General features: G+C 45.1%; 41 protein-coding genes and 23 pseudogenes (2 of these 64 cut by a window edge). 20 read left to right on the top strand and 44 right to left on the bottom strand.

Translation table 11 applies throughout. The features are described from left to right. The 4 genes and pseudogenes from D5067_RS23970 to D5067_RS23955 form a co-directional block, all read left to right on the top strand. Positions 1-1281 carry the 3' portion of a lytic polysaccharide monooxygenase gene (locus D5067_RS23970; RefSeq protein ID WP_235843321.1) on the top strand. 114 nt of this gene lie to the left of the window's left edge, so 1281 of the gene's 1395 nt are visible here — the last part of the coding sequence; the start codon falls outside the window, past its left edge; its stop codon occupies positions 1279-1281. Positions 1282-1369: 88 nt separating this feature from the next. Further along, a complete protein-coding gene (locus D5067_RS23965; RefSeq protein WP_133302836.1) occupies positions 1370-1609 on the top strand; it encodes a hypothetical protein in 240 nt (79 codons plus the stop codon). Positions 1610-1654: 45 nt separating this feature from the next. Beyond that, positions 1655-1954, top strand: coding sequence for a putative holin (locus tag D5067_RS23960; RefSeq protein WP_119937989.1), 300 nt, complete (start codon positions 1655-1657; stop codon positions 1952-1954). Between the two features lie 821 nt (positions 1955-2775). Beyond that, positions 2776-3563 (top strand): annotated as a pseudogene (locus D5067_RS23955) (Tn3 family transposase); the annotation flags it as partial. Positions 3564-3874: 311 nt separating this feature from the next. On the opposite strand, the gene D5067_RS23950 reads toward D5067_RS23955, so the two are convergent. Continuing rightward, positions 3875-4717, bottom strand: a complete 843-nt coding sequence (locus tag D5067_RS23950) for a LysR family transcriptional regulator (protein ID WP_119937987.1) — start codon at positions 4715-4717, stop codon at positions 3875-3877. A gap of 580 nt (positions 4718-5297) precedes the next feature. Between D5067_RS23950 and D5067_RS23945 the strand changes: the two genes are divergently transcribed. After that, positions 5298-5741 (top strand): lysozyme, encoded by a 444-nt coding sequence (locus D5067_RS23945; RefSeq protein ID WP_119937986.1) that lies wholly within the window; start codon positions 5298-5300, stop codon positions 5739-5741. 174 nt (positions 5742-5915) lie between these two features. Beyond that, positions 5916-6032, top strand: a pseudogene (locus D5067_RS23940) (IS6 family transposase); the annotation flags it as partial. Positions 6033-6246: 214 nt separating this feature from the next. On the opposite strand, the pseudogene D5067_RS24265 reads toward D5067_RS23940, so the two are convergent. Then, a pseudogene (locus D5067_RS24265) lies at positions 6247-6816 on the bottom strand (YjaZ family protein). A gap of 40 nt (positions 6817-6856) precedes the next feature. Between D5067_RS24265 and D5067_RS24260 the strand changes: the two are divergent. Continuing rightward, positions 6857-6952: an Rpn/YhgA-type helix-turn-helix domain-containing protein gene (locus D5067_RS24260; protein WP_509161690.1), complete on the top strand. Its 96-nt coding sequence runs from the start codon at positions 6857-6859 to the stop codon at positions 6950-6952. Here D5067_RS24260 and D5067_RS23930 read toward each other — a convergent pair. From D5067_RS23930 to tnpA, 18 genes and pseudogenes are all read right to left on the bottom strand, one after another. Then, on the bottom strand, positions 6949-7557 hold the full coding sequence (locus D5067_RS23930) for a DUF2913 family protein (RefSeq protein ID WP_119937985.1): 609 nt from the start codon (positions 7555-7557) through the stop codon (positions 6949-6951). The genes D5067_RS24260 and D5067_RS23930 overlap by 4 nt on opposite strands. 249 nt (positions 7558-7806) lie before the next feature. Further along, entirely contained in the window at positions 7807-10683 is a 2877-nt protein-coding gene (locus tag D5067_RS23925) for an autotransporter outer membrane beta-barrel domain-containing protein (protein WP_119937984.1), read from the bottom strand. Positions 10684-11848: 1165 nt separating this feature from the next. Next, positions 11849-12592 carry an oligogalacturonate-specific porin KdgM family protein gene (locus D5067_RS23920; protein ID WP_119937982.1) on the bottom strand — a complete coding sequence of 248 codons (744 nt, stop codon included), beginning with the start codon at positions 12590-12592 and terminating at the stop codon, positions 11849-11851. Positions 12593-12680: 88 nt separating this feature from the next. Next, positions 12681-14396 carry a polysaccharide lyase family protein gene (locus D5067_RS23915; RefSeq protein WP_374208618.1) on the bottom strand — a complete coding sequence of 572 codons (1716 nt, stop codon included), beginning with the start codon at positions 14394-14396 and terminating at the stop codon, positions 12681-12683. A gap of 338 nt (positions 14397-14734) precedes the next feature. Further along, positions 14735-15068: pseudogene (locus D5067_RS23910) on the bottom strand (IS1 family transposase); the annotation flags it as partial. Positions 15069-15115: 47 nt separating this feature from the next. After that, positions 15116-16159 (bottom strand): annotated as a pseudogene (locus D5067_RS23905) (IS3 family transposase). Between the two features lie 124 nt (positions 16160-16283). Beyond that, a pseudogene (locus tag D5067_RS23900) lies at positions 16284-16621 on the bottom strand (SMR family transporter). A gap of 224 nt (positions 16622-16845) precedes the next feature. Next, positions 16846-17478, bottom strand: a complete 633-nt coding sequence (locus D5067_RS23895) for a LysE family translocator (RefSeq protein WP_119937981.1) — start codon at positions 17476-17478, stop codon at positions 16846-16848. A gap of 109 nt (positions 17479-17587) precedes the next feature. Further along, the gene (locus D5067_RS23890) at positions 17588-19111 is read right to left on the bottom strand and encodes an EAL domain-containing protein (protein ID WP_119937980.1); all 1524 of its coding nucleotides are present in this window, start codon (positions 19109-19111) and stop codon (positions 17588-17590) included. Between the two features lie 34 nt (positions 19112-19145). Beyond that, positions 19146-19760, bottom strand: coding sequence for a Tn3 family transposase (locus D5067_RS23885; protein ID WP_119937979.1), 615 nt, complete (start codon positions 19758-19760; stop codon positions 19146-19148). A gap of 274 nt (positions 19761-20034) precedes the next feature. Further along, a complete protein-coding gene (locus tag D5067_RS23880) occupies positions 20035-20865 on the bottom strand; it encodes a hypothetical protein (protein WP_133302835.1) in 831 nt (276 codons plus the stop codon). Then, positions 20847-21140 carry a DUF4158 domain-containing protein gene (locus D5067_RS23875; protein WP_119937977.1) on the bottom strand — a complete coding sequence of 98 codons (294 nt, stop codon included), beginning with the start codon at positions 21138-21140 and terminating at the stop codon, positions 20847-20849. Before D5067_RS23875 ends, D5067_RS23880 begins: the two co-directional genes overlap by 19 nt. 230 nt (positions 21141-21370) lie before the next feature. Further along, positions 21371-21949 (bottom strand): annotated as a pseudogene (locus D5067_RS23870) (recombinase family protein). A gap of 251 nt (positions 21950-22200) precedes the next feature. Next, positions 22201-22415 (bottom strand): annotated as a pseudogene (locus tag D5067_RS23865) (hypothetical protein); the annotation flags it as partial. Positions 22416-22451: 36 nt separating this feature from the next. Next, a pseudogene (locus D5067_RS23860) lies at positions 22452-22637 on the bottom strand (transposase); the annotation flags it as partial. Between the two features lie 128 nt (positions 22638-22765). Then, positions 22766-23998 (bottom strand): GGDEF domain-containing protein, encoded by a 1233-nt coding sequence (locus D5067_RS23855; RefSeq protein ID WP_160117943.1) that lies wholly within the window; start codon positions 23996-23998, stop codon positions 22766-22768. Between the two features lie 195 nt (positions 23999-24193). Continuing rightward, a pseudogene (locus D5067_RS23850) lies at positions 24194-24896 on the bottom strand (transposase); the annotation flags it as partial. Positions 24897-25487: 591 nt separating this feature from the next. Then, positions 25488-25967, bottom strand: a complete 480-nt coding sequence (tnpA, locus tag D5067_RS23845; protein WP_162844795.1) for an IS200/IS605 family transposase — start codon at positions 25965-25967, stop codon at positions 25488-25490. 81 nt (positions 25968-26048) lie between these two features. Between tnpA and D5067_RS23840 the strand changes: the two are divergent. After that, positions 26049-27165, top strand: a pseudogene (locus tag D5067_RS23840) (RNA-guided endonuclease InsQ/TnpB family protein). Between the two features lie 278 nt (positions 27166-27443). Here the strand turns inward: D5067_RS23840 and D5067_RS23835 are convergent. From D5067_RS23835 to D5067_RS23825, 3 genes are all read right to left on the bottom strand, one after another. Then, positions 27444-28052: a helix-turn-helix transcriptional regulator gene (locus D5067_RS23835; RefSeq protein ID WP_119937973.1), complete on the bottom strand. Its 609-nt coding sequence runs from the start codon at positions 28050-28052 to the stop codon at positions 27444-27446. A gap of 12 nt (positions 28053-28064) precedes the next feature. Continuing rightward, the gene (locus D5067_RS23830; RefSeq protein WP_133302832.1) at positions 28065-28655 is read right to left on the bottom strand and encodes a hypothetical protein; all 591 of its coding nucleotides are present in this window, start codon (positions 28653-28655) and stop codon (positions 28065-28067) included. Positions 28656-28738: 83 nt separating this feature from the next. Then, complete coding sequence (locus tag D5067_RS23825; RefSeq protein WP_133302831.1) at positions 28739-28948, bottom strand: hypothetical protein; 210 nt, start codon at positions 28946-28948, stop codon at positions 28739-28741. 239 nt (positions 28949-29187) lie between these two features. On the opposite strand from D5067_RS23825, the gene D5067_RS23820 reads away from it, so the two are divergent. From D5067_RS23820 to D5067_RS24195, 3 genes are all read left to right on the top strand, one after another. Beyond that, entirely contained in the window at positions 29188-29925 is a 738-nt protein-coding gene (locus D5067_RS23820) for a winged helix-turn-helix domain-containing protein (protein ID WP_160117942.1), read from the top strand. Continuing rightward, the gene (locus D5067_RS23815) at positions 29918-30337 is read left to right on the top strand and encodes a hypothetical protein (RefSeq protein ID WP_133302830.1); all 420 of its coding nucleotides are present in this window, start codon (positions 29918-29920) and stop codon (positions 30335-30337) included. Before D5067_RS23820 ends, D5067_RS23815 begins: the two co-directional genes overlap by 8 nt. 346 nt (positions 30338-30683) lie before the next feature. After that, positions 30684-30815 carry a transposase gene (locus D5067_RS24195; protein WP_374208622.1) on the top strand — a complete coding sequence of 44 codons (132 nt, stop codon included), beginning with the start codon at positions 30684-30686 and terminating at the stop codon, positions 30813-30815. A 563-nt stretch (positions 30816-31378) separates the two neighbouring features. Here D5067_RS24195 and D5067_RS23805 read toward each other — a convergent pair. From D5067_RS23805 to D5067_RS23790, 4 genes are all read right to left on the bottom strand, one after another. Beyond that, positions 31379-32119, bottom strand: a complete 741-nt coding sequence (locus D5067_RS23805; protein ID WP_119937971.1) for a carbonic anhydrase — start codon at positions 32117-32119, stop codon at positions 31379-31381. A gap of 119 nt (positions 32120-32238) precedes the next feature. Continuing rightward, positions 32239-33252 carry a fimbrial protein gene (locus D5067_RS23800; protein ID WP_119937970.1) on the bottom strand — a complete coding sequence of 338 codons (1014 nt, stop codon included), beginning with the start codon at positions 33250-33252 and terminating at the stop codon, positions 32239-32241. Positions 33253-33583: 331 nt separating this feature from the next. After that, complete coding sequence (locus D5067_RS23795) at positions 33584-33916, bottom strand: EmrE family multidrug efflux SMR transporter (RefSeq protein WP_119937969.1); 333 nt, start codon at positions 33914-33916, stop codon at positions 33584-33586. 37 nt (positions 33917-33953) lie between these two features. Then, the gene (locus tag D5067_RS23790; protein ID WP_119937968.1) at positions 33954-34946 is read right to left on the bottom strand and encodes a fimbrial protein; all 993 of its coding nucleotides are present in this window, start codon (positions 34944-34946) and stop codon (positions 33954-33956) included. A 351-nt stretch (positions 34947-35297) separates the two neighbouring features. Between D5067_RS23790 and D5067_RS23785 the strand changes: the two are divergent. Further along, positions 35298-35497 (top strand): annotated as a pseudogene (locus tag D5067_RS23785) (GNAT family N-acetyltransferase); the annotation flags it as partial. Positions 35498-35661: 164 nt separating this feature from the next. Here D5067_RS23785 and D5067_RS23780 read toward each other — a convergent pair. Then, positions 35662-37191: an IS3 family transposase gene (locus tag D5067_RS23780; protein ID WP_119937967.1), complete on the bottom strand. Its 1530-nt coding sequence runs from the start codon at positions 37189-37191 to the stop codon at positions 35662-35664. A gap of 122 nt (positions 37192-37313) precedes the next feature. Between D5067_RS23780 and D5067_RS23775 the strand changes: the two are divergent. The 5 pseudogenes from D5067_RS23775 to D5067_RS24190 form a co-directional block, all read left to right on the top strand. Beyond that, positions 37314-37700: pseudogene (locus D5067_RS23775) on the top strand (helix-turn-helix domain-containing protein); the annotation flags it as partial. A 159-nt stretch (positions 37701-37859) separates the two neighbouring features. Next, a pseudogene (locus D5067_RS23770) lies at positions 37860-39175 on the top strand (ISNCY family transposase). A gap of 168 nt (positions 39176-39343) precedes the next feature. Further along, a pseudogene (locus tag D5067_RS23765) lies at positions 39344-40627 on the top strand (ISNCY family transposase); the annotation flags it as partial. Continuing rightward, positions 40626-40969, top strand: a pseudogene (locus tag D5067_RS23760) (ISNCY family transposase); the annotation flags it as partial. The pseudogenes D5067_RS23765 and D5067_RS23760, both read left to right, overlap by 2 nt. A gap of 269 nt (positions 40970-41238) precedes the next feature. After that, positions 41239-41624: pseudogene (locus D5067_RS24190) on the top strand (ISNCY family transposase); the annotation flags it as partial. A gap of 88 nt (positions 41625-41712) precedes the next feature. On the opposite strand, the pseudogene D5067_RS23750 reads toward D5067_RS24190, so the two are convergent. The 7 genes and pseudogenes from D5067_RS23750 to D5067_RS23720 all read right to left on the bottom strand — a co-directional run. Then, a pseudogene (locus D5067_RS23750) lies at positions 41713-42172 on the bottom strand (transposase family protein); the annotation flags it as partial. A 347-nt stretch (positions 42173-42519) separates the two neighbouring features. Next, positions 42520-43134, bottom strand: a complete 615-nt coding sequence (locus D5067_RS23745) for a hypothetical protein (protein WP_133302829.1) — start codon at positions 43132-43134, stop codon at positions 42520-42522. A 54-nt stretch (positions 43135-43188) separates the two neighbouring features. Beyond that, positions 43189-43707 carry a fimbrial protein gene (locus D5067_RS23740; RefSeq protein WP_119937966.1) on the bottom strand — a complete coding sequence of 173 codons (519 nt, stop codon included), beginning with the start codon at positions 43705-43707 and terminating at the stop codon, positions 43189-43191. A gap of 50 nt (positions 43708-43757) precedes the next feature. Further along, positions 43758-44270 carry a fimbrial protein gene (locus D5067_RS23735; RefSeq protein WP_119937965.1) on the bottom strand — a complete coding sequence of 171 codons (513 nt, stop codon included), beginning with the start codon at positions 44268-44270 and terminating at the stop codon, positions 43758-43760. A 43-nt stretch (positions 44271-44313) separates the two neighbouring features. Beyond that, positions 44314-46848 (bottom strand): fimbria/pilus outer membrane usher protein, encoded by a 2535-nt coding sequence (locus tag D5067_RS23730; protein ID WP_119937964.1) that lies wholly within the window; start codon positions 46846-46848, stop codon positions 44314-44316. Positions 46849-46894: 46 nt separating this feature from the next. Further along, a complete protein-coding gene (locus tag D5067_RS23725) occupies positions 46895-47569 on the bottom strand; it encodes a fimbrial biogenesis chaperone (RefSeq protein WP_119937963.1) in 675 nt (224 codons plus the stop codon). A gap of 47 nt (positions 47570-47616) precedes the next feature. Further along, positions 47617-48141 carry a fimbrial protein gene (locus D5067_RS23720; protein ID WP_119937962.1) on the bottom strand — a complete coding sequence of 175 codons (525 nt, stop codon included), beginning with the start codon at positions 48139-48141 and terminating at the stop codon, positions 47617-47619. Positions 48142-48833: 692 nt separating this feature from the next. Between D5067_RS23720 and D5067_RS23715 the strand changes: the two are divergent. Continuing rightward, positions 48834-49980 (top strand): annotated as a pseudogene (locus D5067_RS23715) (IS3 family transposase). A 17-nt stretch (positions 49981-49997) separates the two neighbouring features. Here the strand turns inward: D5067_RS23715 and D5067_RS24230 are convergent. Both D5067_RS24230 and D5067_RS23700 read right to left on the bottom strand, forming a co-directional pair. Beyond that, positions 49998-50983: pseudogene (locus tag D5067_RS24230) on the bottom strand (IS91 family transposase); the annotation flags it as partial. Between the two features lie 16 nt (positions 50984-50999). Beyond that, complete coding sequence (locus D5067_RS23700) at positions 51000-51158, bottom strand: hypothetical protein (RefSeq protein WP_168192647.1); 159 nt, start codon at positions 51156-51158, stop codon at positions 51000-51002. Between the two features lie 16 nt (positions 51159-51174). Between D5067_RS23700 and D5067_RS23695 the strand changes: the two are divergent. Then, a pseudogene (locus D5067_RS23695) lies at positions 51175-51694 on the top strand (hypothetical protein); the annotation flags it as partial. A 60-nt stretch (positions 51695-51754) separates the two neighbouring features. Here D5067_RS23695 and D5067_RS23690 read toward each other — a convergent pair. From D5067_RS23690 to D5067_RS23680, 3 genes are all read right to left on the bottom strand, one after another. After that, positions 51755-52189: a DUF1090 domain-containing protein gene (locus D5067_RS23690; protein ID WP_119937960.1), complete on the bottom strand. Its 435-nt coding sequence runs from the start codon at positions 52187-52189 to the stop codon at positions 51755-51757. 126 nt (positions 52190-52315) lie between these two features. Then, positions 52316-55462 (bottom strand): ATP-binding protein, encoded by a 3147-nt coding sequence (locus D5067_RS23685; RefSeq protein WP_243544839.1) that lies wholly within the window; start codon positions 55460-55462, stop codon positions 52316-52318. Then, positions 55449-56084 carry a response regulator transcription factor gene (locus D5067_RS23680; protein WP_119938562.1) on the bottom strand — a complete coding sequence of 212 codons (636 nt, stop codon included), beginning with the start codon at positions 56082-56084 and terminating at the stop codon, positions 55449-55451. The genes D5067_RS23685 and D5067_RS23680 overlap by 14 nt, the downstream gene beginning before the upstream one ends. Positions 56085-56392: 308 nt before the next feature. Between D5067_RS23680 and D5067_RS24185 the strand changes: the two are divergent. Further along, positions 56393-56480, top strand: a pseudogene (locus D5067_RS24185) (IS5/IS1182 family transposase); the annotation flags it as partial. Here the strand turns inward: D5067_RS24185 and D5067_RS23675 are convergent. The 4 genes and pseudogenes from D5067_RS23675 to D5067_RS23660 form a co-directional block, all read right to left on the bottom strand. Continuing rightward, the gene (locus D5067_RS23675; RefSeq protein WP_235843326.1) at positions 56466-56774 is read right to left on the bottom strand and encodes a DUF2971 domain-containing protein; all 309 of its coding nucleotides are present in this window, start codon (positions 56772-56774) and stop codon (positions 56466-56468) included. The pseudogene D5067_RS24185 and the gene D5067_RS23675 overlap by 15 nt on opposite strands. A 15-nt stretch (positions 56775-56789) precedes the next feature. Further along, positions 56790-56979: pseudogene (locus D5067_RS23670) on the bottom strand (hypothetical protein); the annotation flags it as partial. After that, complete coding sequence (locus tag D5067_RS23665; RefSeq protein ID WP_162844794.1) at positions 56976-57596, bottom strand: hypothetical protein; 621 nt, start codon at positions 57594-57596, stop codon at positions 56976-56978. The gene D5067_RS23665 and the pseudogene D5067_RS23670, both read right to left, overlap by 4 nt. Next, on the bottom strand, positions 57593-57671 hold the 3' end of the coding sequence (locus tag D5067_RS23660) for a DNA-binding protein (protein ID WP_374208620.1). Its footprint extends 533 nt past the window's final position; only the last 79 of its 612 coding nucleotides appear in the window; the start codon falls outside the window, past its right edge; it ends in the stop codon at positions 57593-57595. Before D5067_RS23660 ends, D5067_RS23665 begins: the two co-directional genes overlap by 4 nt.

Genomic DNA, 57671 nt, shown 5'->3' with positions numbered 1-57671 from the left:
CAATTAAACCAATGTGAAGCAGGTAAATTCTTCCCAGCAGCAGTAAGTGGTTTGCGCGATTCGCTGGCACCTACTGATTCAGCCAATAGTCTGCCACCGCGCGATGGTGAAATCGTAACGGCTAACCAGGGCACCGGACGTTTTCTGGATGCACCGGGGACTCACTGGTACAAGCACGATGTAGAATCCGGCCAGATTCTGCCAGTTCGCTGGTACTACACTGCTCAGCACGTAACCCGGCGCTGGAACTACTTTATCACCCGTAACGACTGGAATCCGAACCTGCCGCTGAGCCGGGCACAGTTTGACGACACCCCGTTTTACCAAGTACAACTTCAGGAACAGCCTTTCTGGAGCCACGGCGCAGCACTCACACCGCCTAATCCGACTGTGCATGACCTGATGCTGCCACAGCGTTCTGGGTATCATGTTTTGCTTGCCGTGTGGGAAGTTGCGGATACTGGTAACGCATTCTACCAGGTTATCGACCTGAATTTTACAGGTGACAACAGTACACCGGAACCGGTTCCGACACCCGTCGCCCCAACCGCGTTGCGTAGCACCGCTGTGACCGATAGCAGTGTTTCGCTGGCTTGGAGTGAACCTTCTGTCCCGGCAACCTCTTACCGTATCTATCGTGACGGTAATCTGATTGGTTCACAGACGGCAATGACTTATACAGACGATAACCTATCGCAAAGCACTCGCTACAACTATCAGGTTTCAAGTGTCAACGTATCTGGTGTTGAATCTTCGCGCAGCAATGCACTGGTTGTTACCACACTGTCTTCTTCTCAAATTGATACTGCGCCATCAGCCCCAAGAGGTCTGCATAGTATGGGTGTGACTGCCAGCAGCGTAAGCCTGATGTGGAGTCCATCGCAAGCAGGTACTTCTGTTAAGCAATACATCGTTTATCGAGAAGGTGAAGAAATTGCCCGAGTTGCGATGAGTCAATTGACTTATAACGACACCGATTTACAGGCCAGTACTCAGTATCGTTACTTTGTAGCTGGAATGGATGCGCAAGACCGTCTCTCCGTACCAAGCAATGTGCTGACCGTCTCCACCGCAGCTGCCGCGCCAGCACCTACTCCGGCTCCTACTCCCGTGCCGACTCCGGAACTTGGTCGTGCTTGGGCGCTGGGTGACACCTTTTCTACCAGCGAAGTTGTGACCCATAATAACCTACTGTGGTCTTGTATCCAGGGGCACACAGCTTGGGTTGCAAGCTGGGCGCCAGGCGCGTCAGACTCCGCGACTCTGTGGCGCAGAGCGTAACCGATAAAATAACCTAACGACGCTGGCTGATGAATATCGGCCAGCTTTTCTTTAACTCAAACAACATCCACGTTTACAGTTAACATACATGTCACAAAATTATCCAAAAATTAATCTAGTACAGTTTAATATGGCGCGTGCAAAATCAGAAATCCGCCGCCGTGGTGGTGTAATTATTAGATCAAGCAGTTATTTTCCTGTTATTTATGCGTATCGCTGTGTGGATTCCTCCATTTGGAATACGGTAGAAATTCGCAAAAAAAATAATGGTAGAATGGATAAAATGGAAGTCTCCAGCATCTTTGGTTGCACCATCATCTGGCTATAAAAACTGTCACAATAAGATTTACACTGAATAAAAAAGGAGTTGTAAATGTTAATAAAGCTAATCCATTATGATCACTCAGATATTATCGCAGCATTTTGCGGTTCTATTATGTATGTAATGATTCAGAACAAATACACCGGGTGGAGAAAAATCAGTGCTTTCATAATCTCTTTTTTTATTGGAATACAGAATGGAAGTGTTGTTGCTTCAGTTATTCAGAGTTATTTACCCGGACCGGTGGTTATAGAAAATGCTCTGGGTTCTTTTTTTTGCAGTTTGCTGACTATCACAATCGCTAAAAATGTTATTGATATTATCAGTCACTCTTTAAATAAAGATAGATGAAAGATTATTGCAAACCTCTAAAAAAAATCGAAACAGTATAAGCCTCTGGTTTTATATTAACATGCTGTTACATTGATACCCTCTTCATGAATGCAATGTGACAGCAACCTTCTTCGTTGTCATTTTTATTTTTTCCAAATCATTCCCTTCCTCTGGCAAAACCTTGGGGCTCAGTTGTCAATTTCACGATGAAGTACTCTTTTATTAAAGTATTTTTTCTTCTCAAGGCTGCGCTCATAATATCAATGGCGTCTAAATGGTTCTGAAATTTAAATTATTGAACCTGCATAACATGCGATGCTCATATAATTCGATATATTGAATAGTGGCGTAAGCCATCCTCATCTATTTTAATCATAGCGCGACGCTAGCGATTGTTTTCATCCTTATATAATCGTATTAAATCACGTCGTCTAGGTATTTAATCTACGAAGGCTCTACATCTGGCAGTCTCTCGTAGAGTCTTGTGTTCCCATGATCCTGTATAAGAATTTTATGTTACGACGTGGATATATGTAAAAATAGTAGTTTTTCCACTGATGTCAACGGCGCGGTACAAATAAGCCCAGCGGCCTTTGGTCTTCATTATGCCATGAACAGATACCGGGGGGGGAAGCAAAAACCATCGCTGTCGTTTCCTCAGTTCCGGCGTTTAGCGCTGAACCTAGCGATAAATAGTTTTGTGATGAATATTCAAACCACTTTCAGAAAGCATCTCCAGCAACTGTATACAGCTGACGCCGTATTTATAGTCCCCGCCGTTGCGTTGCTTCCTTGCAAAGCCTGACAATAGTGTTGCCGAACGAGCATTACGGATTTTCTTGGAAAACGGAAATTATTCTACTGACAGAAAGTTGTCACTGACTGCCATCCTGCTAGATGCTATCAATCTTAGGCTATTGAAAATGGCCGAATACTGTCCGAGAATGACAGAATCATCATTTTAGGGCATCCAAGCTTAGTGCATCAGATATGGGCTCTATTCAGCCGCGCTGGCTGAGTTGGTTAATGCTCAGAAACAACGACCTCTGCCATCATTCAGGGACGATGGAGCAACGTCATAGTCTGAAGGACAGAGTTTTCGGATGGGCAGTTACGGGCGTTATGCGGGTCAGGGCAATGGGAACAACCAGTTTGAACCGCAAGGAAATTGAAACCCACTAGTCTGAGGTGATGCGCCTCGCGAGTTCAATTAACGGCATGAAAAAGTTGGCTAGCTATACGAAACAGATTGGTTTGGTGAAGGATCTGAGGGAAATTGAGCGTAGCAAAAGGTCATGGTTTATGTTGGACTAATTCTGGGATCCTCCCCTGCGTCAACGCGTACTGGCGGGATTGAACAAAGGTGAGCCTTGTAATACTCTTGCACGAGCCATTTTTGAAACTTGGGATCGGGGGCTGGAAACCAGAGCTATCGGGCTAGCGGTCTTACACTGCTAACTACGACTATGTCACCGTGGAATACGGTATATATAGAAAGAACAGTAGATACTCTGAAGCTAAAAGGGATCACTATAAATCGACAGCTTTTGCTCATCTGTCCCAGCTGGGATGGAAGTACATAATTCTGAGTGGGAAAAAAGTCAGGCGAATAAATCTCAAGTTGTGACAGGGTAAATACTGAGCATTACGCTCAGTAGACAATCTTCTGTACAAAAAACAAACTTAACGTAGGATATTTTCTGTTTTCCAAACGCCCCCCTTACGCGCGGTTTTTCATAGTAAATAATTCTATCTTCTTATGAGCTATCATGGCATTGAACGTATGGGATAATCATGACATGATAGCTCAACGATATAATACTGAAGCCGACCTCAGCTATATTATGTTTATAACTTAAAAAATGGCAGGTTTCCTGCCATGAAAATTAGACATTATCAATAGGTAGCTATCAAGACGGTTCTCGCAGGACGAACATATTAAGACGTGCTGTTTACAAAATTAATTGCATCAATAAGTTTAAGGTTACCATTTAATATGTACATGTATGTTTTAAGTTCTAGGCTGGTATCTATACACTCAATTTTTACCTTTTGCTCTTCGATAAGTTGAACAAAACTTGTTGCGTTCATTTCGCTTATTATCCCAATGGCTCTGCCACTCAGAATCATTGGTAAGTAGCTGTTCATATCGTTTACAGCCAGTAGCTGAGCATGTCGGTACTTCATATATAACGCTGAGGTAATTTTATCCACGGACTCATGATCCATAGCCTGCTGATCGATAATGAAGATGTGGTCTGACTCTCTTTTAAGCATGGAGTCATGCCCATCAGCCCTAAGCATAAAATGTGCTTTTTCTCTAATTATTTCAATCCTGTGGAGCTTACTGTGGTTGATGTTTCGATACGTGATAATCGCATCGATTTCACCAGAAAGAATTAAATCAAGAGATTTTTCTTTACTGCATTCGAAATTAAAAATGTTTTCAGTAGCATTTTTTTTTCTTAATTTGTTTATAAACTTGCCAACTTTTAGATTGTAAGAACATTCCATTCCTATTCTTAATGATTTATTGAGAGAAATCTTTTTTTTAGAAGAGAGATAGGCATGCTGAATACCATGAATACTTTTATATAATGGCGCTACACGAGCATAAAGTTCCTCCCCCTTTCTAGTTAGAATTAAATCTTTATGCTTCCTGATAAAAACTTTAAAACCTAACCAATCCTCTAGCATTTTGATTCTGCGTGAGACAGGTGAACTCGATAAATTAAGAGAGACGGATGCTTCTTTAATAGTCCCCTGTTCTACAACGGTCATGAAAGACTCAAGTGCTCTTGAAATTAACAATTTTGTCACCTCATATCATTAATGAATTCATGTAACTATAATGATTCAACCTTCTTAATATTGCAAGATGAATAATGCGAATTCAATAATGTAATTTTTTGGTGCTAATTATGGCAATGTAAGATTGCCGAATAAGCATTTGCCTTTAACTTAAGCATATTTCAAAATCTTGGCAAGAATGATTGTTGTGCTGCGGAAATACGAATAACAATCTTTATTATCGAACATAGTGAAATAATTCATGAATGTTCAATATCTATATACATTAGGTGGAGCGAACTGTCTCTACTCTCTGTTTAAATAACGCTCATCTAAAAAGTGAAATGTTATAAAAAAGCAAGTTAGTTTTTTAAATTGTCTTATTTTTTATATTTAAGTTTTTTTTGCTGGGGGTAGCGGTGTCTTTCTATCTTACAAGCTCAAAAAAGAAAATGTTAATTTGTATTATTTTTACTTACAAAAATCATGAGAGTTATTGTTATTCAAATGATGTGCTTACTTTTTTTGTGCGTTATTTAATCAAGAAATTTTTGTTGGTTATGGAATGGTTATGAAAACAAGCGAACAGGGCATTAAAATAATTAAAGAGTTTGAGGGGCTGCATTTGCGGTCATACCAGTGCAGCGCCGCAGTATGGACCATTGGTTTTGGCCATACAGCACAGGTTAAAGCGGGCGATGAAATCACCGAATCACAGGCAGATCAATTGCTGCGACACGACATCCAGCAGGCGGAGCAGACTGTTCTGGCACAGGTGCAGGCCCCGCTTAACCAGAACCAGTTTGATGCGTTGGTCTCATTTGTTTTTAATGTGGGCGCAGGATCGTTTCGACGTTCAACCCTTCTGCGTCGGCTAAATACGCATGACTATACGGGAGCAGCAAACGAGCTGCTGCGTTGGGTATATGTGGACGGTGTGCTTTTACGCGGCCTGGAAAATCGACGCAATCGTGAAAAAAGCCTATTTGAATCAGAACCTGAATGCGTTGGCTAATGTAAAGAAAAAGTTGCTCCTCTTGGTCACTTAGCTTACATGGCGATTTTCATTACTCTAATATCCTTGATTTTAAGACATCAAGGGGGCTTTCAATTGATACAAAATTAGTGGCACAGTTGCAAAGATTTGGCGATGGTAAACTGATGCCACCGTTTAGCTGAAGGACAGCACATGAATCCTTTCAAAGACCCACATTTTGAGCGTCATATTATGCTGTGGGTAGTCCGCTGGTACTGCAAATATGGCATCAGCTATCGTGAACTGCAGGAGATGCTGGCCGAGCGTGGCACTGAGCCAATTTAGCGTTTAGCTATGCGCTAAACATGTAGGTTGCAATACTGACTATAGCTAGAGGAAAGCTTTCAGCATCCTTAAAGGATGCAGCAGACTGAAGCAATTCAGACATCCCGCAACCATGAGAATGGTCCAAGCCAAGTCCGGTAATGGCGATTCTGAATACCAGGTTATTTATCTTGGCGAAACCTGCCTTAAGGTGTTTTTTTTATTTTAGGGGTAATGGAAGTGGTTTTCTACTCAACAAGTTATGCGTGATGGTGAAGAAACTCACCTTTTTACCTCGTGGTTTCTCACTCACCGGATACGCACTGGTGATATGGAGGCGCATTTTTTTCTTCTCTTTGAAAGAGCTGAATACCACGAAATAAAACTCTTTTTCTCCCCCATCAAGCTCGATCTCTGCGACAGCATAACTCCCATATCCTGCATGTATGACCTTACAACTATCCAGCGTAAATGTTGCCTGGCCCTCTCACAAAATGTGACGCTTATCTTTGGGCAAGTAATACATCAATGATGCTTTTTGTTCTTCCGTCTGGTGATCATAGTCTTTACTGAAACAGTGAAACGAGTAGGTTACAAAGAATCTGTAGGCTTTATCAGGCTTGTCTTCCGCTGAATGCGTATAAGTCACCTCATGGGCATCGAGAAACGATAGATCCCTCAACACGCCGTCAGGGTGCTCAAAAGCCTTCCATTTCTTAACTTCTTCAGTCTTCAATCTAACAAATTCCCGTTGTAATTCTATTTGGCCAGCAGATGCTAACACAAACATACGTACACATTAGAAAAGACGATTGTGAAGCCCACTTAAAGTGGTACGAACCATGCAAGAGAACGGCATTGACCGTAATATCGTCATGATAATTAACGGTCTGACAGAGGATGAGCTGGTGCTAACACGCCACTAATCCTTACCATGTGCTTCCTGTCTGGCCATGAGGGTATACTGGTGGGGCAGGGAGCCATCCACTTCAGAAAGGGCTATCCAGCCAAAGCTTTTAAGCAACTCATTGAGCGCTTCAATCTGCCCGCTAATTCTGGCTGGCACTGGTAATATTTGTTTCCCTTCTTCATTGAAAGCGATGTCCATAGCACTTTTCAGAAGACAGATGCTGTTTACTGATGCCGAGGTCTGGATTCGGTGCCGGCCACTCCAGTCTCTGTCGCTGAGGACGTGGTAGGTCCAGTCGTGCTGAGTCGCCAGTTCCATGGCATAGGTCAGTCGGAACATATCATTTTGCTCCAGCAGTTCGCCGGTGCAGCTGCGCCAGATATAGTCCAGCTTTTGCTTCAGGCGGGCGCGCATACCTAGCGACCGCCCCTGATTTAGTATCCAGTCAATGTCAGTGGCCAGGTCACGCGAGAAACGACGCTGCTTTTTGGCCAGAGCAAACCAGCGCGTGATGAAAAGATTTTCTTGCGATTCAGAGCTGATCAGCCCCTCCTGACGGGCCAACAGCAGTGCGATAAGTGCGCACCATGCCAGATGACCGGTCTTATCCCTGTTTCTCATTTTTTAAGCATCCCTGATGAATGTTAAACGATAACTAGCCGGTAGCACCGGCACGTTTTTGGCCTCTTCAATTATGCGGCGCAGCGCATCAACCGACAATGGCCTGGATTCATTCGACCGGTGCACCATCGCGTGACAGTTAGGGCACAAATGAACCATATCGTTCTCTGGATCTATTTAGTAGCTCTCGCCAATTATTCGCTTACCGAACTCGATATTCAGGGCCGCTAATGCGGACCTGGCCAGCAATCAGAAGCTGAAGCGATAACCTATATTAAACTGTGTCTGATTGAACCGGCTGCCGGTAGTATAATCAGCCTCAGCGTGCAGGATGTGTGCATCACGCACCTGCGCGCTGATACCAATCCCGTTATTCCAGCCGTTGCCTCTGAAGCTGTGTTTCTCACGCGTGCCATTCAGACTGAAGCCCGTATCGCCCGCAAACTCTCGAATGGCAGCTGTTTTAAAGTACGTATTTATCCTACTGCTGCCCACATCATTTTCGTATCCGAGCAGGATCCCGGCGCGTCCCAGCAGTGACTCATAGCTACCCAGCCCAATATTTAGCCCGTTCGTCGCCCTCATATCGGTCGCATTCTGGTGGCTCCAGGTAAACTGCAGCTGCGGCTCGGCGTAATATCCGCCGGACCGCTGGGGCAGGCTGAACTTTCTACCAGCCTCAAGCGATGCGCTAAATCCGCTTGCGCTGCCCGATGCGCTGACCAGATTATTCTGGCTGTCGCGCACGCGGAAGCTGTTCTTCTGCCTGCCGACTTTAAGCACGACATCGCTGTAAAAACCCTCCGGCGACGCATAGTTGGCGTACAATCCGGCATAATCAGAGCCGGTTGTGCCTGTACCACCACGATAGTCCGGGGAGGCATGTGTTGAACCGATAAAGACCCCTGCCCAGACAGGAACATCTTCAGCTAGACGCTTGTCAGCCCCTATCTGCAGGCCGCTGTAGTGCATGTTGAAGCCGCTTAGTCTGCCGCCTGAAAAAGAGTTGAATCTGCCGTCGTAGCCGTTAAGCCACATGTTTCCGTGACTCCCGTTACGACGGATGTCCCCCAGACGCTGCATCAGCGTCTGGTTTTCTGCGTAGCTCATCAGATAGCCCACATTCAGATAGTTCCCACCCGCATCGGCCGTAGTGGTCGGCAGAGGTTTCGGAGCAGGTTTGGGCGGGGGCGCAGGCACCGGGTCTGGTGCAGGCACCGGGTCTGGTGCAGGCACCGGGTCTGGTGCAGGCACCGGGTCTGGCGCAGGCGTCGGGTCTGGCGCAGGCGTCGGGTCTGGTGCAGGCACCGGGTCTGGCGCAGGCGTCGGGTCTGGTGCAGGCGTCGGGTCTGGTGCAGGCGTCGGGTCTGGCACGTTGCCGGCAGCATAAAGCTCCCAACTGGTACCGTTCCGGCGGACGTCATAGAGATAGCCGCCCAGCTCAACCTGAGATGAGGAGGTGAACGACGCGCCGCCGTCGGCAGTCTCTACAACCGTCAGTACCTCGCTGCCGTCGGTCGCCATGTCCCCCTGGTTTCTTACGGTCAAAATGTGGCTTCCGGCGCTGGTACCGGTAACCCGAAGTAGGTCGCCCGCGCCGCCCTTAACGTCCGTCCGCATGATGAACGTTCCGCTTCCGTCAAGATCTGCCATATTCAGGGTGGTGAAATAACCGGAGGCCGGGGCCATACTGGCAAGGTCAACTGTGGCGTTGTTAAGGCTCATCGTATCCACTCCGGAATCGCCGGTGACGCGCCAGGTGCCGTCGTTCAGGCTGACGTCCAGACGACCGCCGTTAACATTGTCCGTGAAGGCTGAGCCGGTCCAATCCGAGCCGGAGTCCATAGCAAGGTCAATTATGCCACCACGGGCATAAACACTGCCGTTGATGCGCATCCGGCCTGCGGCGTTAATCCGGCTGGCCGAATAACCGTCATCGTGTTGGGTGGCGATGGCCATCTGTGCGGGGGACGCCATATTGATGTCGAGGTCGCCGGTCAGGTTGATCTGACTGTCGGACATGGCGTACACGCCGCGTGTTCCCTCTGCCCCACTGATGCTGAGGTTGGCCCCCGTAATAGCCCCCCCGTTCAGGGCCCAGAGTCCCAGCGCAAGCGCACCGCCGCGGTCGATACTGAGGTCGGTATAGCTGAGGTTAATCTCTGCGCCGGGAGTCTGGGCAGAAGCAGCGTAGGAGCCCCCCGAGCTGACTGTATTTCGTGCATGATCAGAGCCGGTAAAGTTAATGGCTGTGCCGGTGCCGTTAGTAATCAGCCCGCCGCCAGTGGCCGAACTGACGTGACTATCATTACCGATGACGGCTCTTCCGCCGCGAACCTCGACTGCATTAGCTCCACTTCCGACGGTATCAACGCTCAGCCCGGATGCGTAGAATTCGCCAAAGCTCCAGATACCGTGCGCGTTATCCCCGTTCGTGCTGATGGAGCTGCCTGTACCCAAGTCGACGACGGCGTTATTCTGGATATTAATCCCATCAGCACCGTACCCTTGGGTGCTGATGTGAAGACCATCTGCGGTGAGTCTGGCCGGACCGTTTGCCGCAGTTCCGTTCAGACCGGCAATGTAAAGGCCATAGCTGAGATGCCCGTTTGTAATCACCGAACTGCCAGAGCCAAGGCTGGCGCTGCTGCCATGGTTGCTGACGCTGATGCCGGTGCCGTAGTCGCCGGTAGTTTCAACGAGAAGGCGGTCGGAAGTCAGGGCGGAAGCGTTGCTTACGAGAATGCCGCTAGCACTCTCGCCAGGCGCTCCCCGCACACTGACACGGCTATCCATGCCAAGATCGGCGCTGACATTTCTACCAGATAAGTTGATACCCGTGGCGCTATTCCCACTCACCTTTACGGTGAGAGCATCTGCTGAAAGAATACTGCCGTTACCTTCGATACTGATGCCTTTTACCGTGGCGGCTGGATCGTCTGCACTGACGGTAACCTGACTTCCAAGATCAATAGTGCCGGGCTGGCCAGCAGGGTTCAGGACCCCATGTAGCATGCCAGGGCTGGTGCCACTGTCTGCCACAATGGTATCGCCATCATTGGCCTGAATATTTGCTCCGCTTAGGCTACCAGTCGTTGCAGCCAGTGCCTGGCAGGAAACAATCATGCCTCCCAGGCTAAACAAACCAGTACTGGCCAGCGACAAGTTTAATAGAGAAATTTTCACTTTAAAGTTGTTACTAGAGCGCTGTTTCTTAGGACTTTTTTTCCACATAATACATTCCTTGATTTTATTGACCCTCATCTTCCTGAAAAGAAGGGAAGGTCAACTCCTGTTCATTATTAAGCGCAGTGAAACATGCACTGGCTTAATATGAGCAATATTCTCCTGGCACAAGTAATAAGAATCAAGCTATAAAGTAAACAGCAACCGCGTAATTGGCTTTGTCATTCAACCATATTTTGCCGCGTAACCATTATTCATTTTTTCGAGATCTATGTGCAGCCTTCCTCTGACGATAGAGCCTTTGGATATATTGCTAATAGCGCAATGATTGCTTTCTCAAATCCATCAACAAAATCTTCATTAAGATTTAGATGGGGGGCGGCTCAAGGTGCTATTTTCTGCATTCGGTATGCTTTCTATCCGACTCTTCGGTCAAAAAAATTCAAGCAAGTCTGGCAATGTAAACGTTAGAACCCTTTATATAGTTATACAGGCCGCATCTGATTAATGTAATATACCCTAAAAGCTCCGGATACTTGAGTGATTTTTGATAGAAAATTCTGATTTTCCATTGATTTGAAACTTTCAGTTAACAATGTTTATTTTCGATTATCCGAGATTAAATGGTATCGATTATTTGACATCCTCCCCGCCATTTAGACCGGGGAGGATGTCAAAAGGGCCGCTGGAAATATTAGCATGCAAGTCATATCGACGGTGGCGCCAATTTTTTCTAGCAGGATATCTGTCTTCATCACAGATGAAGATCGCTGGCACTTTATAATAAAGGAAATCATTTGGTATTAATTATATTAATGTGGGAGTAATGCAAGCCAACATTGAACACTAGCCTGAACATCGATCGTCAGGCCTAATGGTTTGACCGTAGAAACTCACTTCTCTGCGGAGGATAGTTGCGCCTCTTATACGCAAACGTACAATGAGTGCTTATAGTAGACGCTCAAGTTGGTGATGATTCGAATCTGTTGATTTAGTCTATCAAACAGATAGACAAATCCAAACGCGAAAAGGTGTGAATCACAATGGGCTAAAGTAGCCATCGATAGATTGCCATCATTACCGAAGAATAGCTTCGATGACACGATTATTTAAATGTGTAAGCTATCCCGGCACGCAGGCGCAACTGGCGTTCAGTCGATTTTGACGAACGGTTAATGTCGCCGAAGCTGATATACGGACTCCACTCCTTTTTATCCCCCAATGCATAGTTGAACTGTAATTCCTGCTCATAGTTATATTTTTTGTTGGCGAACAGATTCTCGTCACCAAGCTGATAGATCAGTTTATAGGTGGTGGTCAGGTTCGCGATGTTATAACGCAGATAAACATCCATGCGGTTAACTGTACGGTGTCTGCTGGTGCTACAGTTTGCACAACCGCTATTGTCGTGGGCATAATCAGTGAGTTCCAGACGATAAAGTCCACCGACTGACCAGCTATCATTAATTTTATACCACGGTGATACACCGACTTTCCATTCGGTGCGTGTAGAATTAAATTCCGGCTGAAACAATGGTGAAACGGTCCAGCTGCCAAGGCTGTATTTCTTTGCCAGCGTCATTTCCACTGCATTTAATACGGGATCTGAGTAATATTTATCTTTGACATCGGAACCGCCTATCTTAAATTTAGTTTCAACGGCAAATGAGAAATTCTTTGGTAACTGGGAGGCAAAGCTTAATTTATCATAATGTGTCCGATCACGTATACGATACTCATGACGATAATCCATGCTGACGTTCCTTAAAATGATGTCATTTGCAGTAGCGTAGCCTATGAAAACTACAGGAAGCAGCGCACAAAAAGTATTGATGATTTTCTTATCCATTGTCGAAAACCTTAAGCTTAATTATTGAAAAGATAATATCGAGCGTATTTTGGCTGAAGCCACAATACGGTCATTTAATGAATTAAATTTATTCGCTCAGGGTAATAATATCGTACATGACGCTACCACCTGTCAGTTGCAGCGAAATATGGTTATTACCACTTTGTAACAGATTGGATTTTAGGGGAATAGTCGAAAGGTGATAGCGCCCGTTGCGTAATGCACCACGGTACAGCGTCTTGTCGTTGGCGAAATTCAGCGTTTCTACTGTTTTGCCGTTCACTTTCACCATTAGCGAGGGCGCAGTGTTATCACTGCCCATTCCGCTGTTACTGGCCGCGGCGATGGCAATGTTCAGCTTGTAGTCGGGCTTATCCGGAGCCATGGCAAAGCGTATGTCCCAACTGCCCGGTTTGGTCTGGGCGTAATACCAGTCATGATGATAGTCGCTATGGCCAATATCAAACACTAGATCTGCCGGTACGTCGTTCTGCCAGTGATACCCCCTTAGCTCATCACCAAAGCGGAACTCACGCGCCTGACGGTCGGCCTGTCCGATAGCCCATATCACTTTCGGTGCAGGTGGTAACGTGATAGTGCTCAGTGTTTGCTTATCACCTTCAACTTCCACCTGCTTCTGTACCAGTACACCGGGTTGTGTCCCGCTATTGGTATAAATCGCCAGCTGGTAGCGTCCTGGAATTACGTTATTGAGGTGAAAAGCACCGCTGCTGTCGGTAGTTGCTGAGAATAGATAACCGCGCGTCTGCTGATCAAAAGGCTCATCCAATGATGAGGATAGCACTACAGTCACCGGTGTATCACCTCTAACATGACCTGAAACCTTTGTGCGTTTATCGATATAGCGCGAATCATCTACCCATGAGTAAGGCCAGTTGGCGCGCTCACTACGCGACCGCTGAGTCGCGTCGGCAAGCATCTGGGCAGTATTGCCTTGGTTGATATACAGCAACCAGGGTCCATAGAGCTTTTTCCATCCTGGCTGCGCCTGCATATCCGGTGTCCCCATATGTGCGCCGGTCATGTAATTAAGAATAATAGCGTCCTGATGCACCATAAGATCCTGTTTCAGTGCATCGCCGGAGAAGTATTCGTCACTACCGGGGATCAACCACGCGCCAGTATTATGGCCATAGACGCCCCAGAACGCACTGCCGCGCTGGTAACCAGCAAAATCATACTTAGTGTAAATCTCGCCGTTCGGTAGCTGCCAGGTTTCATCCTGCACTTTTGGCATTTTTTCCAGCTGGGCATACAGGTAAGGTTTGCCCTGGCGCTCGCCATTAAAGATATTGTCCATCAACTGTGGATTAAAACGATAGACGCTGCGTAATTCACTGACCGGCACAGTCTGCTGGCTGGTGTTTTCCGCGACGACATAGCTGTAAAAACCACTCACGCCTTTGCGCATAATCAGGTGGTATTCAAGCCTAAGTAAGCTTTTCTTGTCATCAACCCATACGATATGCGCAATGTCCTTATCATTGCGGATTATTTCCAGACGTTCCGGGAGAAAATCTTTCACGCCTTTCGAATAAAAGTCGAGATAGGCACTACGATTTTTACTCGAATCGCGTTGGGCCCCGGAAAGATTGCTTAGCAAATTGAAGCCATTTTTAATAATGGCCACAGCACTTCCGTCATCTTTAAATGTAACTCTAAGCAGTCCATTATCCATAGTTACGTCCATACCCGATACGGTTAACGTCACTGGTGGGTCTATTGTGGCATGGCTATAAGGGGTTATCATTAGTAAGAAAAGAAATCCATAAAGATTTTTCATGTTTCACTCTCACTCTATTTAATGGCAAGTCTGTTATATTCCACACTTTGTAATATTTAACATTTCAAAAAGCAGAGTAATCTCCGGAATAAATTACACTTCACCTTATAAAGGCCCTACCAAATCCTATTCAGGAGATGGTGTAGAATCTAATTAATAATATATTTTGCAACCTTTGCGTGATTGCCAGATTTGATTTTTCTTGGCATTCCCAGAAAGAAACCGATGTCCAAAGTCATAAAATATAAAAAATTATCTAGATTAATAAAACCACGTTTCAATCCTTAAATGCCATCTCCGGTTAGATTTTACAGCTTTAAGGTAATGGTCCCAACTTACTAATAGTGACTTATGTTCAGGTAATGCCTGATGACCTTATTATGCAGTTCCACCGATTTTGAGAATGACAGTGACTTACGTCCCAGCCCTGCCTGCCAGATGTTGCCTCAGATTCAGGTTATGTCGCTCAATGCGCTGAGTGTAGCGTTTGCTAATAACGTGCAGTTTTCCCTTCAGGCGTGATTCATACATCAGCTAGCCATCCGCCATTCATACCACCATATCAAAGGCCGACAGCAGGCTCAGAAGACGCTCCAGAGTGGCCACCATTCGTTCACCTAAGATATGGGCCACGACCGTACTGCGTATCCTGTCATATGTAGTGGTCAAGTAATATTAGCCACTGTTTTACAGTAAGAATGGTATCTGTTCTCTGATTCTTACGGCATTAGCCCCCCGTTGTAATGATGAGGGCTGACGCTATTGTAGTAATTCAGAATATAACCGCCGATTTTTCGCCGGGCCTCATCCTTCCCCGCGTTACCATTCGTCGGCACCCACTCTGTTTTCAGACTACTGAAGAAGCGTTCCATGGGACTGTTATCCTAGCAGTTCCCCCGCCGACTGACGCTTTGCTTTATCCTGTAACGCCAGAGAACTTGCTGATATTTAAGACCTGTAGACTGGCTTCCCTGGTCGCTATGGAACATAACATCACGCGGTTGACCACGCGTTTGCAGGGCACTGCTTATCAGTGCAGTATCGGCATGCGTTGATAGACTCCAGCCGATAACCCTGCAGGCAAAAAGATCCATAATAACCGCCAGATAGCACCAGCGATTTCCCGCCCATATATACGTAATATCTCCACACCATACCTGGTCTGGCTCCGGTACAGCGAACTGACGCTCGAGCAGATTTGGCAGGCAGGTATGCTCCTGACGGGAATTTTTGTACTGATGTTTTCTGGGCTGGCAACTGCTCAGGTTCAGATATTTCATCAGACGCCCCGCGTATTTCGCTGTACCGCCTGCCTCGTGTCAAGTTGATAGTATCGCGTCGTTTTCGCCAGTACCGGTAACTACTGCGATGTATCTCCAGAGCGGAGCAAAGGCTAACAACCGTGTGGCAGTCACTCAGTCTTGCAACTATCGTGAAGCGTTCAATGAGTCTGACATCAAGAGCGCAGTAGCCTTTCTTAATATCGTATTCTGTTCCTCCAGGCGGCGAACCTGCTTTTCCAGCTCGCGGATACGCTACTGCTCTGCAGTAATGGGGGTTGCAAAGGGCGTAATCCCCTGGCGCTCTCGCCTTATCTGGTCAAGCGTGGTAGAGCCGTCATTCATCGCCTCACTGGCTTGTCGATATGAGTAACCCTTGTCAACAATCAGCTGTGCACATTCCAGCCTGAACTCAGGAGTGAAAGTGCGCTTAGTTTTCTTGTTCATAAAGTCACCTGTTTTATGTTTAGGTGAGAATATCACCTTTAATTAGGTGTCCAAATTTACTGTGCCACTACAGAACAGATACAGGGCCGACTACAGATATAGATGATGCCTGCATCGGCCCTGCCAGCAAAAAATACGCCTGATACCAGTTTGTAAAACGTTAGTGAATAGCGCTTTTAGAAAAAATATTGATAACCACTACGTCACAAAGCATCAGGAACATGCCTAGAATCGCCGGCCCATCAATTTTCTGGTCAGAACATATCCAACCAGCCAGACCAATCAATACAATTCCAGCCCCCGTCCAGACTCATAAATAATACTATTCGGTACAGTTTTCATTGGAATAATCAAACTATAAAATGCGATCGCATATTCACCTATCGCTACAAGACTTGGAATCAAACGCGTAAAGCTGCCCGACAGTTTAAGTGCTGTTGTTGCTATAACTTCCATCAAAATTGATATACTCAAAAAAAGTAAAGCATGTGTGTGCATTCAGGTAGCTCTCTCGTCAGTAATTTTGTGTTTTAGACCTAAACTTAACATGTCCACACCGAGAAGAGCGGCGATGTAAATCTTCAGTACCCAGCCAGACATTATAATCTTATTGTTCCTCTGTCTGAACTTGACCAGCCTTTAGTACGAGTTTCACCACTTCGTCATTCTTACCGTTTTCATTAAAGAACTACTGCTGGTCGCACCGGAACTACCCCCTTGAATCAGCCGTTTCGTTTTTCAAAAAGAATTCTAATTCCGGTGAGAAAAAGAATGCCTCCGCTGCTGCGCATTACCCATTTCATGGCTGATACATTTTTTTTAAACCAGTCCGAGAGCAACCCTGAAAACAACGCCACGGGTAATTTAATCAGGAACGTCAGGCATGCGAAGGTAAGGCCAAGCGTCAGCATTTTTATCACAGGATTTATGGTACCCTGCCCAATGAACTGTGGAAGGAATGCCAGATAGAAAATCATGATTTTTGGGTTGCTGATATTTGAAACTGCACCATATGCGAACAGTGATATCCATGAAGAATTTTGCTTCTGACTACTGACAGTATTAATTTTACCGTCAGACTTAAGCAGGTTGTAAGCCAGGTAAAAAAGATATACCGCTCCCGCCAGTTTTATCATCCAGAACAGATATTCTGAGGCCATGATGAGGCTGCCTAAACCAAACGAAACGATTAACGTATGTACGATAAGACCTAAACTCACTCCTGAAGCCGTATACACGCCCGCACCGATGCCCTCAGATATCGATTTAGTCATTATCAGCATCATATCCTGGCCCGGTATGCTGATAACCGCGACTGCGGCTATAATAAAAGGTATCCAGAGTATTTCGTGCATAATGTCTCCTTTTAGATGTTCAACTCTGACAACGATATTTATGGTTTAAGACAGCGCCCGAATAACATCGGACCATATAGACATACATCAGGTTTATCACGATGTGTTATTACCGTATCTGCCCTTTGTACCACAAATAAAATTCATAGGCAGGCATGGGTCGACCATAATAATACCCTTGGATATAAGCAACATGATTTTTAATCAGCCAGTCAACCTGATGCGCAGTCGTCACGCCCTCCGCAATGGTGGTAAGGTTCAGACGCCTGCTGAGATCGACAATGGTGTCCAGCACTGGCGTGTCCGCATCAGCCGACCTCAGACTGTCGATGAATGTTTTGTCAATTTTCAGGTAATCCACCGGCAGACTCTGAAGGACGCTAAGCGAGCAGTAGCCCGTACCAAAATCATCCACCGCCACCTGACAGCCTTTCTGGCGTAACTCATTAAGTTTCGCTGATGCAGTGTCTGTATCCTCAACCAGGCTACGCTCGGTAATTTCCAGCACCAGGCGAAAAGCAGGATCGAGAGATACCCACAGTCTCAGAACGTCAGCAGTAAACGACCGGTCCGTCAGGTGTGGGGCCGCAATATTTACGCCCAGATGGAAGGGGGTTTTCACCTGCCAGGTCCTGACATTCTCTTCAATCAGGCTGAAGAGATGCTGCGTCAGGCTGACAATCAGACCGTCCTCTTCAGCGGCCCGGATAAAAACCACCGGTGAAATACTCCTACCGTCGGGACGCTGCCAGCGCATCAGGGCTTCGGCGCCGGAGCAGGCGCCAGTCTCGGCGTCACAGACTGGCTGGTAGTGCACGCTGAATTCGCCGTCTGACATCGCTTTTCTGATCTCTTCTGCCAGAGACATCTTTCTGGAATTCCAGCGATGCCACATGTACAGCATGGACAGGGTCAGTAATAGGGACAGCGGACAGAGAAAAAGCAGATTACGCAGGATATAATGGCGAAGCGACAGCGCCGGCGTAAGAACCTGAAGCTGCGCCTGACTCACGGCAGAGCGGAACTCAGCTGTGAACACTTTAACACGGGGGGGGATTTTCTCCCGGCCGGAAATGACAGGGCCGCCACTGAACCGGAGCTGCTGAACCGAATGATTCTCATCATACAGGGAATCCATCAGGTCCGCAAAATACCGTGCGTCCACCACGCTGAACGCCGTTGTCCGGTTGCCGGCGCCGTATGCGAAGATAACAGCAGTACTCCCGGGTACGCTGTTGGTCCCCTCCGTTGCAATGACGTTCAGACTGCCTGTGGGGGCGGAAACAGTAACACCGTAAACGTCTTCAGCCTTTTGCTGTCTGGCGCCGGTCAAGGATGAACAGATTAATATACCATCCCGTATAAGCCCGGTACTACGAATGTAGGGCGTCAGGGCTCCGTTCTCCGTCATGTGCTGCAGAACGTCTTCACAAGGCAGAGCGGTAAGCTTGGCGGTTACCTGGCTCACATGGCGGGCAATGGACGTGACGTGGCCGACCTGGCTCATCAGAATGTCCGCCGTCACGGCCGTGTCTTTGTTCATCTGACGCCAGGCCATGCCAGACGACAGCAGTGTAACCAAGGTTGCGGGTACGAGAATTCCGGCGGCCAACGTCCGTTTTCGTAATTTCATTATTCGTCCTGTGGGGCTTTCCATGAATACACTATCACTGTTTAGTGACGTGACAATCATTAATCCCCGAATACTGTTCAAATATCAGGTTGTACCATGTAACCCTACGCCCTTCTTTAAAGTATTTAGGGTTCGGGCCGGCATGTACCGTGCGCACAGGAACAACAAATCGCATACCATCGGCTGACGCCACCTCACCACCACCCCAGATATTCGCCAGGGGAACGCCACTTTGTGCTGCGACCAGAATGGCGTAGGCTTCCCAAATCGTTTCATCCCTGATGTAATTACTGTCTGTCCAGGTCAGACGGTCACGCTTCAATGCCGCGACATCGTTACGTATAAAGGGCTCAGGACCGGTGTTACAGGCTTCTGCCATCAGCATGGCGCAGATGCTAATATTCAGGTCCGAGACACGGGAGCTTTGCTCTGAATAATGGGTAAAGGCTCCGGTGAAATGTGTCCGGGCATCGATTTCCAGTATCAGTTCAGGCAAATCAACGCGTGGCAACATGTCAGCCACCCGCTGCCGCAATGCGATCAGTGATGGTGTTTCTTCAATGGCATCCAGAGGACTCAGGATAAGCTCAGTTTTATCGCTATTCTCCCTAAATCTGACTGCCGGGTTTTCCGGTAGTAGGTCCAGCACATCACGATATGTTGAATCCAGCTCTGTTGCGATGGCCGACAGAATGACTCCTGGTGCTGATGATAATCCCAGAGAGCGACAAATTATTGGACGCAGAGCTTCCTATTCCTTACCTTCGATGAGTCCTGCCCGGGGATCTGCGTAACGCCAGCTGGGATTGACATAAATATGCCGTTTTTTCAGTGTAAGCTGAAGATCCTTAAGTGCAAAAAATGTATAGGCGTGAAAATCAATACTGCCATCTTTTCTTATCACATGTTGCTGCCACGGTTAATTAATTATTTCCCCGTGGTGCATCGCTATCTGTCTTTTTCTTTTTTAAATTAACTTCAATCCAGCAAAGCGCTTCAATTAATGTTTCAGCTGAGGCATTGCCTTCAAAATGTATCCTGAAAAGTAAATCAGGTAAAAAACGCCGTACCGTTTTGAATTTAGCATCAAGCTCATTGAAGTAAACGTTATTAGCTGGTCGAATAAGTGATGTCTCATTATCTACAGCATGTTTCAGTATATTTTCTGGAATGATATTGAAGATATTATCACGAACATCAGTATCAGGTAACTTGTCGTCAAGGATCATTCGACATGCTTTTACCAGTATTTCTGCTGCACGATCCAGATCTTTAAGTATTCGTTGGCGGTTCCGTTTATCTGTCTGAACCGCTTCATTGAACAAATCCCGGAGTAGTACTTCAAGTAATTCAAGTGCATCATCCTGAGCCGTCGCCTCCATACAGCAGGAGAATGCAACAAGCGTAGCCAGTTTTCGTTTTTCTGGTAAGCGCTGAAGGGTTGTTGTTTTAGCCGTTGAGGCATAACGTGCTAGGGCAGTAATACAGATATCCGAAACGGGCGTAATTGCTGGTAATGTCACTCCCAGGTTACGTATTGTCTGAAGGCGGCTTATGGCCTGCACTAGTGATGTGGCATTCACTATAGTGGGCCCAGTACGTAACTGATCGAGTAACAAATAGCGGCTGCCGGCTGGAACCGAAAGAAGCTCCAGAAGCAGTTGAGCCTGAGAGTCATCAATGCAAGTCGCCAGTGAATACCAGAGCCGGTTTTCAAGCCTGCTGCGTAACCTGGCTATATTGCGTTCGAGCAACGAATATCCGGACGACTCGTTCCGGTCCAGTATAAAGAATATAACCAGCGGGTTAGTGAAAACGCCACGCGGGTGTCTGTAAACTCCGTGTAACCATATTTTTTTGTTATATCATCTATGTTTTGTCGGCGCTGCTTTCCTGAATTATATGTATTAAGCGACTTACTACCACTCTCAATATGCATTTGCTCTGCCAGAAAATTAATGACAGCAATCGGAATTATTGTCGTTAAATCGGAGAAGCAACCGGGGCAACGGACCGTACATAATAATATGGCATAGCCTAACCGGTTATGGTCTCCCGTTTTTCTGAAATATTCATCCGACCAAAATTATCAAGATAAAATAGCGAGTCAGTGTTTCCTTTGTCAGTTCGCCATGATAGTTACCGTAACCTGCTTTTTGATCTTCGGAAAGAAAATTAACTGGCATCGTAAACCATCCTTAGTTCATGGGCATATCACGAAATTTTTTGCGACTGATGGATTGCCCAGACGCGTTTGACCTAGCTGATGCTGCATCCGGCCAGCGTGGCTGTGCGCTCAATGGTTAACCCGGACTGCCGGAGGATTATGATACGCTCATGGGTCACGAGATCGGCCTTCCTGCCTGCGTAGTTGCCTGCAACTTTGGCGAGCTGAACCCCCTGTCGCTGTCTTTCCCGCCTTATTTCGTAGTCATCTCGCGCGGTCTTGAGGACAAGTTTCAGCAACAACTCCTGAACAGATTCAAGGACAATGCGGGAGACACCATCATTGCCTGCAACCACTTCTGAAAAATCCACTATGCCCGGAATAGCCAGCCGGGTACCGTTGTCTCTGATGGAAGCAATCAGTTTTTCAGCTTCAGGAAGAGGGAGAGGACTGATACGGTCAATTTTTTCGACTATCACCACATCACCTGGCTGAAGGTCGGCGATCATGCGGAGAAGCCCAGGTCTGTCAGCTCTGGCACCCGATGCTTTTTCCCGATAAATACCCGCGATATAAAAACCACTGGCAATGGCCGTTTTTTCGATGCCAGCCTAGCGTGTCAGATCCTGTTCTGATGTACTGACTCTCTCATAGATGCGAGCAATTTTCATTTATGGTAGCCAAAGTGAATATATTCCGATGAGTTCTTATTCAAAACCTATGGTTATACCAGTATTTGAATGGCTTGAAAGCCAGGTTTCTTGAAGGGTAGTGCCAGCTTTCTTCAATCGGGCAACAACATGCTCCGGTGAAAACAGGCTCGACGGCAGATAGATGCCATTGGCAGGTTTCCTACCGACAGCGCCGGTCAGCGTTTCGCTGACGAAATAATGGCGCAACGTCCCCGGTGCCGGGCGTGCCCTCAGCCTCCGGTGAGGCTGAGGGCCAGTGTATCAGGCGCCATATCGCCTTTATCTTGCAGCCAGTTACGTCGGTCTTCCGAACGCTTCTTGGCAAGGAGCATATCCATCATGGCGTTGGTCTGCTGTTCGTCTTCGTCGCTGATGGTCAGCTGAACCAGACGGCGGCATTTGGCTCCAGCGTCGTTTCACGCAGCTGCATCGGACTCATCTCGCCCTGCCTTTAAAAGTGCTGTAGAGTAGGTTTTAATCACGCTCGTAGTTTCAGGATCTCGCTTTTGGCTTCCAGTAAATAGCGGGCATGTTGCTCGCTGTTAGTCCGTAGCCACTTATAGAGACTGTGTGCTGAAACGCCCGGCCGCTCAGAAACTTCAGTGACAAATTAACCGCGTTCCGTTATCTGACGGTTAAATTCAGGTGTAAATCGTGGTGTGCCCATATGCTCCTCCTATACTCAAACTATAGGACAGGATCGCCTACTGTAGTGGGGTCAGCCTATTGATGGTAAGATATGCCGACCACTACCATACTGAGAATGAATTGCACAATTAAATATCAGGGCAATAATCAGCGATGCTCCTCGCGTATATTTTTGTTCCTATACATAGCACTATCAGCTTCCCTGAGCCCATGATCAAGGCCTGTCAGCAACGAAGAGACACCATGGCTTACCTCGATTGACAACTTATTGCCATTGACAGTAAAAGATGAATTATTAACTTCAAAAGCTGCTCGGGCGGCAATATTTTTGGCATTTTCATAATCATATGAAAAAATGATAATACAGAATTCATCCCCCCCCAGACGGATAACGTAATCTTCAATCCGGACTGATCTTCTTAGCGTACCGGATACATGAATCAGAGCAAGATCACCAGCATGATGGCCGTATGTATCATTAATTTGCTTAAACTTATTACAGTCAAATATAGCGATATGACAGACTGATATCTCGGCTTCACTAAGTAGATCAAGAACATTGCGATTAAAACTACCAGTCAGTTGATCTGTCAGCGCTGCACGCTCTGTTTTATACAGCTTTTTTATGTAAAGAACATAAACAATAGAAATCATGAAGAATATTAGTATGAATGAATCTAATAATAAAGGATTCATCAAAAACGCGCCAAGATAGCTTTCGGAAACGCGAAATGTATAACGATAAGAGTAGCGAATATCAGACGTAATATCATCTGTATTACAACTGCCTTTTATACAGATTTCGGAACCATCGTAGTTATCATGAATTGAATAATCGTAATTATTATTAGGGATATTTTTAGCAAAGTTAGATATAAACTCAGAGGCATCGCGATCGTAAAAAAGGACACCTGCGACCTGATTGTTTGTGAAATCATAGATAAAACTGAGGAGACTATAGGTTTTCTTTCCGGTGACAGGATCAAGGTAAATCTGGGTGGATGTCAATCCCTTATCCACAACGGACTTAGCAAGTTTCCTTTCAATATAAAGGGGGAGTTTATTGATTAGAATAGATTTAAAAGACGGATAGAGTTCAGTCTCCTTTTTAAAGTCATAAGCCCGATTGAAACCGATTAACTGCTTGGTGTCAGTCGAAATAACGTAACGCTTCCCCAGACTATGGTAACCATCTGTTTTTTTGTGTATTTTATAGATTTTATTTGTTGCCATTTTTAGCAAGACAGTATTAGATTCATTCATGTCAGATTTCATATTTAGCAGGTTAGTGTAAGCAGAAGAAATAGCTTCAGCGATGTTTTCATTATCAAAGAAAAAATCTTCGGTATTAAGAAAAAATTCATCTGTGATCTTATCCATATTTTGCCTAACCTGAAAGTAAGCGAAGGACGCACAAAGTGAAACCATCAAAAAGAACGAAATAACTGGCACCAGAAACGACGAGCGAACCAGTTTAGTTATTATTTTAATGTAAACAGACGTCCTCAATTTTTTCTACCTTTAACAAAAGTGATTCTGATATACAAACTATACAGAAAAAGCTTTAAATTATACCAAAAATTTGCGCGAGAGCATGTCAACCACTACGGTCCGATATAGGTAGCCTTTGTAAAGTTATGTCTGTTACTCAAGGTTTATCCAGTGTTTCCGGGTTGAACTGACGCAGGAGTTCGTTGGGTGCCACGATACTGGCGTCAGCTTTATGCGCTCGTTTGCTTCGAGATCCGATCTGAGCCTTTATCCCGGAACGCATCACCAGCTGCCAGACCCGTTTTATCCCACATTGTTACCCGCAATCTTTCTGGTCGAGATGGATCTTGCGATAGCTTGAACGCAACCGGAATCCAGTCAGAACTGTTTGATTTGTCCAGCCAGTCTGAGATTCGCCTGATATCGTAGTGAATGCGGCTGCTGAAGACAGGCGTAAAACCCACTCGAATGAACTTTCAGCACCCGACAGAGCAGACGAACAGGCCAACAACAGAAGTTGTCACGGACAAAGCGTACTTCAGTCTGGCAGACTTGCAAAATACACCGCGTTTTTTTAATATGTCCCGTCCGTTAGTAACCGCTCTAGCTCTTTCTGGAGACGGCGGATCTCAGCCTGAGCATCTGACTGTACTTTGTTGACGGAAGAGACCGCTCCGTACTTCTTTATCCAGACATAAAGACTGTGGATAGTGATATCGAGACGTGTTGCAACACTGGAAACAGAGTGCCGACGATCAATAACCTGTTTAACAGCTTTAATTTTCAACTATTCAGGATAACTAGTATTGTTTATATGCGCTTCTGTTTAAGCCATCTTTAACGACTACGAGGCATCTGTTTAAAACGTGGTGATTCATTCAGGCTAACTTTGCATCGCTTATTCCGTTAAGAAACGTAATCGTTATAGGTAGTAAAAATTCTCATTTGAGAATAAGCATAAAATGTATTACCTCCTGCGCCAGAAATAATACCAACGGAAAATTAGATAATAAAGTTTCATATTCACATTTAATTAATAACTCAGGCGCAACCTAAACATAACACCAAAAAACGCAAAAAAATTCCAAAATTTATTTTTCATTGTTGACCTTCCATTTAAAACCATCTACTAAACTTTGCAAAAATTTCCTTTTGTGCATTGAAGATTAACGGGTATGAATTGGTGTTTGCTATGCAAAAGATTTATTCCGGAGATAAAGTCTGAGGAGGGGAGTTTCTATTCCTTGTGAAAAAATATTCAAAAATCACGTCATCATACCTTGTTACCGGTGTTATTGAGATTGTCTACAACCTGCATTAGCGCGGCACTGTTCACTTTGGGTGCAGCTGACCGTTAAAATAAGGCGCGGTTTTCCCGCTAACCTGGTGTTTGCTGCTGCTCAATGTATTCACGGATAATCGAAATCGGCGCACTTCCGCAGCTACTTGCAAAATAGCTTGGCGTCCACAGAACGTTTTTGTAGTAATAGCGTTGGGCGATTTCAGGACGATCACGACAAAGAAGCATGCTGGATAAGTCCTTGAGACTGTTGACCAGATTCGATACTGCAAGCTTTGGCGAGTAATTGATCAGCAAATGCACATGGTCGCATTGGCCGTCCAGTTCAACCAGTTCAACCAGTTCAACCAGTTCAACCAGTTCAACCAGTTCAACCAGTTCAACCAGTTCAACCAGTTCAACACCGAAATCAGCACATACGCTGCTAAAGTAGCTGCGTAGCTTTTCGATGGCATCAAGATCGAATATATTTCGTCGATACTTGGCAACGAATACCAAGTGAACCTGCATCAGGAAAACACAGTGTCTTCCGCGCCGTATATCTGTTTCTTGTGTCATAGACCAAAATATAATGATAGTCGTAAACGACTTCAAGTCTTCTAATTCCAGTTAAAACCAAATGGTCAGAAGGCGCGTGATATGCGGTGCTTCGAAGGGGCTTGTCGCTTCGTTTTCAATCGTGCGTTAGCGCTTCAGGGTGAGAATTATGAGGCTGAAAATAAGTATATTCCATACACACAAATGGCTTCATGTCTTATTAAGTGGAAATCACACCCTGAAACCCAATGGCTAAAAGACGCGCCATCACAGCCGTTGTAGCAGTCACTGAAAGATCTGGAGCGCGGCTACAAAAATTTCTTCCAGAAGCGTACAACATTTCCTCGTTTCAAGAAACGCGCCCAAAACGATGCATTCGGTTACCCAACCCACAAGGCGTGAAGCTCGATCAGGCCAACAATCGTATACCGCTCCCAAAGTTGGGGTGGCATGCTAACGCAATAGGCGTGAAGTCATCGGCGAAGTGAAAAACGTCACGGTCAGCCATTCATGCGGCAAATGGTACGTCAGTATCCAGACGGAATACGAAGTGGCTGATCCGGTTCATATGCTGAGTCGATAGTTGGTCTGGATGCCGTAGTCACAAAATTAGCAACGCTTTCTAATGGCACGATATACCGTCCAGTCAAAAGCTTTAAAGCAAACTAGCGCAAGCTGGCAATACTTCAACACCAGTTAAGCCGCAAAGTTAAATTCAGTGCCAAATGGCAGAAACAGAATGGTAAAATCAAACGTCATCACTCGCACATTGCCAATATCCGGCGGGACTACCTTCACAAAGTCACCAGTGAAATCAGCAAAAACCTCGCGATGATCATCATTGAAGACTTGAAGGTTGGTAACATGTCGAAATCGGCAAAAGATACGTCAGAGCTAAATAAGGTATGAACCGCTCGATACTGGATCAGGGCTGGTACGAAATGCGTCATCAGCTTGAGTACAAGCAGTTCTGGCGCGTTGGTCAGGTCTTGCTGTACCTCCGGCATATAACAGCAACCGGTGCGCCTGCTGCGGTAATACGGCGAAAGAAAACCGTCAAACGCAAAGTAAATTCGTGTGTCAGGTATGCGGTTACACCGAGAACGCCGATATCAACGGCGCAAGTAACATATTAGCTGCAGAACATGCCGTGCCTGCCTGTGGAAGGAGAGTGCAGTCTGACCGGGAACCCACCGACGAAAGTCAGGCTTTGGCCTGAACGCTGTAGAAATTCGCGTACTTTGGTGCAGGCAGGATGTCAAAACAAGGGATGCTGGAAAAATTTTGAGAGTTAGCATCTTTCTATCAAATCCCTTAACGTGAGTTTTCGTTTCATTGAGCGCCAGACCCTGATACCAACCGATAACCTGCAGGAGCCATCAGCAGTGGACCTTTAGGCTCTGGTATTGAGGGAGGATTTTTAACTTCAAATGTATCACGTACGTGCTATTATAAAACTATTAACTAAGTAGCATTAAAAATAATAAAACAACCCGACTATTCTTTATACTTAAGCGGGAAGTTACATCTTAAAGAAACAGAGTTAATAAACTCAAAAAGGTCATTAGAGCTTTTGAGATTAAAGTTTTTCTTAACTCTATGAATCTGAGTAGCTACTGTCCCGATACTAATTTTGAGAGCACCAGATATTTCAGTTATCTCGTAACCTTCTCTAAGGGCATACAGAATCAGCAACTGTGAAGGAGTAAGGTATTTAAAACAACATTTCTCGCAATTCACCACCATATCTAAACAGTCACTACAATCATTATTCTTAAGTTTATAAAAAATATTACTTAACTCTAACTTAACATTTTTTGTTGAAACGAAGTAAGCGTCCCTAATGCATAAGTGCAACTCATTTTCATCACGAGAAAAATTATCGGAAAGTATAATCAAAACGCTACCAATCTTTCTGTGGCGTAATTGTTCGTGACAAATGAAAATTGAGTTAGCGTTCATTTGCATTATAATAACATCAGCATACTTGATATTATCAACATTATTATCTAGAAAACTAACCTTTTTATCGAAAAAGTCATTTAAAAAAAACAGCTCGAGACCGGAGCGCAAATAGTTATTTGCAGTTTGAATGTAAATGTTCATGCTCAACCTTAATTATTTAAGATAGCCACCACGAAGCTGAATTATCCCGAGTTTTGTTAGCTCGGAAATAACTCTACTAATTGTCCTTTTGGAATAAAAGGATGAATGCTCAACTAAATAAAGAACTGTATATTTAGACCTAACAGATAGAGGTAATAGTTTTATGTTATTAACTATATTTTGAATATCTTGAAATGTATCTCCTTTCATTAACGTGGCGTTTTTTATCATGTCACAATAACTATCAGACATTATGCTTGTTATTTCTTTGTGAAGAAAATACTCATTGATTTTTCTCCAAAAAAAAACAGAGGACATATAGTGTATGACTCCATAATCAATTCTCTCAAGATAAGTTAATTGATCATGGTTGTTAAGCGTTCCATGCACAGAAGGGTAAGTAACATAGCCAAGAATTCTTTCTTTATAATAAGATTTAAGGAAAAAATCACCTTCATAAACCAAATATATTACTTTTTCCTTGCCTCTTATAAATTCATATTTTCTTTTAGCGTTCGTAACCGCTGAAGGAACTGCAGGAATAGCATGTTTATGCATAGCATCAATTATCACCTTATGATTTTTTTCTGTTATTTTAGGCATGAGAAGACCAATAGTATTTAAACCGTAAATAGAAGTTAAATAATTTCTGATAAAGACAGATGTGATTATATTGTCAATTTACCTTAAATCAACAATCTATAAAAACGATCCAAAGCAGTGCATTCATCTACAATTTCAGCATTTGCACTTGATTTATGACTGCCTTTTATTTTTATTTCGATACAATCTCGAAAAACGAGCAATAAATAAACAGCGGTAGCACAAATAAAACCTGCGCCATTTGGCATGGCAAGATAAGGAGTTGAAAAAACTATGTTATTGAAATGTTTCATATCAATATACCTGTAAAAAGCCTATAAAACACAAGGATTCGTTTGGACCACAAACAGTATGGCTGAAAAAAAACACCACCAGAACTATTAACTTAATTAACACATTATTTGTGATATTAATCTACAATATATAACATTTACGTGATTTAATGTTGTATATTTGTTTGATAATGGCGTTTCATGAAATTTACAAATATAGTTTTACTGCAAAAAAAAACCTGCATTCATGGATAATAAAAATGAAATTTATTCTTAACTCTACTGTGCTGTTTGTGCATGGAGAGATGAACTATCTTCAAGTAATAGGTGACGTTAGAAACTTAGTGCAATTATCGAGCACCTCAGCTGATTTACTTAAACTTCTTCTTTTAGCTAAAGGGAGAGAAGTAAGCCTCAATTGGATTATATATTTTTTATGGATATCTAAAGGCAAGAGTGGCTCTTACAATAACGTCACACTTAGCGTTTTTAATCTCAGAAAAGCATTTGATAATGTTGGGTTAAATCGTGATTTAATAATAAACACACAGGGTAAAGGATATTCTTTAAAAATTCACTTTCAAATCGAAAATGAAAATGCGACGACAATTAAAAATGATGGCGGAAGGAAAAGAAAACCCAGAATAAAGATTGTATACACTTTAATCTGTGTGTCAGTCATTGTTGCAATATATACCTTATTTGAGAATGCATATAATAAAAATCGATTTGATTTTGCATATCAGTCAGGTACTGTGGGTAAATGCGCTGTATATACTTTTGATCAACTTTCATCAACCCAAGTGGAAACGATCATGAAATTAATTAAAAATGAAGCCGTAAACATAGATGATTGTAAGGAAGAGGAAAAAATTTTTGTATTCGTCCCTGGAGCATTCGACCTGGAAAGGCCAGAATTATTTTATATTGGCCGATGTATAACCAATAATGACAAGATTATTGCTTGCAAAAACTACGTAAGGATGACAGATGAATAGAAATATACTAATTCCAATCCTCTTATTACCATTGCATGGTCACGGAAAGGATATGTCAGGATATAGCTGTGTAAGCTTACTTGAGATAGAGAATCAGCGTACAAAATACTATATATCATTAAACTTTGAAAGTAATAAGAATGGCAGCATAAATATCAAAGAGATATTTCAGAAAGGTAGTCAAAACTCAACGCTCACCTTTACATATGAAATGTTTAGTGGGAATGGGGTCATTAAAATTGAAAAACAAGAAGTTACTGATTGCAAAAGTTACAGTAATTATCCCATGGCCGCATTCAATAATTGTCGAAAAGGGAAGGAGAGTTATAAGTTAGGATTTCAGAAGATTGCAAATTCTCTACGATTAACATCTGAATATGGTACGTTTGCTATATGCCCACCTCTCCCTTGACTATATATAGGTTTTAATCACCCCAAATTTGAGAACTCTCTATTTAAGGAGAGTTTTTAATTGATGAAATTATTACAAAATTTCCGCCTTGTAAATTATCAATAAAATCATTGTTGTTTATTAAAAATAATTAAGATGGATTCAATATCGAAAAAGCCAATCCACATTTTCACTGAAATTATTAGTTACAGCTCAGTATTGCAACTCTCTCACATAATCGCGGCTTTCATATTAGATATATTGGCTACGAATTTTGCCAATATACAAGGTAGATATACATAAAGTCAGGGAAGAACATCATGTGAATAAATTCATTTAGAGCTAAGTGATCTGTTAATGGGCCGATATCGCTGAGGCTACCTACTGTAACTGGAAGTACAGATACGGCGGCAAGGAAGTTTCTAACATTAAAAAGATCAAGGATTTTGAGGACGACAATCGATGCCTTAAACAGATGTTTACCGACCCGAGCCTGTAGAACCGGGCGCTGAAAGATATTATCTAAAAAGCTATAAAACAGCCTTTAAGTGTGAGCAAATCACTAATCTGATAACAACATTCGGACTCAGTACCCCCAGGATGTCGAAGTTTGTATCTGGGCAGTAAAGTTTACCATTCATGGCCAGGTACCTCGCGGAATGAACCCTGCAGGTAGTGGCTGAGCATTACTCATCACCTAGCAGAGATGAGTGAATCGTAGGCGAGGCCATCAACTGATGACTGGTCGCACTTCTGTCGGGCCAAAAACTAGGCACCGCGCATGAACTGACAAGGCAACTGTTGTCATAAAGTGGTGAACGAACCATTCTTAAGTTCGTTGAAGAAAGAATTCATCAGCAAGATGAATATGCACAACCCGAGATCCAGCGGGATGTACATCTTGGAATACATTGAAGTGTTCTACAACCGAGCCTGTGATGCCACACACATCTCGTTGGCGTCAGGCCAGAGGCCTTAGAACAGGCCTCATTGTGAGAAAAGAAATGTATACAGAGAAGGAGGAGTACATGCTCCATGAAGTGAAACACTCACAGATAAACTTTACACTTCAAAAAAATCAACTTTTCCTCCAGTAAGCATGTACATGCTTCCAACAATCTTGATTTTCTTCTGGTCTTCAAGCTCTTTTAGCACCGGGCTATTTCTACGTATATTTTCGATAGTTAGCTCAACATTCTTTCGGGCTACAGCATCAACAAATTCATAATTGCTCCCTTTGCGTTCTCCACTGTACTCTGTTCTTTCAATCGCTGGTTTAATTTCATCCAGCATAGCAGTAAGGTTACCTAATTCAGCATTATCTATAGCACCACGCACAGCACCGCAACGGGTATGTCCCATGACTAGCACCACTTTAGCACCTGCAATTGCGCATGCAAACTCCATGCTACCAAGCATATCACGATTGCTTATATTCCCCGCAACTCGTGAATTAAACGTTTCCCCTATGCCCGCATCCAGTACAATTTCTGCTGGCGCGCGTGAGTCAATGCAACTAAGGATCACCGCAGCAGGATACTGACCAGCAATGCTGCTTCGCTTCTGTGCAAGATAATCATGTTTAGCAGGCCTATTTTCCCGAAAGCGTAAATTACCATTTTTAAAATGTTCAATCACAGCATCTGGCGTCATTGCATCACGTTCCTCTTTTCTTAGTGATGCCGCAAAAGATATTGAGGGCATTGATAAGGCCGCTATGCCTGTGAAAGAAATAGCTGAAACAGCAAGTGTTTGTTTCAGAATTTTTCGGCGTGACGGTTGCGTCGGTTGATTATTTTTCAAAAGGTTCTCCAATCAATATTTGTAAGGCCACATGAAATTTATCCAAAACACTAGGGAGTTCATAAGTCACCTCTTAATAGGTGAACAATAAAAATAGCACTGACAATTTTTATTGTTGATCACTCATAAGTAAGTAAGACAGAGGCTGATGCATTGGCAATGCCTGCGCTAACCTTCGCTCCAGTCTGATAGTAACGAGCAGTGAAGGGAATGTTATAAGCGCCAACTGTAGACGTCCCGACACTTAAATCTGTTTCGAATGGCACAGGATTATTATTAAATAATATTTGCAATCCAACCCCTTCGGCTACTGTACTATCACTCACTGTATCTAGATTAAGAATTCCTTTTGCACTATCGAAACCACCAGAGGCACCTGCAGATAATTTAACAGTAACTTTCTGGCTGGCTTCACATTGCAATGGGATGTTAAAACTAACTTCAGGAGTTGTACTTCCTAAGCCATTAAAATCAGTGTCCATAACATCATTCATCGTAACATTAATAACATTATTATCAACTTTACACGATTGTGAAACTATTGTTCCACCACCAATATACAATCTTGACATAGTATATTGAGTGGAGGCACTTATTGCAGAGACCGTTCTTAGTAACCATCCCGATGTTAGCTCCCCCCCTGTAATAGGACCGGTTTTCACTAACTCAACATTGTAAGAGGCCAAACCGGTTTTTCTATCGGAATTTATATTTGCCCTCGATTGATTATAAGTTGTGTCATTAACGTATTTTATATACGGACCTGTTGGAGTTGAAGGGGTAGGAACCGTATTTTTAGGAACTTCAATGCGAATTCCTACGCCGGGTAAGTTAGTTTGCATGGTATTGTCGACAGTTGTAGATGCTTCAGTGAACATCACCAACATTGAATAAAGATCAATATAAGGAGCACCACAGGTTAGATATGAATTGTGAGTAGCAGGAACAGTAGCTGTAGCTAGGACAGAACCAATAGCTGCGTCATTATCCGCTATAATTGTGCCAAAATTTAGGGTGGTTTCATTAATCGGATTAGTTAGATAACGGGTACATGTTGCGTGAGCATAATGTGTAAAACATGATAAGAACATCAAAATCAGAGATACTGAAATTTTCTTGTTATAAAAAACCATATATTATCCTTAATCATATAGGACGATTGAGTTTACATTAGAAAAATTAATTTTAAACGATACGGACATATAGATAATACACATATGTATTTTTGATGAAAAAAATAACACATCTAGTATTAAAAAACCATCACGTAATTTAAAATAAGAAATACATGACGTTAATATATATGGCTTTAGAATTACTTACAAATGACTATCTTAAGATTGACCTTGTAATAAAAACTCCAAGAAATATGATTTTCGTTACTACTCCCTTGTTGACACTCTAGGTCCATATGTTATTTAAATGAAGTCAATGCCAACTCATTAATAATATTTAATAGTCTGCTTAGTGTACTGCAGTTTTAGAAAAAACATTGATCACAACAACACCTAAACAAATCATGCACATACCAATAATTGATGCAAAATCAAGGCGTTGACCATTTACAATCCACGCAATAATGCTTATAAGAACGATACCGACACCCGACCATATTGCATAAGCTATTCCTGTTGGAATAGATTCAAGAGTCTGTGACAACGAGTAAAATGCGGCACAGTAAAAAAAAGCAGTGGCTAAAGATGGCCAGAGTTTCGTAAAACCCTCTGAGCTTTTCATTAAGGTTGTGCCAATTACTTCAGCAATAATAGCAATTGCCAAAAAAACATATGTTTTCATTTCAACACTCATAAATTTTGATATTATAAATCACATATCAATTGTATGTGATGGTAAACGTTGCTGACGCTTTAACAATTCCAGGTGATACGAACTCTGATAATTTGTATAGTCTAGCGTTTAAAGGGATCTCAACTCTTCCAGATTCATCAGACTTTCCTGCAGACATTTCTTGACCAAAAATCAACGGATTTGAATCCTTAAGAATTTGAACGCCATAGCCTTTCGATGTCGAGCTTTCATCCTGATTAAGTACACCATTTTCATTATCAAAACCACCTGCAGCACCAGGGGTTATTTTAAATTGAATATTTGTACCCTGATTACAGTTCAAAACAATATTGAATTTATTACTTTCAGAGTAAGATCCCACTTTATCAAAATCTAATTTGTTTTTACTACCTAAATCAACTTGGATAGTCTTAGTATCTAAATTACATGAAGGATATATAATCGAAGTATTAACTAAATTTACTTCACCGATGTTAGCCTTGTAGATCGCATTAGAGAATGTTAACTCCAGTAAGTTTACTGAAGATAAAGTTCCACTAGTTATATCATCTGATATTTTAACAAGTTCGGCTACCAGCGGCATATTAAGCTGAGCTTTTGCTGACCGTTGTGCAGAAGAGTAAGGCATGGCTCCAATCTGTGTATTCGATATTCTAATCCCTAGCCCAGGAATGGATGTATTATAAACACCGCCTCCATATTGAGACTCATCAATGTTATTATAGCCAAGATTTAGACTGAAACCATCTCCTTTGTTATAGTAACTATTATCACAACCGTATATTAAATTGAATGTACCAATATTTACACGTGAAAGGACAGTCCCAACAGAAGCATTTTGTGGTACAGTTATAGTACCGAAATCTAGATCTAACTTCTGTAGCGAGTTATCACTTGATAAGTTGCCGCAAGTTATAACTTTAGTACCAGATTTAAAGCTGAACGTTGTGCTTGAAAAGCTATTGAATGATAAAATAAGAAATAACGAACAAAGAAATTTATTATATTTTTTTATCATGAGATACTCTTTCTATGCTTTATTATCTACATCCTATAAACAATATCTTATTAGAAGGAAGATGCGAATGTACAATAAACATATCGAATCGCTTAATTCTTTTTAGATATTAATCTAAATCACTGGGCATTTCAATCATAACCTTAAAAAATAGGATTTTCTTTATTTTTATATGGTGTGTTTTTTTATCAAAATTGAAGAGAAGTGGCACTACTATAAAACTTTATAAAAAATCAATGTTAAACTAAATACCTTTATGGACTGTCATCACGACATTAGAAAAATGCTGTCCTCACGACGAGGCCAAGTTGTAGAACACTTAAATGTAATCGAAGATATCCGCCTGGGCCAGATTCCGGGTTTCATGGGAAAGGGCGTGGGGCTGATTTGCTGCATGATGCCGTATTACGGTGTTACAGAGTAGCCGATAATATTGGGGGTCGTGCCATTATGGTCATGCACTGACTGTTGAAGCTAAACGCTTTTATGTCCACCAGAGCTTCACTGCATCGAAAACCAAGGAGCGGACACTTTCCCTTAAGCTTCCATAACATAATGCGGGAAGAAGAGGGTAGAAAGGGAATTTTTAATCCATTGATATTATGGTCTTTTTTATTGTCGTTTAACATAATCTTTGTTATGCGAAGTGATCATGTAGGGTGTAGGGACTCAATGATAATGTCTATTTGGGGGCTGCGGATGTTTTCCTGGACTGTTATGTTGTGATCCCAAGATGCTGTCGGTACTTCACCGGACTCATTGCACCTAATGATAGCTTGATACGCTTCTCATTGTACCAGCGTATGTATCTGTCCAGTAAGTAGATAAATTTTTCCAGCGTTATACCCGCCCAGTTTCTGCCATAGAACATTTCATTTTTGACCCGCCCGAAGAAGCCTTCACACGCCGCATTATCCGACGAACATCCTTTGCGCGACATGGACCTTTTAAGTCCGGATGTGTTGATACGATCAAGCCAGCCCGGCCATCGGTAATGGCCGCCCCGGTCGCTGTGTATCACTGGTTTGTCATTTGTGCTGAGTGTGCTGAGCGCATCATCGAGCATGGTATTCACCAGCGTAGCGTCCGGGCGTGTTCCTATCGACCAGCTCACGACCTGGCCATCAAAGCAGTCGATAATCGGCGACAGATAGACTTTTCCAGCCGGAAGCAGAAACTCAGTAATATCGGTCAGCCATTTTTCATTTGGCCTGCAGGAACTAAAATCACGGGCGAGCAGATTTTCCGGTGCCGGGCCGATTTCACCACAGTAAGAGCTGTATCGTCGTCTGGTGCGCTTAACAAAGAGCTGTTCTTCTGCCATCAGTTTGCGGACGACCTTCTCAGAAATAATCCTGTTGTTACCGCGAAGCATCGCGTGAAGACGCCGGTAGCCGTAACAACGGTAATTCTCCTCAAAGATATCAGACATGATCACGCGTATTTCCGCATACTTGTCACACCGACGCAGGCTCGCTTTGTGGTAAAAATAACAGCTGCGGGCAAGTTGCAGCACGCTAAGCAACTCTGCAACGGGATACTTTTTCTTAAGGGCATCAACTATCTGGGTTTTCTCCCTGTTCTTCAGGGTCAGAAGGTTGATGCCCATGTCTTTTTTTATCAGTTCATTCGCTTTTGTCAGTATGTCTCGTTCGAGCTGCAGCTGATGAACCTGCTGCCTGAGACGCTGGATTTCACCGAGCAACACATCCTGATTATTTCCCAGTGAAGCCGTATTACGTTTACGCATGGATTGATAAGCCTCGTCACTGATAAGGTCTTTCTTCCATTTGTACAGGACCGGAACGCTGACGCCTATGCTTTGTGCAACTTTACGCGCGGTTCCATGTCGGCTACAGAGCTCACGGACGGCCTGAGCTCTCTCTTCCTGGCTAAAGCATTTGTTTGGGCCTGAGCGAATGACCAGGGGGCGCGCGTTTGGGTAAAACTCCTGAATCCAAGATTTAAGAACCTCGTTGCTGGGATAACCAATGGCGCGACGTGTGAACGACAGGCATCCACCGTGCGTGAGATAATGCTCAACAGCAGCTATTTTCTGCGCACGTGAATAACGTTCTCTTGGCTTTAAATCTCTGGGTAAGTCGCCGGTATCTTCATAGATCCGCACCCAACGGCCCAGCTGTTTTGTGGACGGATACCCGAGCTCTCTAACAACCACAGAGGCTTTTTTACCGTACCGGTAATAGAGTTCAACGACCCGGATACGCTCCTCATATGAATGCATAAATTAACTCCTGAAGGTCCAGGAATTCGTCCGCACCCCATTTAACCCATTTAGTGATGTCACTTTTTCTGGCATAAAGGATCCAATCCTCAGGCCATGGAGACATCAGGATGCTTGTGACCATGTCAGATAAAGAACTCAGCCGGATCAATGTCATTCAGTCAGTTATTGAAAAACGCATGTGCCGTCGTGATGCAGCTCATCAGCTTGCTCTGACCGAACGTCAGACACAGCGTTTAATGAACCGCTTTCGCGAGTCTGGCACTGCAGGACTGGTAAACCTTCGGCGTGGACGCCCCGGTAATCACAGGCTTCCTGAGTCACTGAAGCTGCGTGTTCTTTCGTTACTTCACGATCATTACAGCGACTTTGGACCTACCCTGGCCGCAGAAAAATTACGCGAACGTCATAACATTACAGTATCTGTTGAAACGCTCAGAAAATGGATGACAGCTGATGGGCTCTGGGTTCCTTATTCGCGTCGCAGGCCCCGCGTTCATCAATCCAAGTAGCTAAATTAAGATGTCCGTCTCTGACCAAATGACATGTCCGCGCTACAGTCTCACCACAGCGATAATTGCTTTCAAAGGATAAGACTCATGACGGCATACGGAACGGAGTTTTTCTCAATGAACGATGTAAACCGACTCAGGATCCTTTAGGACGTTATCGACCGCCGTCTTACCACACGTCTTGCAGCAACCCGGCTTGAGATATCTGACAGACACTGCCGACGGTTGCTGGAGCGCTATCGTGAACATGGGCCGCTTTCACTTGTTAACCGTCGTCGTGGCCAGCCCGGCAACCGGCAACTCATGCCGGGCCTCGCTGAACGAGCACTGCGTATTATCCGCGAACGTTACGGTGATTTTGGCCCGACTTTAGCCTGTGAGAAGCTTGCCGAGGTTCATGGGTTGTATCTGGCCAAAGAGACGGTACGCAAGCTGATGACTCAGGCTGGTTTATGGATCCCTCGCAAGTTACGGCCGCCGTGTGTACATCAGCCACGACCGCGTCGGGCCTGCACCGGAGAACTCATCCAGATTGATGGCTGTGTGAGCATCGCTGGTTCGAGGATCGTGGTCCGGCCTGCACTGATGATGCGACGAGCCGGCTGATGCAGCTTCTGTTCGTCAGTTCTGAGTCCACTTTCACCTATTTTGAAGCCACCCAGCGCTATCTGGAGCGTTACGGTAAGCCTCTGGCGTTCTACAGTGACAAGGCCAGTGTCTTCAGGATCAACAACAAGCAGGCCACCGGCGGAGATGGCCAGACTCAGTTAGGTCGTGCCATGAACGAGCTGAACATCACCGGCATCTGCGCCAACACCAGTTCAGCCAAAGGCCGTGTAGAACGGGCTCACCTCATGTTACAGGACCGCCTGGTCAAGGAGCTGCGGCTCCGTGGTATCAGTACACCAGAGGCCGCAAACGCCTTTGCCGAAGAGTTCATGGCTGACTACAACCGCCGGTTTGCAAAGTCACCTCGTCACGATTTCGACGTTCACCGTCCGCTTGAGAATAATGAAAACCTGTAGGCAACATTCACCTGGCGTGAACTACGTAAGGTCTCAAAAAACCTGACATTACAGTACGATAAGAAGCTATATCTGCTTGAAGATAATGAAGAAAACCGGCGTTTTCAGGGGAAATACATTGATGTCTGGCAGTATCCGGACGGCACTATTGAGCTCCGGGCTAACGGTACTTCCCTGCCCTTCATCACGTACGACCGGCTGGGAGAACTGGACCAGGGAGCTATCGTCGATAACAAGCGCCTGGGACGAGCTCTGGAGATGATAAAGCTGATTCAGGACAAACGGGACAACACCCGCTCGCAGGCCCTGCCATCACTTGACGGCCAGACCTCACGTAGAAAGAAGCAACCCGGCAAGAAATCACAACGAAGTCTGAATCAGAACGACTTGCTGGAAGCCCTTCAGCAACTCCAGTCAAGGAGCCAGGAAATCTTCGGCAAAAGCTGAAACTTAACACACACGCGGACAGTTTAATTTAGCCACAAAGCGGACCTTTAAAAACAGCCCAGACAAACTTTGTGAAGGCTCAATGCTAATGTCTATTTGTGGCTCATTAGGGAATGTCCTGGCTATAGGTCTAGCCAACGACTCACTTTTCCTGATGAGGAGTTTTCTATGGCTATACATGACGCTGGGATGTTCACCCCGAAAGAAATCAACCGCCTCAAAATCCTTCAGGATGTCATAGAACGTAACCTGCGTCCTGGTCAGGCTGCTGAGATGCTCGGCATTACGCCACGTCATTGCAGTCGTTTGCTGAAGCGTTATCGCCAGTCCGGACCGCTTAGTATGAACAACCAGAGTCGCGGTCGCACTGGCAACCGCCTGTTGCCCACATCACTAACTGACCTAGCACTGAGTATCATACGAAAACGCTACCGCGATTTTGGCCCCACGCTGGCCCGGGAAAAGCTGGAGGAAGTTCACGGTCTGGTCCTTGGCAAGAAAACCATCAGGCGCCTGATGTTAAAAGCCGGACTCTGGATCCCTCGAAGACAACGCGCACCGAAAATTCATCAGCCCCGTTACCGGCGGCCCTGTACTGGCGAGCTGATACAGATTGACGGCTGTGACCATCACTGGTTTGAAAATCGGGGTCGGCCCTGTACGGCACTGGTCTATGTCGACGATGCCACCAGTCGTCTGATGTACCTGCTGTTTGTGAAATCTGAGTCCACCTTTACCTATTTTGAAGCGACCCGTGGCTATATCGAGAAATACGGTAAGCCCATGATCCTTTATAGCGATAAAGCCAGCGTCTTCCGGGTCAATAATAAACATGCCATCACCGGTCCCGGTAAAACGTAGTTTGCCCGAGCCATGCGCTGCCTCAATATCACACCGCTGTGCGCGGAAACCAGCCAGGCCAAAGGGCGAGTGGAACGTGTTCATCTGACACTTCAGAATCGGCTGGTTAAGGAGCTCAGGCTTAAAGGGATCAGTACGATAGAAGCTGCGAATGCATTTGCGGAAGAATACATGGCGGATTATAACCGACGCTTTGCCAAAGCACCTTTGCATTATTTTAACGCGCACCGGCCACTGGCATTAGACGATGACCTGGATGCGGAATTTACCTGGCGAGAGCCCCGTCGTGTATCAAAAAGCCTGACAGTACAATACGATAAACGGCTCTATTTCAGCGAATACAGTCGAAGAGCCATCGGCAAGTATATTGATGTCTGGCACTATCCTGACGGACATAAGGAGCTGCGACTAAATGGCGTGCTGCAGCCCTACTCCACCTATGACCGATTGTCTGAGGTAGATCCCGTCGCAATTGTGGATAACAAGAGACTTGGCCATGTGTTGGATATTGCCCGTCAGGTCCAGAAAAAACGGGACAATAATCGTTCACAACCGTTATCTGGTTCTGGTGATGAGCCTTCCCGCAGACGTCTTCATTGATGATGCTACTGGGCGCCTGATGCACCTCCGATTCGACGAGACTGAATCAGCCTTTGATTACATGATGGTCACCCGCGAGTATCTCGAGCAACACGGCAAACCGCTGGCGTTCTACAGTGACAAGCATGGTATTTTCAGGGCCAATAATGGCGGTCCACTACAACCGGCGTCACTCAGTTTTGTCGCGTACTTTTGGAACTGGGGATCGAGCTGATTTGTGCCAACAGCCCACAGGCGAAAGGTCGCGTAGAATGAGCGAATCAAACACTTCAGGACCGGCATATAAAGGAGATGCGCCTCGAAGGGATCAGTAGCATTGAAACAGCCAACGCCTGTGCAGCTTCTGTTCGTCAGTTCTGAGCCAACTTTACCTATTTTGAAGCCATCTTGGGCTATCTGGAGCATTACAGTGAGCCTTTGGTGTTCTACAGAGACAAGGCCAGCGTCTTCAGGATTAACAACAAGCAGGCCACCGACGGAGATGGACAAACTCTGTCCGGCCGATCCATGAACGAGCTGAACATTACCGGTATCTGTGCCAACACCTGTTCAGTTGGAGGCCGTCTTAAACGGTCACACCTCATGTTACATGATCGCCCGTTCTAATTTAAGATAATGAAGAAAAGCGTGGTTTTCAGGTGAAATACATCGATGTCTGAAAGTATCCGGACGGCACTAATGAGCTGCAGGCTAACGGTACTTCCCTGCCCTTTGTCACGTACGACCGGCTGGGTGAACTGGACTAGGGAGCAATCGTTGATAACAAGTGCCTGGAACGGGCTCTGGAGATGATAAAGCTGATTCAGGAGAAACGGGACAACACCCGCTCGCAGGCCCTGCCATCACTGGACGGCCAGACCTCAAGCAGAAAGAAATCACAACGAAGTCTTAATCAGGACGACATGCTGGAAGTCCTGCAGAACTCCAGACAAGAAGCGAAGAAATCTTTGGCAAAAGCTGGAACATAATCCACATGTGGACATTTTAAATTAGCCGCAAAGTGGACATTTAAAAACAGCCCAGCCATACATAGTAGAGACTCAATAGTAATGGACTGCGAATGTTTTTCTGGGCTGTTATGTTTTGATCCCAAGATGCTGCTGGTACTTCACTGGACGCATTGCACCTAATGATTGCTTGATACATTAAGCGTTATGCCAGAGTATGTACCTGTCTAGGAAAAAGATAAATTTTTTAGCGTGATACTCTACCAGCTTCTGCCATAGAACATTGCGTTTTTGACACGCCCGAAGAAGCCTTCACACGCAGCATTATCCGACGAGGATCCTTTACGCGACAGGGATCTTACAATTCCTGATATGCTGATACAATCGAGCCAGCCAGCCCGGTCATTGATAATCAGTAAAACGGTCAGCCACTTTTCATTTGGTCTGCAGGAACTAAAATATTAGGCTTCAGGTGACGGGCCGATTTCTTCATAGTAAGAGTTGTATAGCCGTCGCCAAGTGCGCTTAACAACGAACTGGTCTCTGCCATCAGTCTGTGGACTACCCGCTCAAAGAGAACCATGTTGTTCTGCTAAGCAGTACTTGGCTTAATAAGTTTTTTAATGAAAGAGCGTTCTTCCATTTTTTCAGGACCGGGACGCTGAAACCTATAGTTTGTGCGACTAACTCGCGGTTCCACATCGGTTACTGAGTTCACGAACGGGCCTGATGCCTCTCTTCTTAGCTAATACGCTGCAAGCAGGTACCGATACTCATACAGAAATATGTTTAAGATTAATAGGGCAAGCTCAAACCACAAATATCCGATCGGATAACGACAGAAATTTCAACTAAGAAATTTTAATTGAGTGTGAGCATGTAGACATTAAAAAATTACCATGGAACTTTGATTAATTTATGAGAGAATAACGCAACTCATTTTATTTTTCTAGTCATAAACATATTAGGACCAGAATGAATATCAATATTGTTCACTAGATGATGGAAATCTTTTTCAGTAACTAATCCAAATTTCTTTTTTATTCTATCCAATTGAGCATAAATCGTTCTATCAGACTTCTTAAGATACAACGAGGTAGATTTTACACGGAATCCTGATTTGTAAAAGGAAAGAATCATTATTTCTTCAAATGTCAAACGTATTCTATTGCAATTATGACATGATACATTATTTTTTTTGATTGTAATATTTTTTTTTATAGCATCTTCTAACAACTGTATACTCATATCCCTGTAAATCACAGAAACCCTTTTAGAACAATTCGTCATACTAAAGCAATTATTCTTTTCATCTTTTGGTGAGACAAAAAAAACTATTTTATCTGGAGGCAGATTAGCAATTAAAGGATAACAAAGATACTCCTCTCCAGGTTTAACAGTAAGAAAATAACAGTCAAAACTGTAGTCATCAAAGGGGGTTAGCTTATGTATCTGTTCAACATTAACTTTATCAGAAATCAATTTTTTTAGAATTGCAGTTATACCTATGCAAAAATAAGAATTTTCAGATTCAATTAGAACGTTAAACATATAAACCTTATCAATTTAAATTGAAGTTCCGAATGATGCCATACCAATATATAGCTAATTATAAACAGCAACAAATTCAGTAACTGAGTTAGCAGTACCAGGTGTTACTTTTGCTTGTGTTGCCATATACTTTGCGATAAATGTCAAAACATTGACATCGGTATCAGCATTTAGCTCTCTTACTTTAGAGGCTGAAAATAAAGGAATTTGAGAAACACTATCATATTCATACAATGCTATGCCAATACCTGAAGCTGAACTATCATCGTCTAGCGATATTAAAGTAGGATTATTTTGATCGGAAACTCCATTAAACGTGAATGAAACTGATTTGACGGTTTGCGGACAATCCTTCAAGCTTATTGTAAAGCGAGTCGGTGATGCCACTTGCCCTGCCGCACTAAATGCGGATGTGCTAATTGTACCTAAGTCAACAACCTGTGATACATCGTTACTCTCGATTATACAAGCATTTTCAGTTATATAACCTTCGAATATAATCGAGCCTGCACTTGCTATCGTTAAACCAGGTAAAGACCCAAGTACAGCAGAGAATAAATAAAAAGATTTCATATCAACACTCTTAATATATTAATATTATCAAAAACACATTCGGTATAGCTCTAGTTATAAGTGAAAGATACATTAATTAAACCATTTGCAGTACCTTCACTTACAGTATTACTAGTTTGTATATACCTTGCCTTCCATGCCAAATTCATTTTTTGATTAGAGATGCTATTTTCTATTAAAAAAGGGCTATTAATAGTTAATGGACTACTTGCTTCATCAAGAATTTGAATTCCAATACCTGATGCTGAATTAGCCGATGATGTTAAACTAATCGTACCCGACTGTGTAGTATCAGCTGTCCCTATAATTTCTGCTGTAACAGCTATGTCTGAACTTGGACAATTCAAGACAATATCTAAAGCGGTTGATGTTGTAGTTGAGCCTATAGAAGTAAAATCCGAGGTGCTCCAGTCTCCAAGGTTTATATTATAAGTATCAGAATTTAGGGTACAAACGGCTTTCTTTACATTACCAGTAAAATTCACTGTAGCAGTGTCCGCCAAACAAAAGCTATATGAATGAGCAAAAAGAAAACAGGTTAAAAACCACTTAAATTTATACATATTCACACCAATTCCAATTGCTTTTTAGAGAAAAAAATAACTATCACTTACAATCTCTTATTAAAGTTAAGATGCCTTTAACTTTCTTTTCAGTGATCGCTAATTCCACATTACAACTATCAAGCTTATCAGGCCCCCATTTAACCCTAATATTTCCTTGATAGGGCAAACCACTCATATAAAGCTCACCATTACTTCCAACAATCCCACTTGACGTGTTGTCACCCTCAAGAACTGCATTAGCACCAAAAGGAACGAATTGACCATTGTGCTTAAGTGTCAGGAATGCTCTTAACCCTACTCTCGTATCAAATTTCGCCATGACAAGAGCTCCCTGTGTGGGAATAACAGTTTTTACCTTTGTATCAATTTCAACATCTTCTCCAAGTGTATCACTTTCTAACGCTATACGATTCTTTCGATATGTAGTTACATATGGAATGATAGCATTACCAGCCCAGTCGGTATAAACACCTGCATTGTTTTGTATTTTCACACCAGAGGCTTCAGGAGCTCGAACCAGAGCAAAAGTGTCTCCAATTGGTTGTGCTAGAGTAAAACCATAAGGGTGAAGAATCGCAGCTCCCTGTACACCATAGTTGATCTGTCGTGAGATATTATTGTAATTATATCCAAGATTTACTATGCCTTTACCCCCTTTATATGATACTGACGTCGAGCTACTATTGCTTCCTGCGCCCTCATTTCTGTTAGTCTGTAACGAATAGCTTAAACGATTATCAGATAATGCTGTACCACCTATACCTATTTGATGAGATGGGCTTCGTCCATTTACTGAGTTAGAATTATAAGTTACCCAACTATTTGGCATCCATTTACTTAAAGGAATTTGCATGTTAAATGCTAATAATTTATCCGCCTCTTTTCCATTTGGCATCTGGCTCCATGTGTAATTTAAGCCATAAGTAATACCTGAAAAACTTATATTATAGCCTAAAGAAGCATTCCTTTCATAACCTTTAGTCTGCCAATAGTCTTGCTGATAACCTGATAAAAACATACTACCATAGTCACCAAAAGACTGGCTTATGTTAACTTGTGTTTTGCTTCTCTTGTTCTTTTGTAATCGCCACGAGTCAGAGTTATTGAATTGAAGTTCATTTGCTTCAGAGAAGTCATAAAAACCACTAGTAGAATAACGGTAACCAGCCACCGTGATTGATGTACCAGTCTGAACTAAACTCTTAGCATACTGTAATCTAAAAGACTCACCTTCTTTTTTTGACTCATCTATCATATTTGATTTTGCAAAAGTGACATCAAATGATAAAGAACCTATATCTCCAAAACCGTGACCAACACCGACAGCGAGGGATTTATAGTTATCTGCACCTAAAATCCCTCCATATACTGTAGAGTCATAAGGTAAACCATAGATCATCGTACTTTGAACGAAGTTTGGTTTACGCGCATTATTATTCTGAGAGTCGTATTTTCCTGTTGAAACAGAATATTTTAGACGTCCCTCTCGCTGCATGATAGGTGCAGCGGAGAATGGTTGTATGAAAATTCTTTCACGCCCATCAGCCTCCTTGATTTTAATTTCAAGGTTACCACTTGATGCTGTAGGATAAAGATCATTTATCTCAAATGCACCTGGAGCTACATACGTCTGATATATTACATTATTATTTTGACTTACAGTAACCTGAGCATTACTTTGAGCAATACCCCGCACAACTGGCGCAAAACCCCGTAAACTATCAGGTAACATATTGTCATCAGAGGATATTTGAACCCCCTTGAATGATACACTATCAAACACTTCAGAGGCTGTATTAGTGTCCCCAATTAAGAATTGTGACTTTAAGGTTGTTATATCTCTCTGTAAATACGTGTTAATACTATTCCAATGACTAGAGTCATTATTACTCTTATTCCATGTTGAGTAGTTTCTTAAACGCCATGCACCAAAATTTAAGCCAGTTCTTAAGTTTAGAAAAGAACTACTGCCATCTTCTTGCCCATTTTTATAATTAGTTTTAGAGCCTGTAAAACTATAATTAGTAAAAAATGCAGGGAGCCCCTGATCCCATAAAGAAGGATCAACATAACCACGAGCATCATTTTTCATAGCGGCCTGCGGAATACTAATGTTAAGCCGCTGCTGACCAAAGTCGAGGACACTTTCTGCTGCAGGAATAAAATCCCCCAGTTTCCTTATCTCATAATCCTGGGATAATCCGCTAAGCTTAGGTAGCGCTTCAGTTTTAACACCCATCAGAATTAAGTCTGAGACAAAAAGCACAGGTTGCAGTTTCCCCTCATGCATGGAGAAATTAACGCTTCGCGTATCTACTTTATTATCATTTACATAAATATCAACTCGATACACCCCTGGCATCTGAGATCCACGTGAAGAAAAACTGTCTAAACTTATCTTATTTTGTATTCCATCAATTGCTTCTAATGCATTAAGGTTGAAGTATTCGTTACTATGTGCGCATGGTGTAACAATAATTGAAAAGCTAACAAGTATCTTCTTCCAACCTATATATTTAATACTCAAATCACTTGAGTTACTATTTTTAGCATATAATGAAACATTGGAACACATAATTAAATTCTCATTTATATATACAGCATGCTTCTACGGAGTATCTTCAGAAATTAGCAATTATTTCTTTTGTAATACCTCCAAAGTCGTTAATGGTCTGATATGCAACAGTATTTCCATTATTTGTAGGGATCGGCAACGTAGACCTAGGTGATACCATCCCAACATTTTTTATTTCTTTTCCATTTACTTTTAAGCTATAAAATGAAATATAAAAGGGTGTTGGATTATGAACTACTAAACCATTTCCGCTTTTAGAAAATGTAAGAAGTTTATAAGCTTCAGAAGATTTCTGATTCTTAATGCTCTCAGGTCGATAAAATATTTTTATACGCGTCCTGACAGTTATCTGAAGCTGATTTTTATCATTTTTTTCAGACGACGGAATAGATTTAACATTCAGCCAAAAAACAGATTCTTTGTCTTCCGGTAGTTGGCCATTTGTACTGATGATACGTATTAGATTTTCTTGACCAGCATCTAAGCGAAACAATGGTGGAGTAACTACAAACGGTGCTTTTTTAACCTCAGAAGAATTATCTGATTCAACCCATGACTGGATTAAATATGGAGTTGTTTTCTCAGGATTTTTTATCGATATCGACGCTTCACGTTTGCTGGCATCATAGACAACACGAGTTCCTCCCACAACTACTCCAGCAAAAGCACCGTTAATCTTACCTATGATTAGTATTAAAAAAAAAACATTATACCATTTCATTAATCCACTCCATTCATAAGCCCCCCATATTGAGGGGCTTAAAAAAATCAATTATAAATAATAGTAAAGTCTGTTACTGCATTTGCGCTACCAGCAGTTACTTTAGCTGCTGTAGCCATATACTTAGCAACGAATGACAAAGTATTTGTTGCAAGAGTGCTATCGATAGTTTGGGAGGCTGAACTGGTCAGCATTGGGACCTGAGTAGAACTATTGGCCTCATAAATAGCGATACCAACACCTGTAGCAGTACTATCACTAGAAACAGACAGTAGATCGCTATTAGTAGCATTAATAGTACCATCGAATTTAACTGCAGCTGAGGTAACAGTTTCTGGGCAGTTAGTCAGTTTGATATCAAACTTGGTAGGAGCTGCAGTGCTTCCGACCGCATTGAATGCAGCGGAACTTACATTACCCAGGGTTACAGTCTGGCTTGCAGAGTTTGTATCAACAGTACATGCAGCATCAGTAATGTTACCGGTAAAGTTAATGCTTCCGTCTGCTGCGTTTGCGGTGGACATCAGCACAGGAGCGGAGATTAAAGCAAGTGCAATGAGAGTTTTTTTCATAATTAAGTCCATTAATTTTATAAAATGAAAAATTAAAACAGGAGATGCCCTGCGATAAATTCAAAACTCAAAGGTAGAGATTTGAATTATGTTATGAAGATTTACTTCATGAGACATATTCTCTTACATACGGATAATTTTAGTCAATCCCCAGACAAATAATAGGAAAGTCATTACACTTTTAAAAGAAATGAACCGTAAATGTCTCATCTCAATTAGAATTATTTCCTGTAAAGTAAACGGAAGTTCAATAAAAGAATGAAATTTACGCAAGTCATTGTTATAGAAGGATTTTGGCAGGGATGCTACATTAGCTATCTTACTGAGCAGAATTATTCAATGATAGACAGTTAAGTCCCAGTTATGTAAATAAAGGACAGCATGAAACTATCGAATAGTCATGGCCTACTTCTATAGCATCCATAGTTCTTAGTTAGTAATATTATAAGTATCCCGAATAACTTTCCTCTTCAGATTTTGAGACCCTCCGGCATAATTGATTTCTCAATTAAGGAGATCACTATGCGTAAAGCCCGTTTTACAGATCATCACATCATCGCCGTGATTAAATTGGCTGAACTCGCACGAACAGTTAAAGATGCCTATCAGAATGCAGGTATCTCTGAAGCCACCTGAATCGCCACGGGTTTAACAGGCACCTCGGAGTCATTTAAGATGACTCCGAGGTGCCCATGAGCGGTAAACGCTATCCCGAAGAGTTTAAAATTGAAGCAGTGAAACAGGTTATTGATCGCGGTCATTCTGTTTTCAGCGTTGCAACACGTCTTGATATCACCACCCACAGCCTTTACGCCTGGATAAAGAAGTACGGTCCGGACTCATCCACTAATAAAGAACAGTCAGATGCTAAGGCCGAGATCCGCCGACTCCAGAACGAGTTGAAGCGGGTCACTGACGAACGGGACATATTAAAAAAAGCCGCGGCGTACTTCGCAAAGCTGTCCGACTGAGGTACGCCCATATTCGTGACAACTCCCGTTGCTGGCCTGTTCGTCTGCTCTGCAGGGTGCTGGATGTTCATCACAGTGGCTTTTACGCCTGGTTTAAGCAACCGTATTATCAGCGCCACCAGGTAGATCTGAGACTGACGGGACAGATCAAACAGGTCTGGCTGGAGTCCGGTTGCGTTTATGGTTATCGCTAGATCCATCTGGAATTGCGGGATAGCGGGCAACAGTGCGGAGTGAACAGAGCCTGGCGACTGATGAATCGTGCCGGAATAAAGGCACAGGTCGGGTACCGGAGCCCGCTGGCACGCAAAGGCGAGACCAGTACTGTATCGCCCAACAGTCTCCAGCGACAGTGCAATCCGGATGCTGCGGATAAGCGTTGGGTAACGGACATAACCTACATCAGGACCCACGAAGGCTGGCTGTATCTTGTTGTGGTTGTTGATCTGTTCTCACGCAAAATTATCGGCTGGTCAATGCAATCCCGGATGACAAAGGACATTGTCCTGAACGCACTGCTGATAGCTGTATGGCGGCGTAATCCCCAAAAACAGGTGCTGGTTCACTCGGACCAGGGCAGTCAGTACACAAGCCATGAGTGGCAGTCGTTCCTGAAATCATACGGCCAGGAGGAAAGCATGAGCCGTCGCGGTAACTGTCACGATAATGCGGTTGCAGAAAGCTTTTTCCAGTTGCTGAAACGCTAACGGATAAAGAAAAGCTCTACGGAACGCGGGAAGAAGCCCGCAGCGATATTTTTGATTACATCGAAATGTTTTATAACAGTAAGCGTCGGCATGGTTCGAGCAATCAGATGTCACCGACAGAATATGAAAACCAGTATTATCAACGGCTCGGAAGTGTCTAGATTATCCGTGGCGATTCATCGTACACCTTCGGCAGCAGCTCTCTCCGCTTCCGGTTGGATAAAAAGCCATAGTTGCGCACCATTTTAAAATGCTTCGACGGCACGTGGCTGATATAACGCCCGATCATAACTTTCTGGGTCAGCGTCTGCTGCCGGTACTGCTGCGTACGGTGGTCGTACCAGTGGTGCACCACGGCGCCGCCGCCGTAGTGCCTAAGCTTAGCTGCCGACACCGGCGGGCGCTTCAGGTAGCGGCCGAGGAATTTGACGCTCCCCCAGGCGCCCTGGGTTTTCTTTGCAAAGTGGACCTTCCAGCGGCGCCCATACTGCGCCTACAGATAGCGCTGCCACTGCTTCTTGGCCCTAGCCCGGGCAAGACTTTCTGGGATTTATCAGGTCATAGCTGTGGCGCAGCAGCCGGATGACGGCTCCGCGCCAGATTTCCTCCACGGGCTGCTTCTTAAAAAAGAGATCGCGCCAGACTCCGTGCTTTATATCCAGCCCGCCGAGGATGACGGACAGGTGGCTGGTTGAGCTAGCGGCCGTAGGTGTGCAGGGCGCAGAAGATTACGACCTCCACACCCTGTTTACGGGCCCACCGGAGCATGGCCCGGGTGGCGGCACGGAAGAGTGCGTTGAGCAGTGGCCAGTTGTTGTTAAAAAAGGGCCAAAGAAGGTGGGGCATGGTAAACGTGATATGCTGCCAGTCACAGTCGGGGAGGATGTGGCTCTGCTGCGACACCCGCTGATCGGTGGCTTTGAAACCGCAGGAGCTGCAGGCTTTGGACTTGCAGTTCTGGCAGAAGAAGCGGCTGTGGGTGCAGCCTGCTGATGAACAGCAGTAGCGGCGAACTTTCATACTGGCGTGGCCGCAGGCAAGCATGCGTTCGACGCAGAGACGGGTCCACGAGGTCACGCAATCGCCGAGCTTATTGATAAACAAATTCCAGCCGCAATCGACGGTGAAGAGCAGTTTGGCAGGGCGCGGATATACATGCCACAGAGTATTAAATTGGGGCTCAGGGCATGTAAATCACCGGAATTGCGAAGCGATAACGCTCGCCCTGTAAGGGCGCAATGTTCGTTACCAGCACTGGCTTAATGGCTACATACGGCGATGGTTCTACGGTTACGGAGAAAGTATTTCCAGCTACTACTTTTTGTTTCTTCGTGATCATTGTGCACACTCCTGATAATTTCTCTGGCGATACCGAGGCGGTCGATTGGACGCTACTGTGGCCGCCGGAAGGCGGCAAGCTGTCGGCGGAAGATATCTGGGACCGCTGCGAGTATGTGCTCTCAGTGAAAATGCGGGAACCATAGTTTGCAGGACAGACGAAAGAGCGCCTCTCTTCGCGCCAGTGTGCGGCGTTCGTGTCTGGGGTGGTGAAAGATGCGTTTACCCTGTGGCTGAAACAGAACGTACAGGCCGCAGAAATGCTGGCTGAAATGGCGATCTCCAGTGTTCAGCGTCGCCTGCGTGTCGCCAAGAAAGTGGTGCGTAAAAAGCTGACCAGCTGCCCCACACCCACGCTGCCGGGCAAGTTCCGCGGACTATACCGCTCAAGATCTTAATCACACCGATCTGTTCCTCGTGGAAGGGGACTCGGCCGGCGTGCTGGAGCTGCTGCGCAAGAAGGGCAAGCCGAACGTGCAGCACTTCAAGGGGCTGGGCGAGATGAACCCAATGCAGCTGCGCGAAACGATGCTGGATCTGCATCTTGCGTCAACATCGTGGGCAGCTTTGGCTACCCACGACTAAGCCCTACAGGGCTTACTTGTTAAGGGCTGCCAGCTCGGCGCGAGCCTGGCTCAGCTCTTGCTGAATCTCACGCAGATCCGCCTGTTTTTCTGCCAGTTTTTTCTGGTACTTGGCGATCTTCTTAGCATCACCCTTTGCTTTAGCTTCTGCCAGATCGGCCTGAACTTCAGCAACGTCGCCACGTTTTTCAGCCAGTTTTTTCTCCAGCTTGCTCACGTCTTTCTGAGCATCAGCCAGCACGCTTGCGTTGGTACAGTGTGCCTTGACCTCTGCCAGAGCTTTTTTCAGGCCGTCCACTTTGTAAGTATTGCCATACTGCTGGGCAATCTTAATCTCTTTTTCCAGCGCGGCGCTTTTGGCTGCACAGGTTTCAGCGGCGTGTGCAGAAGCTGAAGCAAACATCCCTATGGCGGCAACGACGGTTAATACGGACACTAATTTCTTCATAGCCTTTCTCCTTTGTTGATGTATTGCCTGAGCTGATGCTCGGGCAATCTCCTGTGCACAAAAGAGTACTGCAGCGCGGGTAGCCAAAACGATGCAGACGCGTCCTCATCGAATGTAGGACGCGGATTAAGGATGTTGCCCCGTATCATGCCAACGCTGTAGCGCGGCGCGAAGCTGCTCAAGTTCAGCTTCCAGCCGGTGAATGCCTTCGCTGTCCGGATTCTCTTCCTGCTCTTCGCAGCGCGCTACCAGCGTTGGCACGCCCAATAACGCGATACCACCGCGCAGCCTGTGCAGCGTCTCGCGCAGAGCGGTCTCCGGCGCGTTGTGCCATGCGCGTAACTGGGCGAGAGATTCATCAATGACGGAAATCTGGAGCGAAAGAAAGAGGGGCAGGTTTTCCCCCTCCAGCAGCTCTGGCGGCAGGTCGTACTCCGGCTGCGGTACATCGGGAACCGGAGCGGTGCTTTTGAGGGGCGCCAGGAGGTCGGTGAGCATACTGAGGGTTACCGGCTTGAACAGACAATCGCGCATTCCAGCCTCCCTGGCCTTTTCACGCACGCTCTCCCGCGCGTCTGCGGTCGCGCCAAAGATGGCCACTTCGGGATAGCGTCCCAGGATGATATGCGCCAGCTCAAATCCGCTCGTGCCGGGCATATTACAGTCGGTGATGACCGCATCAGGGCGAGCGTCCTTCAGCTTTTCCAGCGCCGACGTTGAGCCGTCGGCGCTGATGACGCGGTGACCGAGCCAGCTCAGCTGCTGGCTTAATACCAGCCTGCCCACGGGGTTATCGTCGACAATCATCACGCTCAGGGAAGCGCGGGAATGCTGTGAGGCGGGCCGTATATCAGAGACATCCTGCCGCCCTTCCATGACCGGCAGCGCAAGGGACACCGTGACCTTGGTTCCGCGGCCGGGCTCGCTGTCAATCGCTAAGCTGCCGCCCATCATTGTTGTCAGTGTGTGGCAGATATAGAGACCCAGACCGCTCCCCTGTGCGACGTTGGGTGTGTTGCCCTGAGCAAAGGGTTGGAACAACCGCTCCCGGGTGGCTTCATCAATACCTTCGCCGGTATCTTCAACGTCTATACGCAGCAGCAGATAGCCATCCTCGCGTGCGTCGAGCTGCACGCGGAGCGTTACCTGGCCGCTTTGGGTAAATTTGATCGCGTTCCCAACGAGGTTGACCAAAATTTGCCTGAAGCGGCTGCGATCGACCAGCACGTTCCCCTGCAGATCGGCATCACGTTCCAGTACAAATGCCAGCCCTTTTTGAGCCGCCATACCGTCGAACAGCATCGCGGGCTCCTCAATCAGTTTGCGCAGAGATGCGCGCTCGGGGCGCAGCACCAGGCGGCCTGACTCAATGCGCGACACGTCAAGAATATTGCCAATCAATAGCAGGAGCGCCTGGGCTGCGTCCCAGGCCACCCGCACCGACTGACGGTTTTGCTGCGTATCGCCAGGACGCTTCATGACCAGTTCCAGCATCCCGAGGATCGCACCGATCGGCGTGCGGATCTCATGGCTCATGGTGGCCAGAAAAGCGCTCTTTTCCCGGCTGACGCGCTGAGCAAGACGCCTGGACTGACGCTGGGCGGTGACGATCCCCAGCATTTTCTGCCGGTAGCGCAGGTGGCGACGATAGCCGTAGCCGGCCACGACGAGAAGGAGAAATGCGGTAGCCATGCCGACCGTTAACGCCGTGCTCAGAGCTATCTGTCTTGGCCCGGTCGAGTCGAAGCTACTGCCGGCGCTCCCGCCGCGGGTGAGGGCGTGAAGATCCTCCGGCGGAATATTGATAAGCGCTTTATTCAAAATGGTGATTAACGGCCAGGACTGACGCGATGCCCCGAACGAGAATCGCATCGGATCGATGTCAATACTCCCCAGAATACGTAGCGCGGCATACTCTTTCGTTGCCAGCAGCGCGTTGGCAACAATCAGCGGCATCGCCATCATCTCGCCATTGCCGTGAAGGATGCGGTTTAAGCCGCGTCGCCAGGTGTCGATTTTTTCCAGCTGGCCGCCGTTTTGCTTGCGCAGCCACTCTTCCGGCGACTGTCCGTCCAGACTGAGCACGCCGGGGTTCACCGCCTCGGGAGCATGATGCGCCTGCCCGACCATCACCCAGGAGTTATAGAGCCAGGTGCGGGTGGTCAGTAAATCAGAACGCCAGATATCCCCCTGCGTTACGCCTGCAACCAAATCCGCTTTACCCGCATTAACCGACTCCAGCGCCGCCCGCTGCGTGGAATAACGCTGGATGACAAAGTTAAACCCGGTGCGCAGCTGTAATGCGGTCAGAACATCGGCAATGATGCCGCGCATCTGGCCGCTTTCATCAAAAAAGGCGACCGGCGGGTTATCTTCCGCCACCGCCACCCGTATACGTTTGTGTTCGTTAATCCATTTACTTTCCAGCGAGGTAAAGGCCGGCTGCCGTTCGCTTAGTGAAAGCGGGATGCCGCCATTCCAGCGGCGGTGGATCTCTATGCTTGCGCCTTCCGGCAGCGCGGCCAGCACGTTATTGAGCACGTTGATCCAAATTTGCATCTTTGGCATCGCCGCAAAGGAATACCCGGAAACGGCAAAGGGCGAGTTAAGGGGCCGGATGCGTAAGTTGCTGATGTTCGACTGATTCACCAGATAGCGGGCGGTGACGCCATCGCAAAAGAAAAGATCAATTTTTCGAAATGCGAGTGCTTCAAGCGCGTGGCGCGGGGAATAGAACGGTATGATTTCCGCATTCGGATAGCGCTTCAGAACGCGCTGAGGATCGTAGCCCGGTGCGATAGCAATCTTTCTGACCGCATCATCCTGCGTGGCTTCGTTATTCACCACTTCCACAGCAGCGTTGGGGCTGTAGGGGTGGCTCAGTATCAGCCCCTGATTTTGCTGGTTATCGCTGGCCTGAGCGATGAAATCCGCTTTTCCTGAGCGTAACGCGTCCAGTGCATCGCTGTATTGTTGATAGCGAATAACCTCTATTTCGACGCCAAGATTATCCGCTGCCAGGCCGATGAAATCGGCGTTAATGCCGCCGTAATCATTAAGCCCGGTGGTAATGTCATAGGGCGGCGACATTGGCAGCCAGACGGCCAGGCGAATCTTGCGGTGTTCACGCACCCAGCGCCATTCGCTGGCGCTGAGCCCCGGATCGGCAATGACTTCCATACTGCGTGAAAGAAGCTTAAGAGGCTCCTGCGTCGTCGCACCTGTTACCGCATAAGCAACGAATAAGAGCAGCAGCCCGCTAAGAATTCTCATTGTCACCCTCCCTGAAAACCAGTGAGATAAGCTGATTGAGATCGTCGCAGCCGCATTTTTGCAGCATCCGGGATTTATAGGTGCTAATGGTCTTATTGCTGAGCATTAAGAGATCGGCGATCTCTTTGTTGCTCTTGTCCTGCTTCAGGTAATTGAGAACGGCAATTTCACGATCCGAAAAACGTCCTGACAGCGCGTCGGACGCATCGCTTTTTTCGTTAACCAGGGTGGCTTTGAACAGCGTTCCTTCGGGAAAACATTGATAGCCCGCCATAATGAGCCTGCACAATGGCTCAACGTTTTCCAGCGGCATATTCTTATTGATAAACCCCTGCGCCCCGGCGTGCAACGTTCTCAGTGCATATATACCCGCGGACTGGCTGGTAAAGACCAGTATTTTAAGCTCCGGGAAGTGTGTCTTAATACGCGGCAACAGGTCGAGACCATCGGCGTGTTTAAGCTCAAGATCCAGAATTAATAATTCCGGGCGCTGTTGATGCAGCTGGGAAAGCAGATTCTCACCCGTAGAGGTACTGACAATCGTGTCCCCGTGCTTTTCAAGAAGCACCTTCAATGCAAAGCAAATTGCTGGATGATCGTCTACAAGCAAAATCGAAATCATACTACCCCTTGTCCTTTTGGTGGCCTCGCTTACTCCATCGACCTGATGGGCGATATATTAATCAACAGCGGATAAGAACGATATAGTAAAAGGCTGGATTAAAAATTTAGGATTGAGGTAATTTTTACTATTTCTGAGAGTTATTATTTCGAATAAATAATAAATTAGATGTCCTGCTCCGTGAGCTGACGGGAATATTAAGATATTGCCTAATGAAATTGCAGGCCCGGTAAGGCGTAGCCGCCACTCAGCATAAAGCCGCTCAAAGGTTCTCATGGTTCTACCTGTACTGCAACGGCGTATCTCCAATCTTTGAGCGCTTATGGCAGAACGGTTTGCTTGCCTGTGAACATCTGGACGGCATTGACTGTGTCATGGTTGTCAATGGATGTGTGCCAGTTTGGTTGCCTGGATCATCTCATGCATTACATCTGCATTTATTGCCGCCTGAACCTCTGGCTGACGAAAGAAGGCGAGGATTTCATTCCGGGCTTCAGCCGTGGAATCCTCTTTGGTATAAATCACACGGTTTTTAAACACCTGGTAGTGAGTGAGGTCCAGGGAGGCAATCAATTCGCCATCATCAAATTTCAGATACACGCCCTGAGAGTTGCCATAGCCCCGCCACTGGCTTAACAGGTCGGATTCGAGACAAAACGAAAGGTTATAGACGTGAGCAGCCCGGTGCATTCTGAAATGCGTCAGTGCCTGTTCGATGAACTAGGGTTTTAGGGTTAAAGTCGTCCCTCAGGTACTGCAGGGCATTCTCAAGGCAGTTCATGCCGTGAGTCAGTTCATTGCTGTCATTGAGAAAGGAAAAGTGCGTCGCCCACAGTGAGCCTGATTCGATGATGCCCTTCAGGCCGTTCAGGTCAGTGTAATGATAAATCTTTATCTGGCCGCCTCCTGACGGTCCAGGCCCTGTTCGCACTCTGTTTTCTGCACGTCAGAGAGAAACGGGAACATCTTAAAAGCGGCTTCCCTTGCTTCTTCTATCGACCGTTCCCAGGCCAGCCATTCAGGATCTGCTTTCAATATTGCGTCGGCGCGGTTCCGTAACCATGCGTAAATTCCCTGGAGGCGATCGAGGTTTATCCGGCGGGTCTCTATTTCTCCTTCATACTTCGGGATTTTTCTCAGCAGCGTGCCAAGTACACCGCCGGTTTCGAGTGACTCAGCCGGTATGTAGTCCGCATATTCATCAAACTGATCGAGCGTCAGGTCGATGTATTCACCGTCAAGTATGACGATGACATGGCCATGAATAGTGGAATTTTCTGCCTTACGGAAAGTCTCATTACCGCACATAAACAGAATGCCTGGCTCCCCTCTTTCTCCGCAGTCTTTAAGGTATTGTGCCAGGCAATTACTGGCCAGATCGCAGCTGCCGGCCGGGAAGTTTTTCAGTTCACACCAGCGTGAACCGTTCCTGTATTCGTCCGGCAGCTCCCGGACAGCCTTTTCCAGAGCCTGGCGAAGCGCTCGGATGCGAAACGTAGTTTCCTGTCTCATTTCTTCACCTTCCCGTCATGGCGGGCGAGAGCCAGCAGTTCGGCCTGAAGCTGACGGCCGTCCTCCCGGGCTTCC

Source organism: Enterobacter huaxiensis (assembly GCF_003594935.2).
Lineage (GTDB): Bacteria > Pseudomonadota > Gammaproteobacteria > Enterobacterales > Enterobacteriaceae > Enterobacter > Enterobacter huaxiensis.
Note: the sequence above shows the minus strand (reverse complement) of the source record. Positions and strands in the feature narration are given on the sequence as shown.

Excerpts from the sequence above, each read along its gene's own strand:
- D5067_RS23945 (WP_119937986.1), top strand. The coding sequence starts at position 5,298 with ATGAAAACAAGCGAACAGGGCATTAAAATAATTAAAGAGTTTGAGGGG.
- D5067_RS23730 (WP_119937964.1), bottom strand. The coding sequence starts at position 46,848 with ATGTGTTCCAATGTTTCATTATATGCTAAAAATAGTAACTCAAGTGAT.
- D5067_RS23680 (WP_119938562.1), bottom strand. The coding sequence starts at position 56,084 with ATGATTTCGATTTTGCTTGTAGACGATCATCCAGCAATTTGCTTTGCA.
- D5067_RS23790 (WP_119937968.1), bottom strand. The coding sequence starts at position 34,946 with ATGATAAAAAAATATAATAAATTTCTTTGTTCGTTATTTCTTATTTTA.
- D5067_RS23745 (WP_133302829.1), bottom strand. The coding sequence starts at position 43,134 with ATGTTTAACGTTCTAATTGAATCTGAAAATTCTTATTTTTGCATAGGT.
- D5067_RS23855 (WP_160117943.1), bottom strand. The coding sequence starts at position 23,998 with ATGGATAAGATCACAGATGAATTTTTTCTTAATACCGAAGATTTTTTC.
- D5067_RS23675 (WP_235843326.1), bottom strand. The coding sequence starts at position 56,774 with ATGCACCGGGCTGCTCACGTCTATAACCTTTCGTTTTGTCTCGAATCC.
- D5067_RS23735 (WP_119937965.1), bottom strand. The coding sequence starts at position 44,270 with ATGTATAAATTTAAGTGGTTTTTAACCTGTTTTCTTTTTGCTCATTCA.
- D5067_RS23915 (WP_374208618.1), bottom strand. The coding sequence starts at position 14,396 with ATGAAAAATCTTTATGGATTTCTTTTCTTACTAATGATAACCCCTTAT.
- D5067_RS23890 (WP_119937980.1), bottom strand. The coding sequence starts at position 19,111 with ATGAAATTACGAAAACGGACGTTGGCCGCCGGAATTCTCGTACCCGCA.
- D5067_RS23960 (WP_119937989.1), top strand. The coding sequence starts at position 1,655 with ATGTTAATAAAGCTAATCCATTATGATCACTCAGATATTATCGCAGCA.
- D5067_RS23795 (WP_119937969.1), bottom strand. The coding sequence starts at position 33,916 with ATGAAAACATATGTTTTTTTGGCAATTGCTATTATTGCTGAAGTAATT.
- D5067_RS23685 (WP_243544839.1), bottom strand. The coding sequence starts at position 55,462 with ATGAGAATTCTTAGCGGGCTGCTGCTCTTATTCGTTGCTTATGCGGTA.
- D5067_RS23920 (WP_119937982.1), bottom strand. The coding sequence starts at position 12,592 with ATGGATAAGAAAATCATCAATACTTTTTGTGCGCTGCTTCCTGTAGTT.
- D5067_RS23835 (WP_119937973.1), bottom strand. The coding sequence starts at position 28,052 with ATGAACATTTACATTCAAACTGCAAATAACTATTTGCGCTCCGGTCTC.
- D5067_RS23665 (WP_162844794.1), bottom strand. The coding sequence starts at position 57,596 with ATGAGACAGGAAACTACGTTTCGCATCCGAGCGCTTCGCCAGGCTCTG.
- D5067_RS23780 (WP_119937967.1), bottom strand. The coding sequence starts at position 37,191 with ATGCATTCATATGAGGAGCGTATCCGGGTCGTTGAACTCTATTACCGG.
- D5067_RS23895 (WP_119937981.1), bottom strand. The coding sequence starts at position 17,478 with ATGCACGAAATACTCTGGATACCTTTTATTATAGCCGCAGTCGCGGTT.
- D5067_RS23965 (WP_133302836.1), top strand. The coding sequence starts at position 1,370 with ATGTCACAAAATTATCCAAAAATTAATCTAGTACAGTTTAATATGGCG.
- D5067_RS23800 (WP_119937970.1), bottom strand. The coding sequence starts at position 33,252 with ATGGTTTTTTATAACAAGAAAATTTCAGTATCTCTGATTTTGATGTTC.
- tnpA (WP_162844795.1), bottom strand. The coding sequence starts at position 25,967 with ATGACACAAGAAACAGATATACGGCGCGGAAGACACTGTGTTTTCCTG.
- D5067_RS23740 (WP_119937966.1), bottom strand. The coding sequence starts at position 43,707 with ATGAAATCTTTTTATTTATTCTCTGCTGTACTTGGGTCTTTACCTGGT.
- D5067_RS23720 (WP_119937962.1), bottom strand. The coding sequence starts at position 48,141 with ATGAAAAAAACTCTCATTGCACTTGCTTTAATCTCCGCTCCTGTGCTG.
- D5067_RS23690 (WP_119937960.1), bottom strand. The coding sequence starts at position 52,189 with ATGAAGAAATTAGTGTCCGTATTAACCGTCGTTGCCGCCATAGGGATG.
- D5067_RS23725 (WP_119937963.1), bottom strand. The coding sequence starts at position 47,569 with ATGAAATGGTATAATGTTTTTTTTTTAATACTAATCATAGGTAAGATT.
- D5067_RS23830 (WP_133302832.1), bottom strand. The coding sequence starts at position 28,655 with ATGCCTAAAATAACAGAAAAAAATCATAAGGTGATAATTGATGCTATG.
- D5067_RS23950 (WP_119937987.1), bottom strand. The coding sequence starts at position 4,717 with ATGACCGTTGTAGAACAGGGGACTATTAAAGAAGCATCCGTCTCTCTT.
- D5067_RS23825 (WP_133302831.1), bottom strand. The coding sequence starts at position 28,948 with ATGAAACATTTCAATAACATAGTTTTTTCAACTCCTTATCTTGCCATG.
- D5067_RS23815 (WP_133302830.1), top strand. The coding sequence starts at position 29,918 with ATGAATAGAAATATACTAATTCCAATCCTCTTATTACCATTGCATGGT.
- D5067_RS23925 (WP_119937984.1), bottom strand. The coding sequence starts at position 10,683 with ATGATTGTTTCCTGCCAGGCACTGGCTGCAACGACTGGTAGCCTAAGC.
- D5067_RS23930 (WP_119937985.1), bottom strand. The coding sequence starts at position 7,557 with ATGAGAAACAGGGATAAGACCGGTCATCTGGCATGGTGCGCACTTATC.
- D5067_RS23700 (WP_168192647.1), bottom strand. The coding sequence starts at position 51,158 with ATGATCACGAAGAAACAAAAAGTAGTAGCTGGAAATACTTTCTCCGTA.
- D5067_RS23820 (WP_160117942.1), top strand. The coding sequence starts at position 29,188 with ATGAAATTTATTCTTAACTCTACTGTGCTGTTTGTGCATGGAGAGATG.